48 protein-coding genes and 2 tRNA genes (1 of these 50 running past the window's edge) are annotated in these 57186 nt (G+C 70.3%); 16 read left to right on the top strand and 34 right to left on the bottom strand.

Annotated elements, in window-relative coordinates:
* The first annotated feature begins 48 nt into the window (after window positions 1-48).
* The 3 genes from LRX76_RS09905 to LRX76_RS09895 all read left to right on the top strand — a co-directional run bounded on the left by LRX76_RS09905 (window position 49) and on the right by LRX76_RS09895 (window position 2467).
* Window positions 49-540 (top strand): OsmC family protein, encoded by a 492-nt coding sequence (locus LRX76_RS09905; protein ID WP_231804629.1) that lies wholly within the window; start codon window positions 49-51, stop codon window positions 538-540.
* On the top strand, window positions 537-947 hold the full coding sequence (locus LRX76_RS09900; RefSeq protein ID WP_231804627.1) for an ACT domain-containing protein: 411 nt from the start codon (window positions 537-539) through the stop codon (window positions 945-947). The genes LRX76_RS09905 and LRX76_RS09900 overlap by 4 nt, the downstream gene beginning before the upstream one ends.
* A 608-nt stretch (window positions 948-1555) precedes the next feature.
* A complete protein-coding gene (locus LRX76_RS09895; protein ID WP_231804625.1) occupies window positions 1556-2467 on the top strand; it encodes an aldo/keto reductase in 912 nt (303 codons plus the stop codon).
* A gap of 280 nt (window positions 2468-2747) precedes the next feature.
* On the opposite strand, the gene LRX76_RS09890 is transcribed toward LRX76_RS09895, so the two are convergent.
* The 4 genes from LRX76_RS09890 to LRX76_RS09875 all read right to left on the bottom strand — a co-directional run bounded on the left by LRX76_RS09890 (window position 2748) and on the right by LRX76_RS09875 (window position 6110).
* Entirely contained in the window at window positions 2748-3308 is a 561-nt protein-coding gene (locus tag LRX76_RS09890; protein WP_231804623.1) for an adenine phosphoribosyltransferase, read from the bottom strand.
* 47 nt (window positions 3309-3355) lie between these two features.
* Window positions 3356-4915 (bottom strand): YdiU family protein, encoded by a 1560-nt coding sequence (locus LRX76_RS09885; protein WP_231804621.1) that lies wholly within the window; start codon window positions 4913-4915, stop codon window positions 3356-3358.
* Window positions 4912-5607, bottom strand: a complete 696-nt coding sequence (locus LRX76_RS09880) for a glutathione S-transferase (RefSeq protein ID WP_231804619.1) — start codon at window positions 5605-5607, stop codon at window positions 4912-4914. Before LRX76_RS09880 ends, LRX76_RS09885 begins: the two co-directional genes overlap by 4 nt.
* Before the next feature lie 293 nt (window positions 5608-5900).
* The gene (locus LRX76_RS09875) at window positions 5901-6110 is read right to left on the bottom strand and encodes a cold-shock protein (protein ID WP_231804617.1); all 210 of its coding nucleotides are present in this window, start codon (window positions 6108-6110) and stop codon (window positions 5901-5903) included.
* A gap of 317 nt (window positions 6111-6427) precedes the next feature.
* Here LRX76_RS09875 and LRX76_RS09870 point away from each other — a divergent pair, with 317 nt between their 5' ends.
* From LRX76_RS09870 to LRX76_RS09860, 3 genes are all read left to right on the top strand, one after another.
* The gene (locus LRX76_RS09870; protein WP_231804615.1) at window positions 6428-6976 is read left to right on the top strand and encodes a YaeQ family protein; all 549 of its coding nucleotides are present in this window, start codon (window positions 6428-6430) and stop codon (window positions 6974-6976) included.
* On the top strand, window positions 6973-8154 hold the full coding sequence (locus LRX76_RS09865) for an NAD(P)/FAD-dependent oxidoreductase (protein WP_231804613.1): 1182 nt from the start codon (window positions 6973-6975) through the stop codon (window positions 8152-8154). The genes LRX76_RS09870 and LRX76_RS09865 overlap by 4 nt, the downstream gene beginning before the upstream one ends.
* Window positions 8155-8301: 147 nt before the next feature.
* Entirely contained in the window at window positions 8302-10365 is a 2064-nt protein-coding gene (locus tag LRX76_RS09860; RefSeq protein ID WP_231804611.1) for an EAL domain-containing protein, read from the top strand.
* A gap of 184 nt (window positions 10366-10549) precedes the next feature.
* On the opposite strand, the gene htpX is transcribed toward LRX76_RS09860, so the two are convergent.
* Window positions 10550-11434, bottom strand: coding sequence for a protease HtpX (gene htpX, locus LRX76_RS09855; RefSeq protein WP_231804609.1), 885 nt, complete (start codon window positions 11432-11434; stop codon window positions 10550-10552).
* 99 nt (window positions 11435-11533) lie between these two features.
* Between htpX and gluQRS the strand changes: the two genes are divergently transcribed.
* From gluQRS to phaR, 3 genes are all read left to right on the top strand, one after another.
* On the top strand, window positions 11534-12427 hold the full coding sequence (gluQRS, locus tag LRX76_RS09850) for a tRNA glutamyl-Q(34) synthetase GluQRS (protein WP_231804607.1): 894 nt from the start codon (window positions 11534-11536) through the stop codon (window positions 12425-12427).
* 54 nt (window positions 12428-12481) lie between these two features.
* Window positions 12482-13222, top strand: coding sequence for an acetoacetyl-CoA reductase (phbB, locus tag LRX76_RS09845; protein ID WP_231804605.1), 741 nt, complete (start codon window positions 12482-12484; stop codon window positions 13220-13222).
* Window positions 13223-13830: 608 nt separating this feature from the next.
* On the top strand, window positions 13831-14346 hold the full coding sequence (phaR, locus tag LRX76_RS09840; protein ID WP_231804603.1) for a polyhydroxyalkanoate synthesis repressor PhaR: 516 nt from the start codon (window positions 13831-13833) through the stop codon (window positions 14344-14346).
* Window positions 14347-14490: 144 nt separating this feature from the next.
* Here phaR and LRX76_RS09835 read toward each other — a convergent pair whose 3' ends face one another.
* The 6 genes from LRX76_RS09835 to LRX76_RS09810 all read right to left on the bottom strand — a co-directional run bounded on the left by LRX76_RS09835 (window position 14491) and on the right by LRX76_RS09810 (window position 22619).
* On the bottom strand, window positions 14491-15450 hold the full coding sequence (locus tag LRX76_RS09835; protein WP_231804601.1) for a TraB/GumN family protein: 960 nt from the start codon (window positions 15448-15450) through the stop codon (window positions 14491-14493).
* Window positions 15447-16451 carry a DUF1684 domain-containing protein gene (locus LRX76_RS09830; RefSeq protein WP_331716770.1) on the bottom strand — a complete coding sequence of 335 codons (1005 nt, stop codon included), beginning with the start codon at window positions 16449-16451 and terminating at the stop codon, window positions 15447-15449. Before LRX76_RS09830 ends, LRX76_RS09835 begins: the two co-directional genes overlap by 4 nt.
* Before the next feature lie 89 nt (window positions 16452-16540).
* Window positions 16541-18403 (bottom strand): DNA mismatch repair endonuclease MutL, encoded by a 1863-nt coding sequence (gene mutL / locus LRX76_RS09825; protein ID WP_231804597.1) that lies wholly within the window; start codon window positions 18401-18403, stop codon window positions 16541-16543.
* 538 nt (window positions 18404-18941) lie between these two features.
* Window positions 18942-20573, bottom strand: a complete 1632-nt coding sequence (locus LRX76_RS09820; RefSeq protein ID WP_231804595.1) for an N-acetylmuramoyl-L-alanine amidase — start codon at window positions 20571-20573, stop codon at window positions 18942-18944.
* A 76-nt stretch (window positions 20574-20649) separates the two neighbouring features.
* Complete coding sequence (tsaE, locus tag LRX76_RS09815) at window positions 20650-21132, bottom strand: tRNA (adenosine(37)-N6)-threonylcarbamoyltransferase complex ATPase subunit type 1 TsaE (protein WP_231804594.1); 483 nt, start codon at window positions 21130-21132, stop codon at window positions 20650-20652.
* Entirely contained in the window at window positions 21132-22619 is a 1488-nt protein-coding gene (locus LRX76_RS09810) for an NAD(P)H-hydrate dehydratase (RefSeq protein WP_231804593.1), read from the bottom strand. Before LRX76_RS09810 ends, tsaE begins: the two co-directional genes overlap by 1 nt.
* A 22-nt stretch (window positions 22620-22641) precedes the next feature.
* On the opposite strand from LRX76_RS09810, the gene queG reads away from it, so the two are divergent.
* Window positions 22642-23721 (top strand): tRNA epoxyqueuosine(34) reductase QueG, encoded by a 1080-nt coding sequence (queG, locus tag LRX76_RS09805; protein WP_231804591.1) that lies wholly within the window; start codon window positions 22642-22644, stop codon window positions 23719-23721.
* Between the two features lie 190 nt (window positions 23722-23911).
* On the top strand, window positions 23912-25249 hold the full coding sequence (gene xseA, locus LRX76_RS09800) for an exodeoxyribonuclease VII large subunit (protein WP_231804589.1): 1338 nt from the start codon (window positions 23912-23914) through the stop codon (window positions 25247-25249).
* Between the two features lie 155 nt (window positions 25250-25404).
* Here xseA and LRX76_RS09795 read toward each other — a convergent pair whose 3' ends face one another.
* From LRX76_RS09795 to LRX76_RS09770, 6 genes are all read right to left on the bottom strand, one after another.
* A complete protein-coding gene (locus LRX76_RS09795) occupies window positions 25405-26157 on the bottom strand; it encodes a virulence factor (RefSeq protein ID WP_231804587.1) in 753 nt (250 codons plus the stop codon).
* On the bottom strand, window positions 26154-26915 hold the full coding sequence (locus LRX76_RS09790; protein WP_231804585.1) for a copper homeostasis protein CutC: 762 nt from the start codon (window positions 26913-26915) through the stop codon (window positions 26154-26156). The genes LRX76_RS09795 and LRX76_RS09790 overlap by 4 nt, the downstream gene beginning before the upstream one ends.
* The gene (locus LRX76_RS09785) at window positions 26912-27916 is read right to left on the bottom strand and encodes a N(4)-(beta-N-acetylglucosaminyl)-L-asparaginase (protein WP_231804583.1); all 1005 of its coding nucleotides are present in this window, start codon (window positions 27914-27916) and stop codon (window positions 26912-26914) included. Before LRX76_RS09785 ends, LRX76_RS09790 begins: the two co-directional genes overlap by 4 nt.
* A gap of 40 nt (window positions 27917-27956) precedes the next feature.
* Entirely contained in the window at window positions 27957-28961 is a 1005-nt protein-coding gene (locus tag LRX76_RS09780) for a glucokinase (RefSeq protein WP_231804581.1), read from the bottom strand.
* A gap of 49 nt (window positions 28962-29010) precedes the next feature.
* Window positions 29011-29916, bottom strand: coding sequence for a M48 family metallopeptidase (locus LRX76_RS09775; RefSeq protein WP_231804579.1), 906 nt, complete (start codon window positions 29914-29916; stop codon window positions 29011-29013).
* A gap of 94 nt (window positions 29917-30010) precedes the next feature.
* Window positions 30011-31888, bottom strand: coding sequence for a formylglycine-generating enzyme family protein (locus LRX76_RS09770; protein ID WP_231804577.1), 1878 nt, complete (start codon window positions 31886-31888; stop codon window positions 30011-30013).
* Between the two features lie 98 nt (window positions 31889-31986).
* Here LRX76_RS09770 and rnd point away from each other — a divergent pair, with 98 nt between their 5' ends.
* From rnd to LRX76_RS09755, 3 genes are all read left to right on the top strand, one after another.
* Complete coding sequence (gene rnd, locus LRX76_RS09765; RefSeq protein WP_231804575.1) at window positions 31987-33078, top strand: ribonuclease D; 1092 nt, start codon at window positions 31987-31989, stop codon at window positions 33076-33078.
* Window positions 33079-33310: 232 nt separating this feature from the next.
* A complete protein-coding gene (locus tag LRX76_RS09760) occupies window positions 33311-33709 on the top strand; it encodes an H-NS family nucleoid-associated regulatory protein (RefSeq protein WP_231804573.1) in 399 nt (132 codons plus the stop codon).
* A 136-nt stretch (window positions 33710-33845) separates the two neighbouring features.
* Window positions 33846-33921 (top strand) — tRNA-Ala (locus LRX76_RS09755).
* A gap of 215 nt (window positions 33922-34136) precedes the next feature.
* On the opposite strand, the gene LRX76_RS09750 is transcribed toward LRX76_RS09755, so the two are convergent.
* Entirely contained in the window at window positions 34137-38495 is a 4359-nt protein-coding gene (locus LRX76_RS09750; RefSeq protein WP_231804571.1) for a DEAD/DEAH box helicase, read from the bottom strand.
* Window positions 38496-38735: 240 nt separating this feature from the next.
* On the opposite strand from LRX76_RS09750, the gene LRX76_RS09745 reads away from it, so the two are divergent.
* Both LRX76_RS09745 and LRX76_RS09740 read left to right on the top strand, forming a co-directional pair.
* Window positions 38736-39233, top strand: coding sequence for a DUF6496 domain-containing protein (locus LRX76_RS09745; protein WP_231804804.1), 498 nt, complete (start codon window positions 38736-38738; stop codon window positions 39231-39233).
* Window positions 39234-39350: 117 nt separating this feature from the next.
* On the top strand, window positions 39351-39671 hold the full coding sequence (locus LRX76_RS09740; RefSeq protein WP_231804569.1) for a DUF3175 domain-containing protein: 321 nt from the start codon (window positions 39351-39353) through the stop codon (window positions 39669-39671).
* Between the two features lie 221 nt (window positions 39672-39892).
* Here the strand turns inward: LRX76_RS09740 and pnp are convergent, their stop codons facing one another.
* The 16 genes from pnp to nuoG all read right to left on the bottom strand — a co-directional run.
* Entirely contained in the window at window positions 39893-42010 is a 2118-nt protein-coding gene (gene pnp / locus LRX76_RS09735) for a polyribonucleotide nucleotidyltransferase (RefSeq protein ID WP_231804567.1), read from the bottom strand.
* 151 nt (window positions 42011-42161) lie between these two features.
* The gene (gene rpsO, locus LRX76_RS09730; RefSeq protein WP_231804565.1) at window positions 42162-42422 is read right to left on the bottom strand and encodes a 30S ribosomal protein S15; all 261 of its coding nucleotides are present in this window, start codon (window positions 42420-42422) and stop codon (window positions 42162-42164) included.
* A 146-nt stretch (window positions 42423-42568) separates the two neighbouring features.
* On the bottom strand, window positions 42569-43486 hold the full coding sequence (gene truB, locus LRX76_RS09725; RefSeq protein ID WP_231804563.1) for a tRNA pseudouridine(55) synthase TruB: 918 nt from the start codon (window positions 43484-43486) through the stop codon (window positions 42569-42571).
* A gap of 159 nt (window positions 43487-43645) precedes the next feature.
* Entirely contained in the window at window positions 43646-44020 is a 375-nt protein-coding gene (gene rbfA, locus LRX76_RS09720; protein WP_231804561.1) for a 30S ribosome-binding factor RbfA, read from the bottom strand.
* 78 nt (window positions 44021-44098) lie between these two features.
* Window positions 44099-46702: a translation initiation factor IF-2 gene (gene infB, locus LRX76_RS09715; protein ID WP_231804559.1), complete on the bottom strand. Its 2604-nt coding sequence runs from the start codon at window positions 46700-46702 to the stop codon at window positions 44099-44101.
* Window positions 46703-46794: 92 nt separating this feature from the next.
* Entirely contained in the window at window positions 46795-48306 is a 1512-nt protein-coding gene (nusA, locus tag LRX76_RS09710) for a transcription termination factor NusA (RefSeq protein WP_231804557.1), read from the bottom strand.
* Window positions 48307-48310: 4 nt separating this feature from the next.
* Window positions 48311-48898 carry a ribosome maturation factor RimP gene (rimP, locus tag LRX76_RS09705; protein WP_231804555.1) on the bottom strand — a complete coding sequence of 196 codons (588 nt, stop codon included), beginning with the start codon at window positions 48896-48898 and terminating at the stop codon, window positions 48311-48313.
* Window positions 48899-49114: 216 nt separating this feature from the next.
* Window positions 49115-49191: transfer RNA gene (locus LRX76_RS09700), tRNA-Met, on the bottom strand.
* 67 nt (window positions 49192-49258) lie between these two features.
* Window positions 49259-50719 (bottom strand): NADH-quinone oxidoreductase subunit NuoN, encoded by a 1461-nt coding sequence (gene nuoN, locus LRX76_RS09695; RefSeq protein ID WP_231804553.1) that lies wholly within the window; start codon window positions 50717-50719, stop codon window positions 49259-49261.
* 34 nt (window positions 50720-50753) lie between these two features.
* A complete protein-coding gene (locus tag LRX76_RS09690) occupies window positions 50754-52259 on the bottom strand; it encodes an NADH-quinone oxidoreductase subunit M (RefSeq protein ID WP_231804551.1) in 1506 nt (501 codons plus the stop codon).
* 20 nt (window positions 52260-52279) lie between these two features.
* Window positions 52280-54412, bottom strand: coding sequence for an NADH-quinone oxidoreductase subunit L (nuoL, locus tag LRX76_RS09685; RefSeq protein ID WP_231804549.1), 2133 nt, complete (start codon window positions 54410-54412; stop codon window positions 52280-52282).
* Window positions 54413-54419: 7 nt separating this feature from the next.
* Window positions 54420-54725, bottom strand: a complete 306-nt coding sequence (gene nuoK, locus LRX76_RS09680; protein WP_231804547.1) for an NADH-quinone oxidoreductase subunit NuoK — start codon at window positions 54723-54725, stop codon at window positions 54420-54422.
* Entirely contained in the window at window positions 54722-55381 is a 660-nt protein-coding gene (locus LRX76_RS09675) for an NADH-quinone oxidoreductase subunit J (RefSeq protein WP_231804545.1), read from the bottom strand. Before LRX76_RS09675 ends, nuoK begins: the two co-directional genes overlap by 4 nt.
* Before the next feature lie 4 nt (window positions 55382-55385).
* Window positions 55386-55874 (bottom strand): NADH-quinone oxidoreductase subunit NuoI, encoded by a 489-nt coding sequence (nuoI, locus tag LRX76_RS09670; protein ID WP_231804543.1) that lies wholly within the window; start codon window positions 55872-55874, stop codon window positions 55386-55388.
* Between the two features lie 4 nt (window positions 55875-55878).
* On the bottom strand, window positions 55879-56970 hold the full coding sequence (nuoH, locus tag LRX76_RS09665) for an NADH-quinone oxidoreductase subunit NuoH (RefSeq protein ID WP_231804541.1): 1092 nt from the start codon (window positions 56968-56970) through the stop codon (window positions 55879-55881).
* Window positions 56967-57186, bottom strand: partial view of an NADH-quinone oxidoreductase subunit NuoG gene (nuoG, locus tag LRX76_RS09660; protein WP_231804539.1) — the end only. The gene runs 2015 nt beyond the window's last position; the window shows 220 of its 2235 coding nt (coding positions 2016-2235); its start codon lies off the right edge, out of view; it ends in the stop codon at window positions 56967-56969. Before nuoG ends, nuoH begins: the two co-directional genes overlap by 4 nt.

Raw genomic sequence — 57186 nt, 5'->3', positions numbered from 1 at the left:
CCGCCAGGCGATGGCTAGCCTTCGTCCTCCACAAGCGAAGGAAACACGATGAGCCACGCCCTGCACCACTACGGCCTGCGGATCGTCTGGGACGGCGACGCCGGCGGCGGCACCCGCCGCTACGACGGCTACCGCCGCGACTACCGCATCCTGGCCGACGGCAAGCCCGAGCTGGCCGGCAGCGCCGATCCGGCCTTCCTCGGCGATGCCTCCCGGCACAACCCGGAGGAACTGCTGCTGGCCGCCGCCTCGGCCTGCCACATGCTGTCCTATCTCTCGCTGTGCGCACGCGAAGGCGTGTGCGTGCTGGCCTACGCCGACGCCGCCATGACCACGCTCGACACCCGCGGCGGCACCGGCATCGGCGCGATCGAGCTCAACCCGCAGGTCGTGGTGAGCGCCGACAGCGATGCCGCGCTGGCGCAGGAACTGCACCGGCGCGCGCACCAGAACTGCTTCATCGCCAACGCCTGCCGTGTGCCGGTAAGGCACAGCGCGCACGTCGCCCTTGCGGGCGCCACGCACGGGGCGGACGCATGAAGGACCTGTCCATCCTGCTGCCCGACCGCCCCGGGAGCCTGGCGGCCATGGCCAAGGCGCTGGGCGAGGCCGGCATCAGCATCGAGGGCGGTGGCGCCTGGGTCGCCGACGGCGGCGGACTGGCGCATTTCCTGTTCCGTTCCGACGATCCCGCCTCGCAGGTACTGGAGGCGCACGGGTTCAACGTCGTCGCCGAACGCGAGGCGATCCTGCTGCGCCTGGACCAGGACCGCCCCGGCCAACTGGCGGAACTGTGCGGACGCATGGCGCAGGCCGGCGTCAACATCCAGGTGCAGTACAGCGACCACGACCACCAGCTGGTACTGGTGGTGGACAGGCCCGAGGCAGGGCATGCCGTGGCCCGCGACTGGATGCAGGAGCGGGAAAGGCGGCCGGGCCCGGCCTGATCCCTGCACCGGCGCGATAGCGACATCCCTCTCGTCGCCGGCATGCAAGCATGTCGCTCCCGCACAGCGGCTCGGTACTGCGCAACGTCCCCATCGTCTCTGCCGCGATGCGGACCGCAGGCATGCAGTCCCGGTCCGCGCACTGCCGGCCGGGGGGAACTTCGCCCTGCGACGCCCAACGTCTGGCACGCGGAGCTGCGGGCGTGCCTGGGCAGCATCGAAACCGGGATGGAGGCTTGCCGGCCGGACCTTGGCTCTCGTCATCGCCGCGCAAGCGGGAATCGCTTCACCGCGGCCCGAGGCGCTTCACCACGACCGAACGGCCGGCCGGGGCCGATCATCCAGGGACGTTCGCGCAGGTCGCGGCAACGTCCATGGGCTGCCGCCTACGCCGGAGCGACGATCGCCTACTTCCACGGACATGGGGGGACGACGACTCTCCATTGCCTCCGTCGCCCGCGGGCTGGAAAGCACTGTCGCCCCGGCATCGACCGTGCGTGAACGTCGTTGCGTCCACAATCGCGGTCGCGGACGCATGCCGCGACGGCGCGGGCTCCCGGCCCGCCGCCCGGACGCCGGCATGCCCGCGACCCCACACAGGAGGCATCATGTCCACTTCTTCTTCCCTCGCCGCGCGCTCGGGCCAGTTCCTGATCGGCGGCGACCTGCAGGTCAACCGCCTCGGCTTCGGCGCCATGCGCGTCACCGGACCCGGCATCTGGGGCGATCCGTCCGACCGCGACGAGGCGCTGCGCACGCTGAAGCGCCTGCCCGAGCTCGGCATCGACTTCATCGACACCGCCGACGCCTACGGCCCGGACGTGTCCGAGCCGCTGATCCGCGAGGCGCTGCATCCCTACGGCAACGTCGTGGTCGCCACCAAGGGCGGCCTCACCCGCACCGGTCCCGACGTGTGGATCCCGGTGGGCCGGCCCGAATACCTGATCCAGCAGGCCTACAAGAGCCTGCGCCACCTCGGCGTGGAACGCATCGACCTGTGGCAGCTGCACCGCATCGACTCCAAGGTGCCGCGCGCCGAGCAGTTCGATGCGATCAAGCTGCTGCTGGACAAGGGCATCATCCGCCACGCCGGCCTGAGCGAGGTCTCGGTGGAGGATATCGAGGCGGCGGCCAAGGTGTTCCCGGTGGCCACGGTGCAGAACCGCTACAACCTGGTCGATCGCACCAGCGAGGACGTACTGGACCACTGCGCCGCCCACGGCATCGGCTTCATCCCCTGGTTCCCGCTGGCCGCCGGCGAGCTGGCCAAGCCGGGCTCGCTGCTGGACAGCATCGCCAAGGCGCACGACGCCGCGCCCGGCCAGGTGGCGCTGGCCTGGGTGCTCAAGCGCAGCCCGGTGATGCTGCCGATCCCCGGCACCGGCAAGGTCGCGCACCTGGAACAGAACATGGCCGCCGTCGATATCGCACTATCGGACGAGGAATTCGCCGCGCTCGACAAGGAAGGCCGCGCCGAGTTCGCGCGCAAGGCGGCCGAGGCCGGCGCCGCGAAGGAATAAGCGGGCTCGCCCGTCGTCCCGGCCTGCCACCGCGGGCCGGCACGACTGCGCCACGCTGGCCGTCAGCGCCGGGCTCCCGACGTATCCACGATTTCCGCACGGCAGCGGCGCTGCCACCGCTCGCTGCCGGCATTACGGGCGGATAGTCCCCAGGGCCTGATCTGGAGATGGGTACACGGTCGCAGTGGCTGACAAGCAGGAGCGGCTCCTGTTGCGACGGGCTCCACCGGGAAGGCAATCGCGACTGAAGTCGCTCCTACAGGAGATCGTGGACAGGTTCTCAGTAGCCCAGCGTCGCCAGCAGCGGCAACTGCGCGTCCCAGCGCCTGCGCCCGTCCAGGGCCTCCAGCTCCACCAGCACTGCCGCGCCCACCACCTCGGCCTGCAATTGCCTGGCCAGCGACAGCGCCGCATCCAGGGTGCCGCCGGTGGCGAGCACGTCGTCGACGATCAGTACCCGCGCACCCGGCGCCAGCGCGTCGGCATGCACTTCGAGCACGTTGCTGCCGTACTCCAGCGCATACTCCTGCCGCAGCGTATGGCCCGGCAGCTTGCCCGGCTTGCGCACCGGCACGAATCCGGTACGCAGCTCGTGGGCCAGCGCGGCGCCGAGGATGAAGCCGCGCGATTCGATGCCCATCACCGCGTTCAGCGGCGTCTGCCGCCACGGCTTGGCCATCGCATCGATGGCCGAGGCGAAGTCCGGGCCGTCGGCCAGCAGCGGGGTGATGTCCTTGAACAGGATGCCCGGCTTCGGGAAGTCGGCGATGTCGCGGATGCGCGCCGACCAGTCGGCGGGGGAGCGGTCGAGGCCGCAGGCGCTGCAGGAGGATTCGGTCATGTCCGGATCATTCATGGAAGAGGGGGAGGTTGGCAAGGCGGGCCGGCTCAGGAGCTGCACGAAAGCATCGAGCAGCCCGCACGCTCGCGCGCCCAGTCCGGGCGGCGGGCGGCATACGCCTCGCGTCCGGGCTGGTCGTCATAGGGGTGGCGCAGCACCTCGAGCAGTTCGCCGATGCCGGCCTCGTCCCCCTGTTCGGCGCGGTCGATGACCTGCTGCAGCAGGTAGTTGCGCGGCACGTAGCGGGGGTTGGCCAGGCGCATGCGCTGGCGCCGCACGGCGGGATCGAGCGGGTCCTCGCGCAGGCGCGCGGCGTAGCGCAGCCACCAGCCGTCGAGCACCGGCAGCGCCGCCTCGCGCCTGCCCGGATCGTAGAAGGCGGCATCGAGCGCGGCGAAATCCGGCCGTTCGGGATCGATGTCCATCAGCGCGCGGAACAGCAGCGTCATGTCCACCTGCGCCACGTGCATCCACGATTGCAGTTCGGCCATCAGCGCGACGTCGGCATCGCCGGCCTGCGCCAGCCCGAGCTTGCCGGCCACGACCTCGCGCTCGGCCCGCGCATAGGCGGCAAGATAGCGCTCCAGGCCGGCGCGCAGCGGCTGCACGTCGCCGAACAGCGGCGCCAGCGCCTGCGCCAGCCGGCCCAGGTTCCAGTGCGCCACCTGCGGCTGCCAGCCGAAGCGGTAGCGGCGGCGCTGCGCATCGGTGGTGTTGGGGGTCCAGTCCGGATCGTAGTCGTCGATCCAGCCGTAGGGGCCGTAGTCCAGCGTCAGCCCCAGGATCGACATGTTGTCGGTGTTCATCACCCCGTGCACGAAGCCCACCCGCATCCACTGCGCCACCATCGACGCGGTGCGCTCGCACACCTGCGCGAACCAGTCGGCGTACAGCGACTCGCCCTGCCCGCGCAGTTCGGGGAAGTCGCGGGCGATGGTGAAGTCGGCCAGCTGCCGCAGCAGCGCCACGTCGCCGCGCGAGGTCGGCAGCTCGAAGCTGCCGAAACGCACGAACGAAGGCGCGACCCGGCACACCACCGCGCCCGGCTCGGCCCGCGGATGGCCGTCGTAGAACATGTCGCGCACCACCGGCTCGCCGCTGCCGACCAGGCACAGCGCGCGCGTGGTCGGCACGCCCAGGTGGTGCATGGCCTCGCTGCAGACGAATTCGCGGATCGACGAGCGCAGCACCGCGCGTCCATCGGCGCCACGCGAGTACGGGGTGGTGCCGGCGCCCTTGAGCTGCAGCTCCCAGCGCCGGCCGTCGGCCGCGACCACCTCCCCCAGCGAGATCGCGCGGCCGTCGCCCAGCTGTCCGGCCCACTGCCCGAACTGGTGGCCGCCGTAGTTCGCCGCCCACGGCTGCATGCCCGGGTACAGCGCGTTGCCGGCGAACACCTGCGCGAACAGCGGATCGGCGATGTCGGCGGCATCGAATCCCAGCGCGTCGGCCATTTCCGCCGAATACGCGACCAGCCGCGGCGCGGCCACCGGCGTCGGTGCCACCGGCGACCACAACGCGCCCTCGACCGCATGCGGCTGCAGGCCGCCATCGCGCTCCCCCGGCAGTTCGGCAACGAAGTGGTTGTCGAACCGCGGCGCCGTCATCGGGCCCCGCCGGCGAGCAGTTCGAACGGCCCGCCCTGCTGCAGCGCACGCCGGTAGGCGTCGCGCCGCTCGATGCGCTGCAGGAAATCGGCCAGGTTGGGATGGCGCTCCAGGCCGCCGCCGCGAGCGGCCGCGGCCTGCACCGGGAAGCTCATCTGGATGTCGGCGGCGGTGAAGCGCTCGCCGGCGAACCAGCCGGTCGCCGCCAGCTCGCGCTCCATCCAGTCCAGGTGCAGCTGCAGCTGCGGGCCGACGAACGCCTGCATCGCCTTGTCGACGATGGCGCGGGCGATCGGCCGGGCGAAGAACGGCATCGGCGCCGAACGGATGCGCCCGAACACCAGCGTCATCAGCAGCGGCGGCATCGCCGAACCCTCGGCGTAGTGCAGCCAGTAGCGGAACTTCAGCCGCTCGGGTGCCTGCACCGGCTGCGGCGTGGGCGAGAAGCGGCGCTCGCTGTCGTAGCGGTCGCACAGGTAATCGATGATGGCGCCAGACTCGGCCAGCACGTGGCCGTCATCGACCAGTACCGGCGACTTGCCCAGCGGGTGAACCGCGCGCAGTTGCGGCGGTGCCAGCAGCGTGGCCGGATCGCGCGCATAGCGCAGCAGGCTGTAGGGCAGCTGCAGTTCCTCCAACAGCCACAGCACGCGCTGCGAACGGGAGTTTTCCAGGTGATGGACGGTGATCATGACACGCGGCGATTGCTGGGAGGCCGACCATGGTAACGGCCGGCGATGAACGGGCCGCACGCGGGGGACTATGGGGCCGGGATTAGGGATTAGGGATTAGGGATTGGGGATTGGGGATTGGGGATTGGGGATTGGGGATTGGGGATTGGGGATTGGGGATTGGGGATTCGGACAAGCAGGAGCAAGGCTTTTGCCAATCCCTAATCCCGAATCCCCAATCCCGGCCCCAAAAAGAAAAACGCCGGAAGCTTGCGCTCCCGGCGTTTCGGGCCATCTTGCGACGGCCGCGGCAATTAAACCGGCTGAACCTGGTCAGCCTGCATGCCCTTCTGGCCCTGGACGGCGACGAAGGTCACCTTCTGGCCTTCCTGCAGCGACTTGAAGCCGGTGCCCTGGATCGCGCGGAAATGCACGAACAGGTCGGGGCCGCTTTCCGGGGTGATGAAGCCGAAGCCCTTGGCGTCGTTGAACCACTTGACGGTACCGGTCTGGCGATCAGACATTTTTACTAACTCCTGAAACAAAGGTTGGGATATCGCAGCCGCCGCACACGCGGGGCCGGACTGAGTTGCAGGCGTTGGTAAAGCGGAACGATGAAGCGGATCAAACGATCTGCTGCACCAGGCCACGATTCACGGTGACCCTAGCAAACACAGTGGGCCGCACATTACGCGGGTTGGCGGCAAAAAGCGAACATTTTTTGTTTACGTTCACTGAACAGCGAACACCCCATTCATCTAAGGCCCGCCGTCCGTTGCCGGGCGGGCCGCGTCCGCCCCCGGAACACTTATGATGGCGGCCCCCCGCACACCCTACGCCAATGGCCCTGACCGCCACGATCCGCAAGGCGGATCTGCAGATCAGCGACATGGACCGCGGCTACTACGCCGCCCATGCGCTCACCCTCGCCCAGCATCCTTCCGAGACCGACCAGCGGCTGATGGTGCGCCTGCTCGCCTTCGCGCTGGAGGCCGACGAACGCCTGGAATTCGGCAAGGGCCTGAGCAGCGACGACGAGCCGGACCTGTGGCGGCGCGACTACACCGGCGCGATCGAGCAGTGGATCGAGGTCGGCCAGCCGGACGAGGCGCGCATCCGCAAGGCCTGCGGCCGTGCCCGCCACGTCCTGGTGGTCAACTACGGCGGCCGCGCCGCCGACCTGTGGTGGGACAGGAACCGCCCGGCGCTGTCGCGGCTGAAGCCGTTGAAGGTGATCGACCTGCCGGCCGAGACGGTGACCGCGCTGGGCGAACTGGCCGCGCGCAGCATGCGCCTGGACGTGATGGTGCAGGACGGCGAGGTGCAGGTGCTCGGCGACGACTCCGCCCTGGCCTTCGTGCCGGTGGTCCGCTACGACGGCGGCGCATGACCGAAGGCTGCGACGTACTGGTGATCGGCGCCGGCGCCGCCGGGCTGATGTGCGCGGCCACCGCCGGCCAGCGCGGGCGCCGGGTACAGGTGGTCGACCATGCCAACAAGGTCGGCAAGAAGATCCTGATGTCCGGCGGTGGCCGCTGCAACTTCACCAACACCGGCACCGGACCGGGCAACTTCCTCTCGGCCAATCCGCACTTCTGCAAGTCGGCGCTGGCGCGCTACACCCCGGCCGATTTCCTCGCGCTGGTAGAGCGCCACGGCATCGCCTGGCACGAGAAGGAACTGGGCCAGCTGTTCTGCGACATCTCCTCCAAGCTGATCGTGCGCATGCTGCTGGACGAATGCCAGGCCGCCGGCGTGCAGATCCGCACCCACTGCGACATCCAGGCCGTCGAGCGCGGCGCCGACGGCTTTACCGTGCAGACCTCGCTGGGCCGGTTGCAGGCGCAGTCGCTGGTGGTCGCCAGCGGCGGGCTGTCGATCCCGAGCATGGGCGCCAGCGGCTTCGGCTACGAACTGGCGCGCCGCTTCGGCCACGAGGTGCTGCCCACCCGCGCCGGGCTGGTGCCGCTCACCCTCAGCGGCAAACACCAGCAGCGCCTGCAGGACCTGGCCGGCGTCGCCCTGCCGGTGGAGGCGCGCTGCAACGGCGCCAGCTTCCGCAACTCCATGCTGATCACCCACCGTGGCGTCAGCGGACCGGCGATCCTGCAGATCTCCTCGTACTGGCAGCCCGGCGACGACCTGCGCCTGGACCTGCTGCCCGGTTGCGATGCGCTGGCCTGGCTGCAGCGGCACAAGCGCGAGCGCGGCGCCGCGGAACTGCGCACCGTGCTGTCCGAAGCGATGCCGCGCCGCCTCGCGCTGCGCCTGTGCGAGCACTGGCTGCCGGACAAGCCACTGCGCCAGCTCGACGAGCGCGAGCTGCGGCAGGCGGCGGCGACGCTGTCGGACTGGCCGCTGGTGGCCAGCGGCAGCGAGGGCTACCGCACCGCCGAAGTCACCCTGGGCGGGGTCTCCACCGACCAGGTCTCGTCCTCGACCATGGAGTCGCGCAAGCTGCCCGGCCTCTATTTCGTCGGCGAGGTGCTCGACGTCACCGGCTGGCTGGGCGGCTACAACTTCCAGTGGGCCTGGGCCTCGGGCCACGCCGCCGGCCAGGCCGCCTGAACTCCATTGCCCTTGCCGATTCCCCAGCCGTCGCATCCAGGCCGGGACAGGCGCCAAAGCTGCGACCGCGCTCCCGTCCCGCGGCCGCGGCCGTGGACGCCGCCTGCGGCCTTCCTGTATTAAACGGCGGACCCCGGGGAGCCGCGAATGCACAACGACATAACCATCCGCCTGATGATCGTGGACGACAGCGCGGGCGATGCCGAGGCCATGGTCAGCACGCTGCGCAACGGCGGCATCGCGGTCAGGCCGTCGCGGCCGCAGAATCCGCAGGAAATGGCCTCGATGCTGGCAGGCCAGGCCATCGACCTGGTGCTCGCCGCGCATTCGCCCAGCCTGCCGCTGGCGCTGGTGATGCAGTCGGTCAGCGCCAGCGGCAAGGACATCCCGGTGGTCCTGGTGACCGATGCCATCGACGAACGGGTCTGGGCCGACGCCCTCGCCAATGGCGTGCGCCGCATCGCGCTGCGCCAGCGCCCGGACCTGCTGCCGGCGATCGCCGCCGCCGAGTGGACCGACCTGGAGGCACGCCGCGGCCTGCGCCGCATCGAGGCGCAGATGCGCGAGGTCGAGCGCCGCTGCGATGCGCTGATCGCCTCCTCGCGCGACCCCATCGCCTACATCCACGAGGGCATGCACATCCGCGCCAACGACGCCTACCTGGAGATGTTCGGGTTCGAGTCGTTCGAGGACGTGGAAGGCCTGTCGCTGCTCGACCTGATCGCGCCGCAGCACGTGGAAGGCTTCAAGCAGCTGCTCAAGTCGCTGGGCAAGGGCGAGGCGCCGCCGCCGCAGTACCAGGTGGACGCACGCGGCCCCGAGGGCGGTTCGTTCGCGGCGACCATGGAGTTCGCCACCGCCAGCTACGAGGGCGAGTCGTGCGTGCAGGTGGTGTTCCGCCGCCGCGAGGAGTTCGATCCCGAGCTGGCCAGGGAGGTCGAGGACCTGCGCCAGCGCGACCAGGTCACCGGGCTGCTCAACCGGCCGACCTTCATGGCCTCGCTGGAAGCGTCGGTGGCCCAGGCCGGGCGCAGCGAAGGCCAGTTCGGCCTCTTGCTGATCGAGCCGGACCACTATGCCCGGCTGCTGCCCGACATCGGCCTGGATTCGGCCGACGCGCTGATCGCGGCGATGGCCGGCTACCTGGCGCAGCTCATCGGCGACGGCCCCAGGGTCGCGCGCTTCGGCGAGAACAGCTTCGCGGTGCTGCTGCCGGCCCAGCACGCGCAGACCCTGGCGCTGGCCGAGCGCATCCGTGCCGGCTTCGCCTCGCACGTGTTCAGCATCGGCGAGCGTTCGGCCACGGTCACGACCAGCATCGGCGGCGTGCAGGTCGGCGAGAAGATCGCCAGCGTCGGCCAGGTGCTGGCGCGCGCCAGCGAGAGCCTGCAGTCGGCGCTCGAGCTGGGCGGCAACAGCGTGCACGTGTTCGATCCCGGCGCCGCCGATCGCGCCGAGGAGGAACGCATCCGCCACTGGCTGGGACGCATCCGCGAGGCATTGGCCGGCGAGGGGTTCGCCCTGCACTTCCAGCCGGTGATGACCCTGGCCGGCGAAGCCCGCGAGCTGTACGAGACCTACCTGCGCATGGACGGCAACGGCGAGGCGATCGCCACGGCGACGCTGATGGGCATCGCCCAGGACCATGGCCTGCTGCCGGAGATCGACCGCTGGGTGGTCGCCCATGCGATCGAGACGCTGGGCCAGCGCCAACGCGCCGGCCACGCCACCAGCGTGCTGGTGAAGATCAGCCCGGAGTCGTTCAACGATCCGGCGCTGATCGCGCTGATCCGCAACGAACTGGCCGCGCGCGGCGTGCCCGGCGAGCGCCTGTGGCTGCAGGCGCCGGAGGCCAAGGTGTTCACCCACCTGCGCAACGCCCAGCAGTTCCTGGCCGACACCTCGGCGCTGGGATGCAGGATGGGGCTGGAGCAGTTCGGCTCGGGCCTGGATTCGTTCCAGTTGCTGGCCCACTTCCGGCCGGCCTTCCTCAAGCTCGACCGCGGCTTCACCAGCGAACTGGCGCTGGCCAGGGAACACCAGGCCAAGATCCAGGAGATCACCCGCCGCGCGCACGAATCGGGCATCGGCGTGATCGCCGAGTTCGTCAGCGATGCGGCGACGATGAGCCTGCTGTTCAGCGCCGGCGTGGACTACGTGGAGGGCGAGTTCGTCGGCCTGGCCGCAGCGGCGATGGACTTCGAGTTCTGATCCCGGCATCCGCCCCGGCTTCTGCCGCCGCGTAGCCCGGGCAAGCGAAGCGCCCCCCGGGGTCATCGACCTGCCGACACGCCTCGCCTGTCGGGCCATGGGTCCGGTGCATGCGCCGGCGCGAAAAGAAACAGGCCCGCCTTGCGGCGGGCCTGGGTGGGGCGGGAAACGATCGCGCGACGCGTCAGACGACGGTCGAATTGGCCGCGCGCAGCGCGGCGATGCGCTCGGGCAGCGGCGGATGGCTCAGGAACAGCTTGCGCAGCCCCTCGCCCACGCCGCCGGCGATGCCGAAGGCCGCGACCTGGGTCGGCAGGGTGCTCTGCCCGTGGTTGAGCTGCAGCCGCTCCAGCGCGGCGATCATCTTGTTGCGCCCGGCCAGGCGCGCGCCGCCGGCGTCGGCGCGGAACTCGCGATGGCGCGAGAACCACATCGCGATCATGGTCGCGAACAGGCCGAACACCATCTCCAGCACGAACACGATGATGTAGTAGGCGAAGCCGCGGCCGCCGGCGTTGTCGCGGTTGCCCGACAGGTAGCTGTCGATCACCCCGCCGACCAGCCGCGCCAGCACGATCACGAAGGTATTGAGCACGCCCTGCAGCAGCGCCATGGTCACCATGTCGCCATTGGCGACGTGGGCGATCTCGTGGCCCAGCACCGCCTCGGCCTCGTCCTCGCTCATGTTCTGCAGCAGGCCGGTGGACACCGCCACCAGCGCGTTGTTGCGGTTGGCGCCGGTGGCGAACGCGTTGATCTCCGGACCGTCGTAGACCGCCACCTCGGGCATGCCGATGCCGGCCATGCGCGCCTGTCGCTCCACCGTGGCCAGCAGCCAGCGCTCGGTCTGGTTGCGCGGCTCGGTGATGACCTGCGCGCCGGTGGCACGCTTGGCCATGAACTTGGACAGCAGCAGCGAGATCAGCGAACCGCCGAAGCCGAAGATCGCCGCCATCACCAGCAGGCCACTCATCTGCGAGGGATTGACCCCCAGCAGCGACATCACGATTCCCGCCAGGATCAGCACGGCGAAGTTGGTGACCAGGAACAGGAAAATGCGGTTGAACATGGGGAGGATCTTCTCCGTGGAAGACTGACAGATTGCCATCAATCTGGCGTGCGGACAGGTTGAATTCAAGTTGCAACCTGACCGACGATTCAGCCATCCATGGATACCTCGCATTACCGCGGGCGCTTCGCGCCCTCGCCCACCGGCCCGCTGCACTTCGGCTCGCTGCTGGCCGCGCTCGGCAGCTGGCTGCTGGCGCGCCACGCCGGCGGCCGCTGGCTGGTCCGCATCGAGGACGTGGACCGTGGCCGCGAGGTGGCCGGCGCCGCGCGCGACCAGCTCGATACCCTGGCCGCGTTCGGCCTGCATCCGGACGAGCCGGTGCTGTGGCAGAGCAGCCGCGGCGAGCGCTACCGGGAACTGCTGCAGCGCCTGCTGCATCAGGGCCTGGCCTTCGAATGCAGCTGCAGCCGCAGCGAACTGGCCGCCGCCGGCGGCATCCATCACCGCTGCGTGGTGGCCGCGCCGCGTCCACGCCCCGCGGTGCGGCTGAAGGTAGCGGCCGGTGCCGTGCTGGCCTTCGACGACCTGCTGCGCGGACCGCAGCGCCAGGACGTACATGCCGAGGTCGGCGACTTCGTCCTGCTGCGCGCCGATGGCTGCTGGGCCTACCAGCTGGCGGTGGTGGCCGACGACGCCGACCAGGGCATCACCCACGTGGTCCGCGGCGCCGACCTGCTGGACTCCACCGCGCGCCAGATCCTGCTGCAGCGCGCACTCGGCCTGCCGACGCCGCGCTACCTGCACCTGCCGCTGGTGCTCGATGCCGATGGCCACAAGCTGTCCAAGTCGATGGCGGCGCTGCCGCTGGATCGCGGCGATCCCCTGCCCGCGCTGGCGCTGGCGTGGAAGGCGCTGGGCCAGCCGGCGCTGCCCGCCGCCGGCAGGCGCACGCCCGATGCCATGCTGCACGCCATGCTGCAGCGCTTCGATCCGGCGCGCCTGCCCCGCTGCAACATTGCGTTTGCTTCACTGCGGGGGCCGAACCTGTAGCATGGCGTGCCCATCCATTCGGCCGCTGGCCATCGACTCCCGGAGCAAGCGCCCATGACCCCTCGCGTCGCACTGGTCACCGGCGGTACCGGCGGCATCGGCACCGCGATCTGCCGGCGCCTGGCCGGCCTGGGCCATCGGGTGGCGACCAACTTCCGCAACGGCGACCACGCCCAGGAATGGCAGCAGCGCATGCGCCAGGACGGTTTCGAGGTCGCCCTGTTCCCCGGCGACGTGGCCGACACCGCCTCGGCCGCAGCCCTGGTGGGCGCGGTCGAGGGCTCGCTCGGGCCGGTGGAGATCCTGGTCAACAATGCCGGCATCACCCGCGACACCACCTTCCACCGCATGACCGCGGAACAGTGGCACGAGGTGGTCAACACCAATCTCAACTCGGTGTTCAACGTCACCCGGCCGGCGATCGAGGCGATGCGCCGGCGGCGCTGGGGACGCATCATCCAGATCAGTTCGATCAACGGCCTCCGGGGCCAGTACGGCCAGGCCAACTACGCCGCGGCCAAGGCCGGCATGCACGGCTTCACCATTTCGCTGGCGCGCGAGAACGCCGGCTTCGGCATCACCGTCAACACCATCTCCCCCGGCTACGTCGCCACCGACATGGTCATGGCCGTGCCCGAGGAGGTGCGCGCCAAGATCGTCGCCGACATCCCCACCGGGCGCCTGGGCCGGCCCGACGAGATCGCCTACGCGGTGGCGTTCCTGGTCGCCGAGGAAGCCGCGTGGATCACCGGCTCCAACCTGGACATCAACGGCGGCCACCACATGGGCTGGTGAGGCCCCTCCGGGCACGTCCGTTCCCGAACGGGTCGCGTTGGAACTGCAGGGGCCGGCCGGGTGCGGTGTTGCCTGGCGCCGCATCCCGGCTGGCCACCGGAGCCAGCCTCCGCCAGATGCTTTCCACGGCCGAAGGGCTGGTCAAACGGGAGCAGGCCGCACGGCTCGGGATGGCAGCGCTGCCGTCAAATACGGGGACCTGAGTTGGCGTCGAGTGCCAGCCCCTGCATTTCTGGCGGACGTCATCCCGCCAGTGCGGCGATCCGGTGCCTTGCCGCGGCGCGGGCTCGCGTCGCTGGGGCCCCGCTTTGCCAGCCATTGGGCTGTGCAAAGACACTTCGCGTGGACGACGGTCGATCGGGCACGACAACTGGCAGTCAGCGCCAATCCGGATCCGCGAAGGCCGTTTCCGCGCGATCTGCCGGGGAACGGACGAAGCGCGCGGGGCTGAACCATACAGTTTTGCTGCAGCCGTGCGCGATCGCCCGCAATCCCATGCTGCGCAGCATTTTGGGGTCCGCAAACGCCTGGAAATTGGACCTTAGTCCTGTTGCAAGGCCTGTTGCGCTGCGCCATCCTCCGCCCACTCCGTACCGAGCATCCACGCCATGGCCGATGTCCGCGTCATCAAGAAATATCCCAACCGGCGTCTGTACGACACCGAGATCTCCAGCTACATCACCATCGAGGATGTGCGCCAGTTGATCATCGACGGCGAGGAATTCGAGGTGCGCGACGCCAAGAGCGGCGAGGACCTGACCCGTTCGGTCCTGCTGCAGATCATCTCCGACCAGGAGCGCGACGGCGAACCGCTGCTGTCCACGCAGATGCTCAGCCAGATGATCCGCTTCTACGGCGACTCGCTGCAGGGCTTCATGGGCAACTACCTGGAGCGCAGCATGCAGGTGTTCCTGGACCAGCAGCAGCAGTTCCGCCAGCAGATGGGCAACCTGCTCGGGCAGACCCCGTGGACGATGATGAACCAGCTCACAGAGCGCAACCTGCAGCTGTGGCAGGAGTTCCAGCGCAACTTCGGCGCCGGCTTCGGCCAGGGCGGCAAGGAAGGCGGCGAGTCGTCCGGCCCGTCGGCGCCCGGCAGCGGCGGCAAGGCGCGCCCGCGCTGACCGTCGACGCGCCCTGGGGCGGTTCTTGCCCCAGGTGTCTTACGGATCCGTCCTGCTTCCCGCCCTTCCTGTAGGAACGACTTCAGTCGCGATGGGGCTTCCCGGTAGAGCCCCATCGCGACTGAAGTCGCTCCTACATCGCTCCTACATCGCTCCTGCCGGTGGTTGCGGCGGTTGTCCGGCGCAGCCACTGCAGACGCGGGCGACGCGATAGCCCTTCGCGCGCAGGCGCTCCACCAGGCCATCGGCGCCCAGCAGGTGCATGGCGCCCACCACCACCAGCGTCCGCCCCTGGCCGGGCTGCAGCCATCGCTGCAACTGCAGCAGCCAGGCGCTGTTGCGGTCGACGTTCATGCGCCGATACAGCTGCGGATACTCCGCGCGCATCTGCTCGACGGTCAGCTTCCGCAGCAACTCGGCATCGCCACGCCGCCAGGCGTCATGCAGTTCGCGCGCCTGGCCGGAGTCGGGCCGCGCCTGTTCCAGCGCATCGGCCAGCAGCTGGCGCTGTTCCAGCAGGCTCATGCCGTCGAGCAGCGCGATCTGCGACGCCGCGCTTTCCAGGCCGGATACCGGTTTGCCGGCGCTGCCCGCCTGCTGCATGAAATGGCGGTCCAGGCCGAGGTCGGGATCCAGCCCCTGCCGGGTCATCGACGCCATCCCCACGCTCAGGCCGACGAACCATGTCTTGAACCCGGACATGCGCGCCAGGTCCAGCCCCTGCGCCCGCGCGAAATCCTGCAGCTGCCGCCAGGTGGCCGCATCCAGGTCGTCCTGCAGGCGGCTGCCGTCGCGGCGGGTGGCGGCCTGCAGCATCGCCGCGCCGAGCGTGGCCGGCTCCATCTCCGCCGGCGCCAGCTCGAACGCGATCCGGTCGGACTGGCGGAAGGCATCCTGCACCTCGGGCGCGGACGGGTAGTCGCCCGGCTGCAGCAGGTGGAAGGAACCGAGCAGGTACACCGCCGCATCGCCCTGCCCCTGCGACACCTTCCACAGCAGCGGCAGCGGCGGCTGCGCCGCGACCGCCGGCAACGCCGCCATCCACAGCAGCAGCCATGTCAGGCACGCCCACGTCCAGTAGCCATGGCGTGCGCGAGTGGTCAATGCGGCTTCCGGTAGTTCTTCTCGCCGGCGTCGACCCGCAGGTCCAGCCGGTTCTCCGGCGGCGGCAGCGGGCAGGTGGCGAACGGGGTGAACGCGCACGGCGGGTTGTAGGCGCGGTTGAAGTCGATCGTCACCTCGCCGTTGGCGTCCGGTGCCGGCAGGTCGATGTAGCGCCCGGCCGGATAGCTGCCGTGGCCGCTGGTGCGGTCGGCGAAGATCACGAACAGCTCCTGCCCCGGCTCGCCGATGGCCTGCAGCCTCCACGCATGGCCATCGCGCTCGAACTCGACCGCCCCGGCGTTGGCCATCTCGGTGGTGATGCCGACGATGTCTACGATCGGCAGGGTCTTGCCGGCGGCGTTGGGCACGAAGCGCGCCTTGATCCGCCAGGATTCGTCCAGCGGCCAGTAGTCCAGCCCGGTGAATCCCGTGCGCGAGGGCGCATCGGCATGCTTGAGCCGCAGCGCATGGCGGTCGCCGCGGCGGATCAGCGTCAGCAGGCCCTTGCCGTCGTCGAAGCCGATCGTGGTGGGCTGCGGGTCGCGGTCGCTGTGGAAGCGGATGCGGCCGACCAGCGGCCGGCCGTCCACGGTCAGTGCAACGCCGGGCTCGGGCGTGAACCAGACCTCGTCGCCGTCGCTGGAGGCCAGCGTCGCGTCGCCGCTCGACTGGCGGCGGTGCGCGCCGCCATCGGCTTGCGGCGCAACGCGCAGGCCGCCGCCAGGACTGGCCGTCCTGGCAAGGCCTGCACCGCCGCGATGCGAGTCCGGGGCAAGCGCAGGGCCGGCATTCGAGCGTCGACGCGACACCAGGCCCATCTTGGCCGGTCCTACCGCCAGGCGGATGCCGCTGTCGGCGCCGGAGCCGATGTAGTGCGCCTTGAGCGAGAGCCAGTGCAGCCCGACCAGGCTGGTCCAGCCGTCCGGCCGGGTCAGCTCCTGGTAGCGCTGCACCCGCCACGCCTGGTTGTCGGCCGCGAAGGCCGGATCCGGCTGCACCACGGCTGCATCCTGGCCGGACTTCCTGTCGCCGCAGCCGGCCAGCGCGGCGGCGGCCAGCCCCAATCCGAGCCATCTCCCCATCCTGCCCATCAACGCCCCCGCAGAAACCAGCGATCGATCTCGCCCAGGCCGAAGTGGGCCCAGGTCGGACGGCCATGATTGCATTGGCCGGAGCGCTCGGTCGCCTCCATGTCGCGCAACAGTGCGTTCATCTCCGGGATCGTCAGCCGCCGGTTGGCGCGCACCGCGCCGTGGCAGGCCATGGTCGAGAGCAGTTCGTCGCGGGCGCTGGCGATGCGCCGGGTCTGGCCGTGCTCGCGCAGATCGCCGAGCACGTCGCGCAGCAGCGATTCCGGCTCGGCGTGGGCCAGCAGCGCGGGGATGCTGCGCACGTGCAGCGACTGCGGGCCGCCGCGGGTGACCTCGAAGCCGAGGCTGGCCAGGGTCTCGGCCTCGCGCTCGGCGATGTCGGCGTCGCGTTCGCCCACCGCCAGGGTGATCGGCACCAGCAGCGGCTGCGCCTTCAGGCCGATGCCGTCGTGGGCGGTCTTGAGCCGCTCGTAGCCGATGCGCTCGTGCGCGGCATGCATGTCCACCACGATCAGCCCGTCCGCGCACTCGGCCAGGATGTAGATGCCGTGCAACTGGGCAACGGCGTAGCCCAGCGGCGGCACGCCGCTGTCCTCGCGCACGGGAGGCAGGCCCGGCTGCATCGCCGGCGACGGCATCGCCTCGTCGCTGCGCTGCGCGGGAGCGGCGTACAGCGCGGCGTAGGCGCCGGGCGCCTCGTCCACGCGCAGGCCCAGCGGCGACTGCGCCGGCCGCCAGTTCGGCGAGCCGTAGCCGGTCCCTGCATTGGGCGCGCCGGCGGGCGCTGCCGCGGACGCGGTCGGCGGCAGCGACACGTAACCGCCACCGTCGCCACCGCCCGCCGCGGCCATCGCGCCGGGGGTCATCCCGGCCTTGGTCTGCGCCAGCGCATCCTGCAGGGTGCGGTAGACGAAATCGTGGATCAGGCGGGCATCGCGGAAGCGCACCTCGTGCTTGGCCGGGTGCACGTTGACGTCCACCCGCGCCGGATCCAGTTCCAGGAACAGCACGTAGGCCGGCTGGCGGCCGTGGTAGAGCACGTCGCCGTAGGCCATCTTCACCGCATGGGCGACGCTGCGGTCGCGCACCGAGCGGCCGTTGACGTACAGGTACTGCTGGTCGGCGCTGGCGCGCGAATAGTGCGGCTGCGCGATCCAGCCGTGCAGGCGCAGGCCGGCGCCGCTGTGGTCCACCCGCAGCGCCTGGCGGGCGAAGTCCTCGCCCAGGGTCTCGCCCAGGCGCGCATCGGAATACAGGTCGCCGGGCTTGTAGCGGCGCGAGGGCTTGCCGTTGTGCGATACGCGCAGTTCCACGTCCGGCCGCGCCAGCGCCAGCGAGCGCAGCCATTCCTCGATGTGGCCGAGTTCGGTGCGCTCGGCGCGCAGGAACTTGCGCCGCGCCGGCACGTTGTAGAACAGCTCGCGCACCTCGACCGTGGTGCCCGGCGCCTGCGCGCGCGGCATCACCTCGCCGACCTTGCCGCCTTCGACCTGCAGCGCCGAGCCACGCTCGGCATCGGGCTGGCGCGAGGCCAGGGTGAAGCGGCTGACCGAGGCGATCGACGGCAGCGCCTCGCCGCGGAAGCCCAGCGTGGCCACCGACTCCAGGTCGTCCAGCGAGGCGATCTTGCTGGTGGCGTGGCGCGACACCGCCAGCGGCAGTTCCTCCGGGGCGATGCCGGCGCCGTTGTCGCGGATGCGGATCAGGCGCACGCCGCCTTCCTCCAGGTCGATGTCGACCCGGCTGGCACCGGCGTCGAGCGCGTTCTCCACCAGTTCCTTGACCACCGAGGCCGGGCGCTCGACCACCTCGCCGGCGGCGATCTGGTTGATCAGGATCTCGGGCAACTGGCGGATGCTCATGCCGGCACTCCCGCGGACGAGGCGATACGGCATGGCGTCATGGGGCAGGCAAACGACACGGCAGGCTGCACGAAAGAGGGACCGTTGATGATAGCCGACGCTGCGGGTGTCGCCGCCGCCGGCGAAGTCGTGGTTGCTGCGCCCCGCCCCCTGACAGTGAATTCGTCGTTTCCGCGCAGGCGCAGACCCAGCGACTTTCGCGGCAAGCAACGGAATCTCACGTCCAATTCTTCAAGACACAGGCACCGGGTTCCCGCCTTTGCCTGTCTCTTCACCAAGAAACAGGGACACACAGTTCCCTTCTCCCGCTTGCGGGGGAAGGTGCCCGAAGGGCGGATGGGGGCTGGCTGGCGCATGGGAAAGCGACAGCAAAAGCTCCCCCATCCGGCGCTGCGCGCCACCTTCCCCCGCAAGCGGGAGAAGGGAACTGCCTGTTGCCATCTGTGATGACGAGGCAGGCTTTCAGGAGCCGCCGTGTCTCCGACTGCGCGGAAACGACGACTTCACTCTCCCGGGCATGGGCCGCGGGCTATACGGGCTACGGGCTGCCGCCGGCGACGGTGCCGGCGGCCGCGTCGGCCTCGGCCTGGGCGCGGGCGGCGTACAGCGTGCCCGGCGGCGGCTGGCGGGTGAAGAAGGTGTCGACTCCGTCGAGCACGGCGCTGGCCAGGCGCCGCTGGAACGCCGGGTCGATCAGCCGCCGCTCCTCGGCCGGATTGGAGATGAAGGCCGTCTCCACCAGCATCGCCGGCATGTCCGAGGTGCGCAGCACGGCGAAGTTGGCGCGCTCCAGGCTCGGCTTGTGGTTGTTGCCGATGCGCTTGAGCCCGCCCAGCACGTGCCCGGCGGCATCCTCGGAGGCCTTCATGTGGCCGCTCTGGGCCAGGTCCAGCAATACGTTGGCCAGCGTGGTCTCGGTCTTCTGCAGGCGCACGCCGCCGACTAGGTCGGCCGCGTTCTCCTTGTCGGCCAGCCAGCGCGCGCGCTGCGAGGACGCGCCCTTGGTGGACAGCACGTACACCGACGAGCCGGCCGCGTTGCGGTTCTCCGCCGCGTCGGCATGGATCGAGATGAAGATGTCGGCCTTGGCCGCACGGGCCTTCTGCGCGCGCATCGGCAACGGGATGAAGACGTCGCTGTCGCGGGTCAGGAAGGCCTTCAGGCCCGGCGTGGAGTTGATCTGGCGCGCCAGTTCGCGGGCGATGGCCAGGGTCACGTCCTTCTCGCGCTTGCCGCTGGGGCCGATGGCCCCGGGATCCTGGCCGCCGTGGCCCGGATCGATCGCCACCACCAGCGGCCGCATGCCGGACTGCATGCGGATGCGCGAGGACGCGCTCGGCATCGTCGGGCGGACCTCGGTGGGCACCGCCGGCGCAGGCGCAGGGGTGGCCGCGGCGACCGGCTCGGCGCTCGCCGGCGCGGCCGGGACGACCGTGGTCGCAACCGTGCCATTGAGGATGGCGGCCGGGCTGGGCCGGCTGCCGGAGGCGACGCTGGTAGCGGCCACCGGGGCAGCGGCGGGCACCCCCGCCTGCGCAGGTGCCGGTTGCGGCGTGGAAGAAGTCGGAGTCGGAGTCGGGGCAGGCGCCGGCGCCCGGGCCTGGCTGACCACCGCGGCGGTCAGCGCGGCGGTGGCGCGGGCCGCCTCCTCCCTGGTCCTGGCCGGGTCCGCGCTCGCGGCGGGGGTCGACTCGGCGGCGGCCGGCGGCGGCGTGGCGGCAGCCACCGGAGTGGCCGGTGCCGGCGCCGGCGATGCCGTTGCGCTGGCCGGCGCGTCCCCGGGCCACTCGATCACCAGCCGCGACTTGCCGCCCACGTTGTCCATCCGCGGCTTGAACGCCGCCACCGCGGTGGCCAGGTCGAACACCACGCGAAAGGTGCCCGGTGTCGGCTGGCCGGTACGCACCGCGGTCACCACGCCCGCGGGCGCAGGAAGCTTGAGGCCACGGATGGCGCTGGAGTCCGGGAAATCGACGACCAGCCGGTTCGGGTCGGCCAGCGAGATGGTCTTGTAGGCGCCCGAGCCCTCCAGCTGGATCTCGGCACGGGTGCCGGTGGCGCCGGTATCGACGGAAACCTGCCGGATCTCGCCCGCCCAAGCGTGAAAAGCCGCCAGGCAGAGGCCGGCGGCGGCTGTCAAAAATACGAGCGGGCGTTTACCCAGGGGCATGGAGCAGGATTCAAGCACCGCTCATCTTCAAAAGCAAGACGATTTTCCTTAATAATCCGTAACCTGCCGAACGTTCCTAGTGTTGATCGGAAGCTATGGCGGCCAAGTCGTAGCTTTCCAGCGCGCGGGCGGCCCACTCCGTACCCGCTGCGCTGGCCGGCTGCAGCACCGCCTCTCGCCCGTTCCCGTCCACCGCCAGCGCCACGGTCAGGTCCACCGGCGGCAGGGTGCCGCGGCCGCGTTCGGGCCATTCCACCAGCCACAGGCGGGCGGCGCCGTCGTCCAGGCCGAGGAAGTCCAGCTCGCCGGGATCGCCGATGCGGTACAGGTCCAGGTGCCAGGCCTCGCCGCCGTCGATCGGATAGCGCTCGACCAGGGTGTAGGTGGGGCTGCGGATGGTGCCGGCCACGCCCAGCGCGCGCAGCAGCGCCCGCGCCAGGGTGGACTTGCCGGCACCGAGGTCGCCCTGCAGGTGCATCATCGCCTGCGCCGGCCGGGTGGCCGCCAGGGCCTGGCCGAGGCGCTGGGTGGCCGCCTCGTCCGCCAGCAGGCGCCGCATCACGCGGCCTGCGCGGGATTGGCCAGGCGCCGCAGGTGCGGCAGCAGGTCCAGCGGCAACAGTCCGCGCTCGCCGCCGTCCACCGCCGCGTCGCCGGCGGCCGCGTGCAGCAGCGCGCCGACGCTGGCGGCGTCGAACGGTTCCAGCTTCTGCCCGCGCATCGCCGCGACCACGCCGGTCAGCAGGTCGCCCATGCCGCCGACCGCCATGCCGGGATTGCCGGCGGCGATGACCCGCGGCGTCCGCCCGGGACTGGCGACGATGCTGCCGGCCCCCTTCAGGACGACGGCGGCGTCGTAGCGGTGCGCCAGCGCCTCGGCGGCGCCGAAGCGGTCGCGCTGGATCTCGGCGGTGCCCACGCCCAGCAGCCGCCCGGCCTCGCCCGGATGCGGGGTGAGCACGGTGCCCGGCGGCAGGGGCTGCGGCGCCGCGGCCAGCAGGTTGAGCGCGTCGGCATCGACCACCAGTGCCTTGCCCGAGGCCAGCGCCAGCTGCCACATGCCGTGCGACCAGTCGTCCTGGCCCAGCCCGGGGCCGATCGCGACCACCTCGGCCTTGTCCAGCAGCGGCTTGAGCGCATCGCCGTCCTCGACCGCGTGCGTCATCGCTTCCGGGCGCCGGGTCAGCAGCGCGGCGACGTGCGCGGCGCGCGTGGCCACCGACACCAGCCCGGCGCCGCTGCGCAGCGCCGCCTCGGTGGACATCATGATCGCGCCGCCGCTGCCGAGGTTGCCGCCCACGCACAGCACGCGGCCGGACTCGCCCTTGTGGGTGTTCAGGCGCCGCGGCGGCAGGTAGTCGGCCAGGGCCTCGGCGCTCCAGCGCTGCGCCCGCGGCCGGAGCCCGTCCAGCGCCGAGGACGGCACGTCCAGGCCGGCAACCACCTTCTCGCCCACGTGCTCGAGCGCGTCGTCGGTATACAGCCCCGCGTGCGGCACGATGCACTGCACGGTCAGCTGCGCGCGCACCGCGGCACCGGGCACGCTGCCGTGCTCGGCATCCACGCCGCTGGGCACGTCGATCGCCAGCACCGGCCGGCCGCTGCGATTGATCGCCTCGACGAACGCGGCGGTGTCGGGATCGGGAGCCCGGTTCAGGCCGATGCCGAACAGCGCATCGACCACCACGTCGGCCTGCTCGAACGGATACGGGAACAGCTCGACGCGGCCGCCGGCGCCGAGGTAGTCGGTGCAGGCGCGCTGCGCCAGTTCGGAGGCCGGGCCGTGCTCGGGCAGGTGCACCACCACCACCTTGCGCCCGGATTGCTGCGCCAGCCGCGCCAGCACGTAGCCGTCGCCGCCGTTGTTGCCGGTGCCGCAGGCCACGGCGATGCGCTGCGCCTGCGGCCAGCGCGCCAGCAGCCATTGCCAGGCCGCCTGCCCGGCGCGCTGCATCAGCACGTAGGCGTCGCCGTCGAGTTGCGCCGTGGCCTTGGCGTCGATCATGCGGGCCGAGGCGGTGTCGTAGAGATCAAGAGGCTTGAACATGCCTGGATTCTATACTTCCCGCATGTCCGCGGTTCCCCTCGCCCTCGATCCCGCCTACGCCGCCGTGCGCATCCGCGCGCTGGCGCGCGAGCTCGGCTTCCAGCGCTGCGGCATCGCCGGCATCGAGCTGGGCGAGGACGAGGCGCACCTGCGCGACTGGCTGGCGCAGGGCCTGTACGGAACCATGCACTGGATGGCCCAGCACGGCAGCAAGCGCACGCGCCCGGCCGAGCTGGTCCCGGGCACGCTGCGGGTGGTCTCGGTGGGGCTGGACTACGGCCGCAAGGACGACGCCCAGGCCTGGGGCACCCTGGCCGACGGCGAGCGCGCCTACGTCGCCCGCTACGCGCTCGGCCGCGACTACCACAAGCTGATGCGCAACCGCCTGCAGAAGCTGGCCGAGCGCGTGCAGGCCGAGGTCGGCCCGTTCGGCCATCGCGTGTTCGTCGATTCGGCGCCGGTGCTGGAACGCGCTCTGGCGCGCAACGCCGGGCTGGGCTGGATCGGCAAGCACACCTGCCTGATCGACAGGGACGGCGGCTCGTGGTTCTTCCTCGGCGAGATCTACCTGGACCTGCCGCTGCCGATCGACGCCCCGGCCAGCGCGCATTGCGGTAGCTGCACCCGCTGCATCGACGTCTGTCCCACCGCCGCCATCGTCGCCCCGCACCGGCTCGACGCGCGGCGCTGCATCGCCTATCTCACCATCGAGCACGATGGCCCGATTCCCGAGCAACTGCGCCCGGCCATCGGCAACCGCATCTTCGGCTGCGACGACTGCCAGCTGGTGTGCCCCTGGAACAAGTTCGCCCGCCGCACCGACGAGCCGGACTTCCGTGCGCGCAACGACCTCGACCGGGCAACGCTGGCCGAGCTGTTTGCCTGGGAGGAGGACGAGTTCCTGCGCCGCACCGAGGGCAGCCCGATCCGCCGCAGCGGCCATGAACGCTGGCTGCGCAACCTCGCCGTGGCGCTGGGCAACGCCCCGACCACGCCGGCGGTGCTGGCGGCGCTGGCCTCGCGCCGCGAGCACGCCTCGCCGCTGGTGCGCGAGCACGTGCAATGGGCGCTGGCGCGGCACGCCGCAAACGAACACTGCTGAATCGTCCCCCTCCCTTGCGCGCAGCGCAGGGGAGGGTTGGGGAGGGTTGCCGATGCTTGTGATCCATCACAGCCGCGATGCAGAACAGATGGCGGGATGCGGAACCGCCGCTTCCAGAAGCAAAGCCAAAGCACCCCCTCCCCGGCCCTCCCCTGCGCTGCGCGCAAGGGAGGTAGGCGATAATCGCGCCATGAGCGAGCGCGACGACCGGATACTCACCCCCAGCCAGCTCAACACGCTGGCGCGCGACCTGCTGGAAGGCGCGTTCCCGCTGGTCTGGGTGGAGGGCGAACTGGGCAATGTCACCCGGCCCGCCTCCGGGCACCTGTACTTCACCCTGAAGGACGCCCGCGCGCAGGTGCGCTGCGCGATGTTCCGGCCCAAGAGCCAGTGGCTGAAGTTCCAGCCGCGCGAGGGCCTGCGCGTGCTCGCGCGCGGGCGGCTGACGCTGTACGAGGCGCGCGGCGACTACCAGATGGTGCTCGACCACCTGGAGGAAGCCGGCGAAGGCGCGCTGCGGCGCGCGTTCGAGCAACTCAAGGCGCGACTGGCCGCCGAGGGCCTGTTCGCCAGCGAACGCAAGCGCCCGTTGCCGGCGCACGTGCGCCGGCTGGCGGTGATCACCTCGCCCACCGGCGCGGCGGTGCGCGACGTGCTCAGCGTGCTGGGCCGGCGCTTCCCGCTGCTGGAAGTCGACCTGCTGCCGACCCTGGTGCAGGGCGACAGCGCCGCGGCGCAGATCGTGTCGCTGCTGCGCCGCGCCGACGCCAGTGGCCGCTACGACGCCATCCTGCTGACCCGCGGCGGCGGCTCGCTGGAGGACCTGTGGGCCTTCAACGACGAGACGCTGGCGCGCGCCATCGCCGCGGCGACGGTGCCGGTGGTGTCGGCGGTGGGGCACGAGACCGACTTCACCCTGGCCGACTTCGCCGCCGACCTGCGCGCGCCCACGCCCTCGGCCGCGGCCGAGCTGCTGGTGCCCGAGCGCCGCGACCTGGCCGTGCGCCTGCGCCACCTACGCCAGCGGCTGGTGCAGTTGCAGGCGCAGCGCCTGGCGCAGGCGATGCAGCGCCTGGACCGCGCCGCGCTGCAGCTCAACGCGCACAGCCCGCAGGCCCGGCTGCAGCTGTTGCGCCAGCGCCAGCACGAGGCCGGCCGGCGCCTGCTGGCGCAGTGGCGGCGCACGCTGGAACTGCGCCGCCAGCGGGTGCAGCACGCCGGCACCGGACTGCGCATGCAGGCCCCGGCGAGCCGGCTGGCGGCGTTGCGGCTGCGGCTGCAGTCGCTGCGTCCGCATGCGGCGATGGCACGGGCACTGCAGCGCGAGCAACTGCGCCTGCGCGCACTGGCGCGCTCGCTGGAAACGGTGAGTCCGCTGGCGACGGTCGCGCGCGGCTACGCCATCCTCACCCGCCGCACCGACGGCGCGCTGGTGCGCTCCTCGGCGCAGGTGCAGACGGGCGAACTGCTCGACGCGCGGCTGGCCGAAGGCGCGCTGGAACTGAAGGTGGAAAAGCGCGAGGGCTGAGCCACGAAGAGCCCTCCCTTCTCCCGCCTGCGGGAGAAGGTGCCCGAAGGGCGGATGAGGGTTGCCTGGAGCATGGGAAAGCCACAGCAAAAGCGCCCCTATCCGGCGCTGCGCGCCACTTCCCCGCAGGCGGGAGAAGGGAATGCCGTCTCTCGTCAATCCGTCTCGGTGCGGCGAAGATTGCGTTCACCGCACAGCGCCGGCGCCTGCCGCCAACCATCCTCGACGTACCTGGCCAGTGCCTTCGCGTCGCCGTCGAAATGATGCCCGCCCTCGGCGGTGACCACCGCCACGCCCAGCGCGCGCAACTGCGGGCACAGGCTGCCGCGTTCCTTCCTGCCATGGATGCATTGCAGTCGTGCGGCCGGCATGCGCTCGACCTGCGGCAGCACCGGCAGCTCGTCGCTGCGGCCCAGGCCCAGCCAGCCACCGGCCTTGGCATGGAAGTCGGCCTGCGGGGCCAGCCCGAGCAGGGAGACGAAACGCACCGCCGAGCGCTGCTCCGGCGGCAGGCGGTTGTAGAGGAACGGCATCGCGTCGGCGCCGAACGAGTACCCCACCAGCGCCACCTCGCGCACCTGCCAGCGCTGCCGGTAGGCCTCGATCGTCCGCGCCAGGTCGGCCGCCGCCTGTTCCGGGGTCTTGCGGCGCCAGAAGTAGCGCAGGCTGTTCCAGCCCAGCACCGAGACTCCCTGGCGGTTGAACTCGGCCGACATGCCCTTGACCAGCGCGCGCCAGCCGCCGTCGCCGGACATCAGGATCACCAGGCGCTCGCTGCCGGGCACCGGCATCTCCAGCAGCGGCAGTTCGGCGCCCGCGCGCGGCGACACCGGCTGCGCCGGCCCGATGCCACCGGCCGCCAGCAGCAGCGGCAACAGCAGCCAGGCCCTGGCGCCTTTCCCGCTCATTGCCTGCGATCCTCCTTCGCGGCCGCCGCCAGCACGGCCACCAGTCCACGCACCTCGGCCTCGTGGCTCTCGCTCCAGTCCGCGGCCAAGCCGGCCAGGTGCGGATTGAGATGGCGCATGGCCGTTGCATGCGGCCTCTTGGCCGAGGCATGCACCTCGGCCACCCCGGTCGCCGCCGCCAGCGCCACGGCATTGAGCGGGGTCACCCCGGCCCCGGCCATCACACGGATGCGCCCCCGCGCCTGCCGCACCAGTTGCGCGATCGCTTCGCGGCCGCTCCAGGCGTCGGCCCGGCCACCGGAGGTCAGCACCCGCTCGCAGCCGAGCGCGATCACCTCCTCCAGCGACTGCGCCAGGTCGCGCGAGGCATCGAAGGCGCGGTGGAAGGTGACCCCGAGCGTGCCCGCCGCCGACACCAGCTTGTGGCACAGCGGCAGGTCCGGCGTGCCGTCGGCGTGCAGCGCACCGATCACCACGCCGTCGCAGCCCAGTTGCACGCAGGTCTCGATGTCGCGCAGCATGGCCTCGGCCTCGTCGTGCGAATAGAGGAAATCGCCCGCGCGCGGGCGGATCAGCACGTACAGCGGGATCTTCAGCCGGTCGCGGGCGATGGCCAGGGTGCCGTACGAGGGCGTGGTGCCGCCCTCGCCGAGGTTGTCGCACAGCTCCACCCGGTCGGCACCGCCGGCCTGCGCCGCCAGTGCCGAGGCCAGCGAGCCGGCGGCCACTTCCAGCAGCGGCCGCGCCGGGCCGTTCATGCTTGCTCGCGGTCGTAGACGGAGGCCGAGTCGCGCAGCTCGTCCTGCCGCTGCGCATCGCATACGGCGTAGACGAAGCCGCGGTGCAGCGCGTAGGCGCCGACCTCGCCGGCGGTGTTCATCGCCAGGAAGCACACCTGCAGCGTCTTGCTGGCCTCAGGACGCTTGCGCACCACCCGCGCGATCGCCTCGCGGCAGGCCTGCGCCGGCGAGCGGCCCTGCCGCATCAGCTCCACCACCAGGAAGCTGGCGGCGTTGCGGATCATCTCCTCGCCCACGCCCGAGGCGGTGGCCGCGCCGACCTCGTTGTCCACGTACAGGCCGGCGCCGACGATCGGGCTGTCGCCGACGCGGCCGTGCAGCTTCCACGCCATGCCGCTGGTGGTGCAGGCACCGGCCAGCCGCCCCCGTGCGTCGATGGCGATCATGCCCAGGGTGTCATGGTTCTGGCTGTTGCCGGGGATGCCGCGGCGCTCGGCGTTGATCTGCGGGGCGTATTGCGAGGTCTCGAGCCATTCGCGCCAGGCCGCGCGCGCGTCGTCGGTGAGCAGCGGGGTCCGGCGGAAGCCCTGCTGCAGCGCGAACTGCTGCGCCCCCTGCCCCACCAGCAGCACGTGCGGGCTCTTCTCCATCACCGCGCGCGCCACCGAGATCGGGTGGTCGATGTCCTCGATCGCCGCCACCGCGCCGCAGCGGCCGTCGCCGTCCATGATGCTGGCGTCCAGCGTCAGCACGCCGTCGCGGTCGGGATAGCCGCAGCGGCCGACGGTGCTGTTGCACAGTTCCGATTCGGCCCAGCGCGCGCCCTGCTCGACCGCATCGAGCGCGCTGCCGCCGCCGGCCAGTACCTTCCATGCCGCCTGGTTGGCCGCCACGCCGAAGTCCCAGGTCGAGGCCACGCGTGCGCCACCTGGCGCGGACCGGGCGATGGCCGTGGGCAGCGCGGCCGCGCCGGCCGTCAACAACGATGTCTGGAGGAAACGGCGACGGCTGCGGCTCATGCGTGGTCCTGCGAACGGTGATCGGGAAGGAGGCCGGCCGTCAGCGCGCGGCCTGGCGACGATGGTGCCACGCCGCCGCGCCGAGCACCGCCAGTTCGCCGTGTTCGACCCGCCACACCGGCACCTGCGCCACGGCAGGCGCCAGCACGCCCTTGTTGCGGTAGCGCCGCTCGAACTCGCCCTCGGCCAGCCAACGGTGGATATGCCCGGAAATGCCGCCGGCCAGGTAGACCGAGCGCGCGCCGAAGGTCACCGCCATGTCGCCGACCGCGCTGCCCAGCCACGCACAGAAGCGGCGCAGCGTCTCGGCGGCGAGCGCGTCCTGCCCGCTGTCGGCGGCCTGCACCAGCGCCGCGGCGGACGTCCATGCCGGCACCGCGCCGCGGATCTCGCACATGCAGCGGTACAGGTTGAGCAGCCCGGTGCCGGACAGCACGCGCTCGTTGTCCACGTGCGGCCAGCGCTGCAGCAGCCGGCCCAGCACCTCCAGTTCGAACGTGTCGCCCGCCGCCAGCGCGGCGTGGCCGACCTCGCTGGCCAGCACCGGGCGCTCACCGTCGCCGAAGCGCAGCGCCGCCCCCAGCCCGGTGCCAGGACCCAGCACCAGCGCCGGCCAGCGCAAACCCGGCGCGGCGCTGCCCACCAGCGGCACCAGCGTGCCCAGATCGGCGAAGGCGATGCCGTAGGCCAGCGCCTCGAAATCGTTGACCAGTTCCAGTTCGGCCAGGCCGGCCTCGTCCAGGGTGCGCGAACGCGACACCGGCCACGGCAGGTTGGCGTTGATCCAGGTATCGCCATCGCCCACCCCGGCGATGGCCACCGTCGCCGCCAGCGCGCCGGCGGCGATGCGTTCGCGCGCAAGCTCGTCGACGAAATCGCGCAGGATCGCCCCCAGCCCCGGATGCCCGGCGCAGTCGTACCGGCGCAGGTGCCGCAGCCGCGGCCGGCCCTCGGGATCCATCCACACCCAGCCCAGGCGAGCATAGGTGCCGCCGACATCGGCGGCGACGATGCCGCTGCCGGCGACGGTGGACAGCCCGGTCATCTCCACCCCTCCAAGCCTCACCGGCACGAGGCTCGCGCACGCAGCGGCATCATGGACGCGCCTGCTCGCAGTAACGGGCGCGGTACTCCATCGCCTTGGGCATCAGCGCCTGCAGGTTCTGGATGCGCGTGCCCGGGTCGGGATGGGTGGAGGCGAACTCGGACGTGGTGCGCCCGCCGCTGGCCGCTTCCATGCGCTGCCACAGTGGGATCGCCTGCTGCGGATCGAAGCAGGCCGCGGCGGCCAGCATCAGCCCGACCTCGTCGGCCTGGGTCTCGTGGCTGCGCGCGTACGGCAGCAGGTAGCCGTAGCCCATCGCCGCCATCATCATCTGCTGTTGCTGCACGTCCATGCCGCTGGCGGCGCCGGCGATCTGCCCGATCTGGGTCAGCTTCTGCTGCGCCATGCGCTGGGCGCCGTGGCGCAGCAGCGCATGGGCGATCTCGTGGCCCATCACCACCGCCATGGCATCGGCGTTCTGCGCCACCGGGAACAGGCCGGTATAGACCGCCATCTTGCCGCCGGGCAGGCAGAAGGCATTGGCCTGGTCGGACTGGATGACATTGACGTCCCAGTCGAAATCGCGCGCGTAGTGCCGGGGCTGGGTGCCGTGCTCGGCGGCCAGCGCGTCCTCCACCACCTCGGTCTTGGCGATCAGGCGCTGGGCGATCGCGCGCACCTGCTGCGCGGCCTGCGAGTTCGGATCGACCGGGCGTTCCTGCGCCAGGATCTCCTGGTAGGCCTGCAGGCCCAGCGCCTTCTCCTGCTCCACGTCCAGCGAACTGTCGATCAGCACCTTCTGCCCGGTGTACGGATCCTCGCTGCGGTTGGAGAACCAGTAGAACGCCGCATAGACGGCGAAGCCCAGCAGCACCACCCAGCGGACGTTGCCGGACAACCCGGGCCGGCGCGTGCCGCCGCGCCCGCGCGAACCGCCCGCTGGATCGTTGCTCATGAATGCGGCTCCTTGCGCCTGCCGTGAGGGAGTCCATCGCCGATGGATGGGCGCATTCTGCCATCCCGGCGCGGCGCGCCGCAGGAGCGCGCGTTCAGATGCCGCGCGCCAGGCGGAAACCGATGCGTGCGCTGGTCATGTCCGAGTCCTGCGACAGCCGCCAGGCCGCGCGGGTCTGCTCGGGCGAGTTGGCCCAGCTGCCGCCGCGCACCACCCGCTGCCGGCACCCCGGGTTGTACCAGGCCGCGCCATCGGCAGGGGCGCGGCGATAGCTGGCGTGCCAGCAGTCGGCCACCCACTCGCTCAGGTTGCCGCCGATGTCGTGCAGCCCCCAGGCGTTGGGCCGGAAGCTGCCCGCCGGTGCCGGCCCCCAGTAGCCGTCGCCGTAGCCGGCGAAGGCATTGCTCCAGCGGCGGCCGCTGGGCGAGGCGTCCTCGCTGCCGGTGTAGTTGCCCGACCGCGGCGGCGGCACCGCGGCGTCGCCCCAGGGGTAACGCCCGTCGCTGCTGGCGCGCAGCGCGTACTCGAACTCGGCCTCGCTGGGCAGGTGGTAGTGGCGCCCGGTCTGCTCGGACAGCCAGGCCGCGTACGCCTCGGCGTCGCGCACGCTGACGTGCATCACCGGATCGTCGGGCGCGGCCCTGGCGCCGTTGTAGCCGGATTGCCAGTCCACGCCGCTGCGGCGGATGAAGTTGCCGCTGCGCTCGTCGTAGACCGTGGAGTGGCCGCGCCGGGTCGCGCGCGGGCGCGCACCGGCGGCCTCGACGAAGCGGCGGAACTGCTCCACCGTCACCTCGGTAATCGACAGCGCGAAGCCGCGCTCGAAGCGGACATAGTGCGCCGGACGCTCGGCATCCTTGGCACCGGATTCGTCGTCGGCCGCGCCCATGGTGAACGCGCCGTGCGGCACCACGATCATCTGCGGGCCGCGGCCGCCATCGCGCATGCCGTCGGTGAACACCTGGCCGGGGCGGAAGCTGCCGTAGTGGGTCGCCAGCTCCACGCGCTCGCGCAGCTGCGCGGCCACCGGGTCGCCCGGATCGGCGATGCGCAGCACCTCGGCCAGCTTCTCGCGCGCGGCGCGCAGCCCTGCCGGCGTGGTCAGGTCGCGCAGGCCGCCGTCGCGCAGGGCGGCGATCTGCGCGCGGCGGATCGCCTCGACGCGCACGCGTGCCTCGGCAACCGCCGGCGCGTCCTCGCGCACCCCGGCCGCTTCGGCCAGCCGGCGCCGGGCCGTATCGAAATCCGCGGCGTGGGCAGCGGCCTCGGCGCGTGCGATCAGGGCGCTCTCCGCCGCCGCCAGTCCCTGCCGCGCCCGCGCGTCCTGCGGCAGCAGCGCCAGCGCATCGCGGAAGTTCGGCAATGCGCCGTCGCCGTCCTCGCCCAGCCGTCCCTCGCGCAGGTCCTCCTCGCCGGCGCGATTGAACGCCAGCACGCGCTGCGCGGTTTCCACCCGCTGCTGCAGGGCGCGCACGGCCTCGTCGTCCGGCGCCAGCGACACCGCCACCAGCGCCAGCATGGCCGCCTGCTGCAGCACCTCGCCGGTGATTTCCCGCCGCAGCAGCGCATCGCCGCGCTCGACCAGCCTCCTGCGCGCCTGCTGCAACCCGCGGCGCGCGCCGGCGTCGTCCGGATGCAGCCGCCGGATCCCCAGGTACAGCGGTATGGCCGCGTCGGCGTCCTCGAACAGGCGATCGCCGGCCAGCGCCTGCGCCGCGCGCCGGCGCGCCTGCGGCACCTCCGCCTGGTCCAGTTCGACCTGTGGCGGCTGCCAGCTCTGCACCGTCTCGGCCGCGTCCTGGCCGCCGATGGTGACGCTGGGCAGAACCGGCGAACCGCGGCGCGGCACGGCCGACGCCCCCTCGCCGGCGTCATCGCCGCCGGCCGCGGGCGGCCGCGAGCAGGCGCACAGCAGCAGCGCCAGCAGGGCTGCCGCCCACGCCTCCAGGGTCCGGTGGCCAGTCGCGCGCAAGAATCTTTCCTCCTCGGCCGGCACTCACGGGCGCCGGGCCGGGCCGACGTTAGGCTATTCTCGCCTGCCCACGCAAACCTGCCGCAACCGGAAACCAAGTGCCTTACTGGATCACCCAACCCGCCGAACTCGAACAGCGCCTGCAGCAGCGCCCCGCCCGCATCGGCCTGGATACCGAATTCATCCGCGAACGCACCTACTGGCCGCAACTGGCGCTGGTGCAGATGGCGGTCGGCGACGAAATCCTGCTGATCGACCCGCTGATCCCCGGCATGGCCGACGCGCTGCGGCCGTGGCTGACCGACGAGGGCATCGTCAAGGTGATGCACAGCGCCAGCGAAGACCTGGTGGCGTTCAAGTGCACCTGCGGCGCGCTGCCGCGTCCGCTGTTCGACACCCAGATCGCCGCCGCGCTGGCCGGCATCGCCGGCGGCATGAGCTACCAGAAGCTGGTGATGGAGATCACCGGCGTGCACTTGGAAAAGGGCGAGACCCGCTCGGACTGGATGCGCCGTCCGCTGTCGCCGGCCCAGCTGAAGTACGCCGCCGACGACGTGGTCCACCTGTTCGAGCTGCACGACGAGCTGAGCCGGCGCCTGGCTGCGCTCGGCCGCCTGGAATGGCTGCAGGAAGACTGCGAGCGCCTGGTCGCCGGCGTGGACAACGACGAGGGCGAACGCTGGCCGCACCTGGGCATGCGTGCCGGCCAGTACATGGAACCGGACGCGCAGCGCCGGCTGCTGCGGCTGCTGCGCTGGCGCGACCAGCAGGCGCGCCACAGCGACAGGCCGCGCAGCTGGATCCTCGACAACGAACTGGCCGCGCAGCTGGCGCGCACGCCGCCGGCCGACCCCGACGCCCTGCTGCGCCTGTTCGACCGCTTCCCCAAGGCCCCGCGCAAGCTCGCCGACGCCGTGTGGAAGGCGCTGCAGACCCCGCTCGCCGACGAGGCCGACGCGCCGCTGGCGCTGCCCGCCAGCGACGAGAACAAGGCCGCGCTCAAGCGCCTGCAGCAGACCGTGTCGCAGTGCAGCCACGACCTGGAGCTTCCCGACGGCCTGCTCGCCTCGCGCCGGCACCTGGAGGCGATGCTCGAAAGCGGCCGCTGGCCGCCGGCGCTGGGGCAGTGGCGACGCGAACTGCTGGAACCGAAGCTGCAGCCGCTGCTGGCGCCGGTCGCCGCCGGCTGAACCCGCGCTCGGCGAGCGGCTGCCCCAACGGCTCATGAATGCCCTGCCAACAGGCCGCCAAATCCGCGCGCATGCGGCGATGATGGGCGGTTCTACCGCCCCCGAAGAGGCGGCCGAACCCCGATTTCCTGTAAATTCCCACGGTTCGAGCGGCATCGCGGCAGACACCTCCGCCTGCAAGTATTCGCCATCGCAAGAACCCGACTTCCCATCCCAAGGAAACACCAACGACATGAATGCATTGAACCTGGATGCCATCGCCGAAGCCAAGTCGAAGCTGGCCGCCGAACTGCGCAAGCTCGAAGAACAGGAGGCCGAGCTGCGCCAGCATCAAGCCACCGATGCCTTCACGCAGGTCATGAAGCTGCTGCACGACTTCGGCCAGCACTTCAGCGCCAAGCAGAAGGCCGAGATCGCCGCCGTCATCGGCGAGGGCAAGCCCAGGAAGGCCGCGGCCACCGGCGACGCCCGCCGCGAGGTCGCTCCCAAGTACTGGCTGCCGCACTCCGGCGAGACCTGGACCGGGCGCGGCCGCACCCCCAAGGCCTTCGCCGCCTGGGAAGGCACCGCTGCCTACAAGGAGTGGAAGTCCAAGCATCCGGACCAGAAGTTCCCGGCGTTCCCGGGCTGAGCCGGCGGCGGCGCCGGCCTCTTGGCACCGGCGCCCGCATGCGCGTAGAATGCGCGGCTCGCGGCGGACGGCACTGCCTTCCCCGCGATCGCCCTGCGGTCCAGCACCGCCCGTGCGAGATCCATGCAGTACCCGTGGGGCCATAGCTCAGCTGGGAGAGCGCGTCGTTCGCAATGACGAGGTCGGGAGTTCGATCCTCCCTGGCTCCACCAAATACCAAGGCCCGGAAACCTCAGGTTTCCGGGCTTTTTTGTTGCCTCGGAGTACCGGGGGCAAGATGCCGCGATGGGGGGCCAGGGCTCATCCAGTCGAGCCGGAGACGGACGGGCATCGCCGCGGCATTCGCCAGCCGATCACGCAATCACGCAGCCCGGGCGAGCGCGGCGCATCCGGGGCTGGCTGGCCCGGGCGGCTGCGCTCGCCCGGGCTACCGGCGGGACCTGGCCGAGGCCGTGGGGAATGCGTGCGCGGCGACATCCGACAGCGCCTGCCGCGCCCGCTCCTGCTCGCCGGCATCGAGTTCCACCAGCGGCTGGAAGCGCTCGGCCACGCGGCAGGCGATCGGCAGGCCGTCGCGGTACAGCACGCGGTTGCCCGGCACCCGCGCGATGCGCTCGCCGGCCAGCACGGTGCCGAGCAGGTTGGCCGGGTCGGTGGCGGCCACGCCGAGCAGACGGCCGTCGTGCGGCCTGCGGCGGGTCTCGCGCAGCAGGCCGATGGCTTCCGGGAGGGCGAACTGTTCGCCGGACAGCCCTTCGACGAAGCGCCCGCCGCGGATCTCGCCGCGTGCCTCCAGGCGGTGGTAGATGCGCGACAGTTCGCGCCATGGCGGCAGCCACGCCGCCTCGCGCTCGAGGATGCGCCAGCCGACCACGCCATAGCGACGCAGCAGCACCCGGGCGACGTGCTCCACCGCCTCGCGGCGCTGGGCTGCGGCCTGCTCCGGAGCCACCAGCGGCGGCTCGCGCAGCAATGCCCAGCGGCCGGCGTCGCGGATGCCGTACAGCGGCAGCCGCCCACGCCGCCGCGACTGCGCCGTCGGCCGCTTCGAGGCCGGCACCAGCAGCGCCCGCAGGCCGCTGTAGCTGTCGCAATGGATGCGGCCGCGGCCGACCAGTTCGGCCAGCGCGTCCTCCAGTTCGGTCGCCAGCAGCCGGGTGCCGTCGGCGATCTCGTCGAAGAAACAGGCGCCGTTGGCGGCCAGGTAGTCGAGCACCTTGCGCGCGCGCGACCCCGGTTGCGCGTCCCCGCTGCCGGCATCGTCCCTCGCCGCCAGGCGCGTCCACGCGCCGGCGCTGCGCCGCGGCAGCAGCAGGATCGGCGTGGAGCGCAGCGAGCCCTGGGCACCGCCACTGCCGGCCGCCGGCCGCAGGCGTGTCCACAGCGTACGCCCCGCGGTGCATTCCTCGTCCAGCCAGGTCGGCAGGTAGTCGCGCACGCGTGCGGCCAGCAGTTCCGATTCCCAGGCGATGGCAGGTGCCTCGTAGCCCTCCAGCTGGCCCAGCACGCTGCCCAGCGCCTCGGCGCCGCTGCAGCGGCTGTCCTCGTCCAGCCGCTGCCAGGCGAACAGGAAGCGCGCATAGTCGCGCGCGCTGACCGGCTCGATCTCGCGCCGCAGCCGGCCCAGGGTGTAGCGGTGGATGCGCGCCAGCAGGTGGCGCTCGCACCATTCGTCCTGCACCGCATCGGCGCTGAAGCGGCCCTGCATCACGTAGCCCTGCTGCTGCAGCGCCAGCAGCGCAGCGCCGATCTCGTCCAGAGGCAACTGCAGCGATGCGGCCAGTGCTTGCTGGGTGGTCGGCCCCAGGCCGGACAGGCGTGCGCGCAGCAGCTCGCGCACGGCCTCGTCGCGCTGCCAGTCCGCCACCGCGCAGTCGGCCGGCGCCTGGATCGGCGGCCGCAGGCTGCGCCGCGGGTACAGCGGCGCGAACTGCTCCAGCCGTTCGGACGCGATCCACAGGCCGTCCTGGCCGGCCTCGACCAGGCAGGCCGCACGCCGGTCCGTGGCCAGTTGCGCTAGCCATTGCGGCCAGTCCGCGGCATGCGCGGCCTCGCCGGCGGCGACCAGCCCCAGTCCGGACAACGCCTCGTGCATCTCGTCGGCATCGCGCACCTGCGGCCACGCCTGCTCGCGCACCGCCGCGATGGCGTCCGGGTCCAGGCGGCCGAGATCGTCGGCGCTTTGCGGATCGGCATATCGCCCCTGCACCGCCTGGGTGCGGCGCTCCTCCAGCGGGGCGTCGTCGAGGAAGGCATAGGGCCGCGCCTGCAGCGCCTCGGCCGCCAGCGCCGACGGCCCGGCCAGGTCGCGCGCCTCCACCCGCACCTCGCCGGACTCGATGCCGCGCAGCAGCCGCAGCCAGCCCTGGGTATCCATCGCCTCGTCCAGGCAGTCGCGCAGCGTCTGCGCCACCAGCGGATGGTCGGGCACCTCGCGCTCGCCGACGATGTTCTCCAGGCATGCCACCTGCTCGGGGAACACGCTGGCCAGCAGGTCCTCGGACCTCATCCGCTGCAGCTGCGGGGCGACCTTGTGGCCGCCGGAGAAGCGCGGCAGCGCCAGCGCATTGGTGACGTTCCAGCGCCAGCGCACGCCGAACAGCGGCGCATCCAGCAGCGCCTGCACCAGCACCTCGCGGGCCGAGGACGAATGCAGGTAGCGGCCCACCTCCTGCAGCGGGAAGCTGTGGCTAGTGGACAGCGACAGCACGATGGCGTCCTCGGTCGCCGCCGCCTGCAGCTCGAAGTTGAACGTGCGGCAGAAGCGCTTGCGCAGCGCCAGCCCCCAGGCGCGGTTGAGGCGGCTGCCGCAGGGACTGTGGATCACCAGCTGCATGCCGCCGCTGGCATCGAAGAACCGCTCCAGCACGATGCACCGCTGGGTCGGCATGGCGCCGAGTTCGGCGGCGCCGCGCAGCAGGTGGTCGAGCAGCTGGCGCGAGGACTCCTGGTCCAGCCCGAGCACGCCGGTCAGCCAGGCATCCGCGCCGTCGCGGCTCTCGGCCTGCGCCCGCGCCGCGACTTCCTCGCGCAGCCGCGACAGCCCGGCAGAAAGCGCATCGCTGCGCCCCGGCGCCTCGCCCATCCAGAACGGAATGTTGGGCGGCAGCCCCCTGGCATCCTCCACGCGCATGCGCCCGGCCTCGACCCGCAGGATGCGATAGCTGGCGTTGCCGAGCTGGAACACGTCGCCGGTGAGGCTCTCCACCGCGAAGTCCTCGTTGACCGTGCCGATCGTCTCGGCCTGCGGCTCCAGCACCACGCTGTAGTCGCCGGTCTCGGGGATGGTGCCGCCGGAGGTGAGCGCGGCCATGCGTGCGCCGCGGCGCGCGCGCAGCCGCCGGTGCACCGCATCGCGATGCAGGAAGCCGGCACGCTGGCCGTGGCGGGTGGCGAAGCCCTCGGACAGCATCTTCACCACCGCGTCGAACTCGGCCCGCGGCAGCCGCGCGTAGGGCCAGGCGCGGCGCACCAGCTCGTACAGCGCGTCCTCGTCCCACTCCTGGCAGGCGACCTCGGCCACGATCTGCTGCGCCAGCACGTCGACGGGCGCCTCGGGGACGTGCAGCACGTCCAGTTCGCCGCGGCGCACGCAGTCGAGCAGCGCCGCGCATTCGACCAGCTCGTCGCGGGTCTGCGGGAACAGCCGCGCCCTGGGCACGCCGCCGACATGGTGGCCGGCACGGCCGGCACGCTGCAGGAACGCCGAGATCGAGCGCGGCGAACCGAGCTGGCACACCAGGTCGACCTCGCCGATGTCCAGGCCCAGCTCCAGCGACGCGGTGGCCACCAGCACCTTCAGCTCGCCGGCCTTGAGCCGCTGCTCGGCCAGCAGCCGCGCATCGCGCGCCAGGCTGCCGTGGTGGGCGGCCACCGTGTCCTTGCCCAGCAGCTCGCCCAGGTGCCGCGCCGCACGCTCGGCCATGCGCCGGGTGTTGACGAACACCAGCGTGGTGCGGTGCCCGCGCACCAGCGCGGCGACCTGCTCGTACACCTGCTGCCACTGGTCGTTGGACATCACCACGCCCAGCGGCGTCGGCGGCAGCACCAGCGCCAGGTCGCGACGCCCCTGCAGCGGCACGTCGACGATCTCGCAATCGGGCATGCCGTCGCGTACCGCCGGTGCGCCGACCAGGAAGCGCGCCACCTCCTCGATCGGCTGCTGCGTGGCCGACAGCCCGATGCGGGTGACGGGCTGCCCGGCCAGCTGCTGCAGCCGCTCCAGCGAAAGCGCCAGGTGGCTGCCGCGCTTGTTGCCGGCCACCGCATGGATCTCGTCGACGATCACCGTGCGCACATGGCGCAGCGACTCGCGCCCGGATTCGGAGCCCAGCAGCACGTACAGCGATTCGGGCGTGGTCACCAGGATGTGCGGCGGCCGCCGGCGCGCCTGCGCGCGTTCGCGCTGCGGCGTGTCGCCGGTGCGCACGGCGGTGCGGATCTCGACATCGGCCAGGCCCAGCGCCGCCAGCTCGGCGCGGATGCCGGCCAGCGGCGTCTCCAGGTTGAGGCGGATGTCGTTGGACAGCGCCTTCAGCGGCGAGACGTAGACCACCTCGGTACGGTCCGGCAGCCCGCCCTCGGCCACGCCGCGCCGCACCAGCGCGTCGATCGCGCTGAGGAAGGCGGTCAGGGTCTTGCCCGAGCCGGTCGGCGCGGCCACCAGCGCGTGGCGGCCGCGGCCGATCGCCGGCCACGCCGCCGCCTGCGCCGCGGTGGGCGCCGCGAACGCACGCGCGAACCAGCCCGCCACCGCGGGGTGGAAGCGTTCCAGCACGGCGGGCAACGTCGGAGAGGACCTGGGCACCCGAAGAAAATGGGGGTGGGAGGCAGGCCAGGCAATGCGCCCGAGCGACGGCGAACGCCCCCGCGGCGATGAACCGTTCACCACGCGGACACCGGCGTGAAGGAAACCGCCGCTCGCATTGGCAGCGCATTTACGTTGCCGCCCTTAGGGTCGGAACGGTCGGGTTCCGTCCGTCCACCGGCCTGGGCCCGGCCTTCCATCCCGCGTCCGGAGAAGATCATGCCCGAGAAGAAGACTGTCGAACGTGCCCAACGCGACCGGCGCCAAGGCAAGGCCGCCAGCACCCAGGCCGGCGAGTTCGTGCACGAGGAAATCGAGCACGTGCGGGAAGGCAAGCACGGCGCCAAGTCGACCAGGCAGGCCATCGCCATCGGCCTGTCGAAGGCGCGCCGCGCCGGCGTGAAGGTTCCCGCCTCCAAGACGGCATCGCCCGAGACCAAGCGCAAGGCGGCCCAGGACAGCGAGGCCGGCAAGCAGCCCGCCAAGAAGACCTCGGCGACTCGCTCCAAGGCGGTGAAGAAGACCTTGAAGAAGGCCAGCACGTCCACTGCCTCGAAGTCGGCGCTGTCCAGCCAGACCAAGCAGGCCGCGAGCAAGCGCAGCACCGCCGACCGCTCGGCAGCGGCCACGAAGGCCGCCCGCACCAAGGGCGCGGCGGGCCGTTCGGCGGCGGCGCGCAAGGCCGCACATACCCGCCAGGCGCACGCCCAGCACTGATTTGGCGCGTGGGCCGGGGTCACGCCCCCGGTACCCAGTCGCGGACCAGATTTCCCTGGGTCGACCTCGCGCGGCCGCCCCATCTCCGCCATTCCGACGATACGAGGAGGCAACCCGATGACGACAGGACAGGCCAAGGCCGGCGGCAAGCGCCAACCGGCGCGCTGGTCGCAGCACGTCACCGAGACCAGCGACGCGATGGACCTGGTACCCGGAGTATTCGAACGCGACGATCCGCGCTCGATCGCCCGCTCGCTCAAGCGCTCGGCCGAGCACAGCTCGCGGCGCAAGGCCGAGCCGTACCGCTCGGCGATGTCGATGCTGACCTTCTACATCAATCGGGCCGGCCGCCACCTGGATGCGCAGCGCCGGCAGGTACTGGAACGCGCCAAGGACGAACTGCGCAAGCTGTACGGGCGTCCGCCGCGCCGGCACTGACGCGGCCGCCTGTCACAGGCGTCGGTTTCCCCGCATCTCCGTAGCCCGGGCAGGCGCAGCGCACCCAGGGCATCGCCCCTCCCGCATGCGCTGCGCTTGCAGGGGCCACACAGCCGGCCGGCGCTGCCACCGGCACTTCCCCTCATCGCCGGCACCACGCACAAAAAGAAAGCGGGCCGAAGCCCGCTTTCCTCCACGACCGCGATGCGGTGGCCGGCCGATTACTCGGCGGCGACCACGCCGGCGGCGGCGTCTTCTTCCACGGCCTTGATCGACAGGCGGATGCGGCCCTGCTTGTCCACTTCCAGCACCTTGACCTTGACCAGGTCGCCTTCCTTCAGCTTGTCGGACACCTTCTCCACGCGCTCGCTGGAGATCTGCGAGACGTGCACCAGGCCGTCCTTGCCCGGCAGGATGGTCACGAACGCGCCGAAGTCCATGATCTTGGCGACCTTGCCCTCGTAGATCCGGCCCGGCTCGACGTCCGAGGTGATCTGCTCGATGCGCGACTTGGCCGCCTGCGCGGCGATCGCGTTGACCGAGGCGATGACGATGGTGCCGTCGTCCTGGATGTCGATCTGGGTGCCGGTCTCCTTGGTGATGGCCTGGATGGTCGAGCCGCCCTTGCCGATCACTTCGCGGATCTTGTCCGGGTGGATCTTGATGGTCAGCAGGCGCGGCGCGTAGTCGGACAGCTCCGAGCGCGGCGTGGTCAGCGCCTTGGACATCTCGCCGAGGATGTGCAGACGGCCGGCCTTGGCCTGCTCCAGCGCCTGCTTCATGATCTCCTCGGTGATGCCCTCGATCTTGATGTCCATCTGCAGCGCGGACACGCCCTCGGCGGTACCGGCGACCTTGAAGTCCATGTCGCCGAGGTGATCCTCGTCGCCCAGGATGTCGCTCAGCACGACGAAGCGATCGTCTTCCTTCACCAGGCCCATGGCGATGCCGGCCACCGGCGCCTTCACCGGCACGCCGGCGTCCATCAGCGACAGCGACGAGCCGCACACCGAGGCCATCGACGAGGAACCGTTGGACTCGGTGATCTCCGAGACCACGCGGATCGTGTACGGGAACTCCTCCATGCTCGGCATCACCGCCAGCACGCCGCGCTTGGCCAGGCGGCCGTGGCCGATCTCGCGGCGCTTGGGCGCGCCGAAGCGGCCGCACTCGCCCACCGAGTAGGGGGGGAAGTTGTAATGGAACAGGAAGTTTTCCTTGTACTCGCCGGAGACCGCGTCGATCACCTGGCCGTCGCGGGCGGTGCCCAGCGTGGTGACCACGATCGCCTGGGTCTCGCCGCGGGTGAACAGCGCCGAGCCGTGGGTGCGCGGCAGCACGCCGGCCTTCACGCTGATCGGGCGCACGGTGTCCAGCGCACGGCCGTCGATGCGGACCTTGGTCTCCAGCACCGAGTCGCGCATGGTGTGGTATTCCAGCTCGCCGAACTCCTTGGCCAGGTCGGCCGGGTTCCAGCCCTCGGCCTCGACGCGGCCGGCGAGCGCCTCGACGGCGTCCTTCTTGATCGCGGCGATGGCATCGCGGCGCTGCAGCTTGTCGCGCACCTGGAAGGCCTCGGCCAGCTTGCTGCCGACGGTTTCCTTCAGCGCGGCGATCAAGGCCTCGTTCTTGGCCGGGGCGACCCACTCGGACGGCTTGGTGCCGGCTTCCACGGTCAGCTCGTTGATCGCGTTGATGACCTTCTGCATCTCGCGATGGCCGAAGGTCACCGCGCCCAGCATCACTTCCTCGGACAGCAGCGCCGCCTCGGACTCCACCATCAGCACCGCGTTGGCGGTACCGGCCACGACCAGCTCCAGCTGCGATTCCTTCAGCTCGGCGGCGGTCGGGTTGAGGATGTACTCGCCGTTCCTGTAGCCGACCTTGGCCGCGCCGATCGGGCCCTTGAACGGGGTGCCGGCCAGCGACAGCGCCGCCGAGGCGCCGATCAGGGCCGGGATGTCGCCGTCGATTTCAGGATTCAGCGACATCACCGTGGCGATGATCTGGATCTCGTTCTTGTAGTCCTCCGGGAACAGCGGACGGATCGGACGATCGATCAGGCGCGAGATCAGCGTCTCCTTCTCGGTCGCACGGCCTTCGCGCTTGAAGAAGCCGCCCGGGATCCGGCCGCCGGCGTAGAACTTCTCCTGGTAATCCACGGTCAGCGGGAAGAAGTCCTGGCCCTCGCGCGCGCTCTTGGCGGCGACAGCGGTGACCAGCAGTACGGTGTCGTCCATCTTGACGATGACGGCGCCGCTGGCCTGACGGGCGACCTCGCCCGTCTCCAGAGTGACGGTGTGCTTGCCGTACTGGAAGGTTTTGGTGATTTTTGCCACGGGGGTTTCCTTGGATGATGCTTTCTGCGATGGACCGTTCTCGACCCTTGCCGAGGACGGGTGGCCGAGCGGGTCCGGCCGGCGGTAGTACGGATTACGAACAGCCAAAATGAAGCCGCGGCGCATCGCTGCGCCGCGGCGGATGGTTCGGTTAGCGGCGCAGGCCGAGTTTCTCGATCAGTGCCTTGTAGCGGTCGGCGTCCTTGCCCTTCAGGTAGTCGAGCAGGCTGCGGCGGCGGTTGACCATCTGCAGCAGGCCGCGGCGGCTGTGATGATCCTTCTTGTGGGTCTTGAAGTGCTCGGTCAGCAGCTCGATGCGGGCGGTCAGCAGGGCGACCTGCACCTCCGGCGAACCGGTATCGTTGCCGCTGCGCTTGTTGTCTTCAATGACTTTCTGGGTGTCGATGGACATGGAATTTTCTCGGAAGATGCGTGGCCCGCAGGAACGTGTCTGGACGCACCGCGTGACTCGCCGTTGGCTTGGGATGCGCACTGGGCGCGAGATGCCGTAAAAGGCCGCGAAATTGTACCGGCGTTGGGGGCGGCGGACAAGGCGCCTCAAGGCTCCCGGGCGAGATTGAACAGCCGCTGCGGCGACAACAAACCTGAATGATCGATCCGGCCGAGTCCGACCGGCTGTCCGCCGGCGTCGAACACCGCCACCTCCCCTGCGGCAAACCCGGCATCGCGCTGCCGCTGCCCCATGCGGAAACGCCGTACCCGCTCGCCGTCGAGCTCGATGCGCGGATGGCCGGCCAGGCCCGCGGCCAGTGGCAGCAGCCACGGCCCCGCGGCGTCCTCGTCGGCGGCGAGCGCATCGCGCAGTTCGTCCAGGGTGACCATCCGCGGCTGCCTGAACGGGTCGACCCACAGCCGTCGCAGCGCGGCGATGTGCGCGCCGCAGCCCAGCGCCTCGCCCAGGTCGCGCGCCAGGCTGCGGATGTAGGTGCCCGATCCGCAGGTGACGCGCAGTCGCAGGCGTTCGCCCGCGTGCTCCAGCACCTCGATGGCATGCACCTGCACCTCGCGCTCGGGCGCCTCGATCGCCTCGCCGCGCCGGGCCTTGGCGTACAGCGGCTCGCCGCCCTGCTTGAGCGCCGAGTAGATCGGCGCGCGCTGGCGGATGCGCCCGCGCAGCGGCGCCAGCGCCGCCTCCAGCGTGGCCGGGCCGATCGCCGGCACCTCGCGCACGCGCAGCACCGCGCCGTCGGCATCGTCGGTGTCGGTGGTGATGCCGAGCACGATCTCGGCGTCGTAGGCCTTGTCCGCCCCCAGCAGCTGGCCGGCGATCTTGGTGGCTTCGCCCAGGCACAGCGGCAGCAGGCCGGTGGCCAGGGGATCCAGGCTGCCGGTATGGCCGCCCTTCTCGGCGCGCAGCAGGCGCCGCACCGCCTGCAGCGCCTGGTTGGAACTCATGCCGGACGGCTTGTCCAGCAGCAGGATGCCGTCGACACGGCGGAACGGGATTCGGGGCATCGCGGTTGATCGTTTGATGGGCCTGGACAGCGCCGATCCGCGGCAGGCAGGACCACGCGCCGGATCACGCCCGGCCCGATGGCTGGACCGTGGGAACGCCGGCTCGTCCGGGACTGGACGGCCGTCGCCGACGATGCCCGCGCCGGCCCGGGAAGCGACTCAGCGCCCGCTGTCGCCGTCGCTGCCCGTGTCGGGCAGTTCGCGCAGCAGGTTCTCGATGCGCTCGCCGCGGTCCACCGAATCGTCGTAGTGGAAGTGCAGCTCGGGCACGTGGCGCAGCTTCATCGCATGGGCCAGCTGCATGCGCAGCTCGTAGCCGATGTCCTTCAGGCCCTTCATCGCCTCGGCCGAACGCTCCGGCTGCAACGCCGTGACGAACACCTTGGCATGGGCCAGGTCGCGGGTGACCTCGACGTCGGACACGCTGATCGACGGCAGGCCATGCTCGCGCACGGCGGCGTGCACCAGCGTGCCCAGTTCGCGGCGCAGCTGGGCCGACACGCGGTCGGTACGGTGGAACGATTTGGTTGGCATGGTGCAATCCTCCATACGGGCATCCGGATCGGCTGCCGCCCCGGAAGGAGCGGCAGCGTCGTCGCGGACCGTGCCCGGTTACAGCGTGCGCTGGACCTCGATGCGCTCGAAGCACTCGATCTGGTCGCCGGGCTTGACGTCGTTGTAGGCCTTCACGCCGATGCCGCACTCGGTACCGCTGCGGACCTCCTCGACGTTCTCCTTGAAGCGGCGCAGCGACTCCAGCTCGCCCTCGAACACGACCACGCTGTCGCGCAGCACGCGGATCGGCTTGTTGCGCTTGACCACGCCCTCCACGACCATGCAGCCGGCGACCGCGCCGAACTTGGAGCTGCGGAACACGTCGCGGACCTCGGCGATGCCGATGATCTCCTCGCGGATCTCCACGCCCAGCAGGCCGGACGCCACCTGCTTCACCTGGTCGATCACGTCGTAGATGATCGAGAAGTAGCGCAGGTCCACGCCGTTGGCCTCGATGATGCGCCGCGCCGAGGCGTCGGCACGCACGTTGAAGCCGATCACCGTGGCCTTGGAGGCCACCGCCGAGTTGGCGTCGGACTCGGTGATGCCGCCCACGCCGGAGTGGATCACGTTGATGCGGATCTCGTTGTTGGACAGCGCCACCAGCGCCTGCTTGAGCGCCTCCACCGAGCCCTGGACATCGGCCTTGACCACCAGGTTGAGCACCTGCTGGCCTTCGCCCTTGCCCATCTGCGCCATGATGTCTTCCATGCGGCTGCCGGCGGACTGCACCAGGCGCGACTCGCGGCGCTTGGTCTCGCGCTGCTGCGCCACGTCCTTGGCCAGGCGCTCGTCGTCGACCACGACGAAGTCGTCGCCGGCGTCGGGCACGCCCGACAGGCCCAGCACCTGCACCGGGATCGACGGCCCCGCCTGCTCGGGCTGGGCGCCGGTCTCGTCGAACAGCGCGCGCACGCGGCCGTACTGGGTGCCGCACACCAGGTAGTCGCCCTTCTTCAGGCTGCCCTGCTGCACCAGCACCGTCGCCACCGGGCCGCGGCCCTTGTCCAGCGAGGACTCGATGACCACGCCGCTGGCGCGGCCTTCCGGCGAGGCCTTGAGCTCGAGCACTTCGGCCTGCAGCGAGATCGCGTCGAGCAGCTCGTCCACGCCCTGCCCGGTCTTGGCCGAAAGCTCGACGAACTGGGTGTCGCCGCCGAATTCCTCGGCCACTACGTCCTCGGCCAGCAGTTCGTTCTTCACCCGCTGCGGGTCGGCATCGGACTTGTCGATCTTGTTGATCGCGATGATCAGCGGCACGCCGGCCGCCTTGGCATGCTGCACGCCCTCCTTGGTCTGCGGCATCACGCCGTCGTCGGCCGCCACCACCAGCACCACGATGTCGGTGATCTTGGCGCCACGCGCGCGCATCGAGGTGAAGGCGGCATGGCCGGGGGTGTCGAGGAAGCTGATGACGCCCTTGCCGGTCTGCACGTGGTACGCGCCGATGTGCTGGGTGATGCCGCCGGCCTCGCCCGAGGCGACCTTGGTGCGGCGGATGTAGTCCAGCAGCGAGGTCTTGCCGTGGTCGACGTGGCCCATGATGGTCACCACCGGCGGACGCGGGCGCTGCTCGCCCTGCGTCTCCTCGGTCTGCGCCAGCAGCACCTCTTCGACGTCGTCGGTCCCGGCACGCACGACCTTGTGGCCCAGTTCCTCGGTCACCAGTGCGGCGGTATCGAAATCGATGGTCTGGGTGATGGTGGCCATCACGCCCATCTTGAACAGCGCCTTGACCACCTCGCCGCCCTTGAGCGCGAGCTTCTGCGCCAGGTCGGCCACGGTGATGGAGTCGCCGATCGCCACCTCGCGCACCACCGGTGCGGTGGGACGCTCGAAGCCGTGGCTGCCGCCGCCGTTGCGCGACTGGTCGCCCTGCCGGCGCGAACCCGGCCTGGGCTTGCCGCGCACGTTGCTGCGACGGGCACGGTCGGCCGCGGACAGGTGCAGCTTGCCGCCGAAACGACTGGCGGCGTCGTCTTCCTCGCCGCTGCGCGGCTTGTGCTTGCGATCGTCGGCGGCACGCGGCGGTGCCTTCGGCGCGGCCGCAGCAGGCTGGCGCACCGGCCTGGATGCCGGCGCCTCCTCCGGACCGCCAGCAACAACCTTGGCGGCGGCTTCGGCCGCCTTGCGCTCGTCCTCGACGCGCTGGCGCTCGGCCTCTTCCTGCTTGCGCTTGCGCTCGGCCTCCTCGGCACGCTGGCGATCGATCTCGGCCAGGCGCTGCTGTTCTGCCAGGTTGCGCTGCTTGGATTCCTCCAGCTTGCGCAGGATCTCGGCGCGCTCGTCATCCACCGGCCCGGTCGTCGCCGCCGGCCTGCGCGCCTCGCTCTCGGCCGCCGCCTTGACGTAGGTGCGCTTCTGCCGCACCTCGACGTTGACGGTGGTCTTGCTGCGCCCGGCACTGACCGTGACTTCCTGCAGCTTGCGGCGATTGAGCGTGATCTTCTTCGGCGCGGCCTCGGCGGCCTCCGCCGGCGCTTCGCTCTTGCCGTGGGTGCGGCGCAGGAAGCCAAGCAACTTCATCTTCTCGGTACTGGTCACGGCCTGGTCGGGACCGCTGAACTTCATGCCGGCCTCGGCCAGCTGTTCCAGCAGTTTCTCGACCGGCGTATTGACCAGCTCGGCAAGCTTGCGGATGGTGGTGGTTTGCTGCGACATTCGGATCCTATGATCTAGTTGGCGCCCCCTCGCATGCGAAGGAAGCGCGGATTTTAAGCCCTGATCGGGTCAGGGCGGTGTTCATCGCCGGCTCATTCGCCGCGCTCCAGGCGAGCGATCTCCTCGGCACGAGCGGCCAGGATCAGCGCCGCGGCGCGCTCCTGGTCCAATCCCTCGATGCCGAACTCGGCGATCTCGTCGGCCGCCAGGTCGGACAGCTCCTCGCTGGTGCGCACGCCATGCGCGGCCAGCGCGTGGGCGGTGTCCTCGTCCATGCCTTCCAGCGCCAGCAGGTCCTCGGCGGGCTGGTCGTCGCCATGCTCCTCCTCGGCCGCCAGCGCCTCGTTGAGCAGCGCATCGCGGGCGCGGGCGCGCAGTTCCTCGACGATGTCCTCGTCGAAGCCCTCCACCGCCAGCAGCTCGCCGACCGGCACGTAGGCCACTTCCTCGACGGTGTTGAAGCCCTCCGACACCAGGATGCCGGCGATCTCCTCGTCCACTTCCAGCTTCTCCATGAACAGCTGGCGGGCCACGGCCTGCTCGGCCTCGCTCTTGGCCTGCACCTGGTCGGCGGTCATCACGTTGAGCTGCCAGCCGGTCAGGCGGCTGGCCAGGCGCACGTTCTGGCCGCCCTTGCCGATGGCCTGCGCCAGCCGGTCCTCGGCCACCGCCAGGTCCATCGAGTGCTTCTCCTCGTCGACGATGATCGACTGCACCTCGGCCGGCGCCATCGCGTTGATGACGAAGTTGGCCGGGTTCTCGTTCCACAGCACGATGTCCACGCGCTCGCCGTTGAGCTCGTTGGACACCGCCTGCACGCGCGAACCGCGCATGCCGATGCAGGCGCCGATCGGGTCGGTGCGGTTGTCGTGGGCGAGCACGGCGATCTTGGCGCGGTCGCCGGGATCGCGCGCGCAGGCCTTGATCTCGACCAGGCCCTGGCCCACTTCCGGCACTTCCAGCTTGAACAGCTCGATCATGAACTCCGGCGCGGCGCGGCTGATGAACAGCTGCGGGCCGCGCGGCTCGGAGCGGACCTCGGCCAGGTAGCCACGGATGCGGTCGCCGGCGCGCACGACGTCGCGCGGGATGCCCTTGTCCTTGGGAATGAAGCCTTCGGCATTGCCGCCCAGGTCGACGTAGACGCTGCCGCGCTCCACGCGCTTGACCACGCCGGTGATCAGCTCGCCGACACGGTCCTTCCACGCGTCGACCACCTGCTGGCGCTCGGCCTCGCGCACGCGTTGCACGATCACCTGCTTGGCGGCCTGCGCGGCGATGCGGCCGAAGTCCGGGTTCTCGATCTGCTCCTCGATGTAGTCGCCGACCTCCACGCCGTCGGCCTCGTCGACCGCGTCCATCATGCGGATCTGGCGGTCCGGGGACTCCATCACCACGTCGTCGGGGACCACTTCCCAGCGGCGGAAGGTCTCGTAGCTGCCGTCCTTGCGGTCGATCGACACGCGCGCCAGCACGTCCTGGTCGGGATAGCGCTTCTTCGCCGCCGAGGCCAGCGCGGCCTCGATGGCTTCGAAGATCACTTCGCGCGGCACGCCTTTCTCGTTGGCGACCGCGTCCACTACCAGCAAAAGTTCCTTGCTCATTTGGTTACTCCGGGCGCGGCTTTTGGGCCGCTGGCTCGTTGGATGGTTTCTTGTTCGGCTTGCCCGCCTTGCCGGCGGCGGGCCTGCCTGGTTTGCGTGGAGCGAGACCCAGCGCTTCCCAGTCGGGAACGATGCGGGCCTTGTCGATATTGTCGAACGCGACGACGAACTCGGTGCCGTCCACCTCGAACGTGATCGATCCGTCGTCCTCCACCCTGGCGATCCGCCCCTGCAGCCGGCGGCGACCGTCCTGCGGCAGCTTCAGCCCGACCTTGGCCGACTCGCCGACATGGCGCAGGAACTGCGCCGCGGCGAACAGCGGCCGGTCCACCCCGGGAGAAGACACCTCCAGAGTGTAGTTGCCGCTGATCGGGTCCTCCACATCGAGCTGCGCGGAAACCTCGCGGCTCACGCGCTCGCAGTCGTCGACATTGACCACGCGCCCGGGCTGCTCGGCCACGGGAACGTCGATGTAGAGGCGCAGCGTTGCACTGCCCGGTGCCGGAAGATATTCCGCACCCAGCAGTTCCAGCCCCAGCGCATGCACGGTGGGAGCCAGCAGATTCGCGATTTCCGTTGCCTTGTCGCTCACGGCCTGCCTTGTTGGTGATTGGTGGATCCCTTGCCAACCTGCCCCGAGGCGTTTCCCGAACTCCGGAAACGACAAAGGGCCCGTTGGGCCCCTTGTCCGGTACGACTCCGGTCACGCTGGATTCCGGTTGCAAAGACGGGAACATGCGTCTTCGCGAAGCCCGAGCTTTTCGAAAAACCGGGACCAAAACATCTTGATCCCGGCATTCGCAAAACTTGGTAGCGGGGGCAGGATTTGAACCTGCGACCTTCGGGTTATGAGCCCGACGAGCTGCCAGACTGCTCCACCCCGCAGCAGAGAAAGAGATTATGACGATTCCGCCCCGGGATTGCAAGCCCGAAATCGTCTTTTGTCATTGGATCACGTCAATTGCGAGAAAGCCTGCTGGCACCAGGCGATGATGCTGTTGAGGAACAGTGGCGACACCAGCAGCAACAGCGCGTTGACGCTCAGCACGAGGCCCAGCACGCGGTCGTTGTTGGCGGGCAGCGGCTCGCCCACCGGCTCGTCGAAATACATCACCTTGACCACGCGCAGGTAGTAGAACGCGCCGATCACCGCGCACACCACGCCCAGGATCGCCAGCCACAGCATGCCGCCGTTGATGGCCGCGCCCAGCACCGCCAGCTTGGTCCAGAAACCCAGGAACGGCGGCACGCCCGCGAGCGACATCATGATCAGCAGCACCAGCCCCGCCATCCACGGGTTGCGCGCGTTCAGGCCCTTGAAGTCGTCGATGTTCTCGGCCTCGAAGCCGCCGCGCGACAGTGCGATGATCGCGCCGAACGAGGCGGTGGACATCAGCGCGTAGCCGATGGCGTAGAACAGCGAGGCGGAGAAACCCTCCTGCCCGCCGCCGGCCACGCCCAGCAGCAGGAAGCCGATGTGCGAAACGGTCGAGTACGCCAGCATGCGCTTGAGGTTGCCCTGCGCCACCGCCATCAGGTTGCCGACCACCAGCGACAGCGCCGCCAGGCCGCCGATCAGCCAGTGCCACTGCTCCGACAGCGGGCCCACGCCCACTTCCAGCAACCGGTAGGCCATGCCGAACGCGGCCAGCTTGGGCGCGGAACTGATGAACAGCGCGATCGGCGCCGGCGCGCCCTGGTACACGTCCGGCAGCCACATGTGGAACGGCGCCGCGCCCAGCTTGAAGGCCACGCCGGCGATCATGAAGATCGTGCCGGTCAGCAGCAGCGTGCGCTCGGACGAATCGGCGATGGCATCGTGGATGCCGGCCAGGCCGAGCGTGCCGGTGGCGCCGTAGATCAGCGACATGCCGTACAGCAGCAGGCCCGAGGCCAGCGAACCGAGCACGATGTACTTCATCGCCGCCTCGGTCGCCAGGCGGTTGTCGCGGTTGCAGGCCACCAGCGCGTACGAGCACAGCGCCAGCAGCTCCAGCCCCAGGTAGGCCATCAGCAGGTTGCCGGCCGAGACCAGCACCATCATGCCGGCGGTGGCGAACAGCACCAGCACCGGGATCTCGCCCTGGTAGAGGTCGCGCTCGCGCAGGTAGCTCCAGCCGTACACCAGGGTCAGCGCGCTGAGCAGCACGATCACCGTGTTCATCACGTCCGAGGCGGCGTCGCGCACGAACATGCCATGGAAGACCTCGCCCTGCCCGCCGGTGCCGGTGACGAGCAGCGCGAAGGCCGCGGCCAGGATCGCCACCGACAGGACGTGCGTCCAGATCTTCTGCTTCTGGCTGATGAACAGGTCCAGGATCAGCAGTACGAATGCACCGCCGATCACCACCAGCTCGGGCACGAGCGGTGCGATATCGGCGGCGGTCAACGGCAGGGACGTCGGCGTGGTCATCATCAAATCCTGGAAATCAGTACGTTCGCGGCGATCACAGCTTGCTGACCGCGATCTGCGAGACCAGCTTGGCGATCGACGGCTCCATCAGGTCGGTCAGCGGCTTGGGATAGAAGCCCAGCACCAGCACGCCGATGGCGAACACGCCCAGCACCAGCCACTCGCGCCCGTTGAGGTCCTTCAGCCCGGCGACGTGGGCGTTGGCCACCTCGCCGAAGAACACCCGCTTGTACAGCCACAGCGTGTAGGCCGCGCCGATGATCAGCGTGGTGGCCGCACCCAGCGCCACCAGCGGATGCTTCTGGAAGCTGGCCAGGATGATCATGAACTCGCCGACGAAGCCGCTGGTGCCCGGCAGGCCGGCGTTGGCCATGTAGAACAGCATGGCGAAGGTGGCGAACCACGGCATCACGTTGGCCACGCCGCCGTAGTCGGCGATGCGGCGGGTGTGCATGCGGTCGTACAGCACGCCGACGCAGGAGAACATCGCGCCGGAGACGAAGCCGTGCGAGATCATCTGCACCATCGCGCCCTGCAGGCCCAGGCGGGCGGCATCGATGCTGCCGTAGTCGCGCACCAGGGTGAAGGCGATGAAGCAGCCCAGGGTGACGAAGCCCATGTGCGCGATCGACGAATAGGCGATCAGCTTCTTCATGTCGCTCTGCACCAGCGCCACCAGGCCGACGTAGATCACCGCGATCAGCGACAGCGCGATCACCAGCCAGGCGAACTGGTGGCTGGCGTCGGGCACGATCGGCAGGTTGAAGCGCAGGAAGCCGTAGCCGCCGATCTTCAGCGCGATCGCCGCCAGGATCACCGAGCCGGCGGTCGGCGCCTCCACGTGCGCGTCCGGCAGCCAGGTGTGCACCGGGAACATCGGCACCTTGACCGCGAAGGCGATCAGGAAGGCGAAGAACAGCCAGGTCTGCTCGCGCGCGGTCAGCTGCAGCGCGTACAGGTCGGCCAGCTGGAAGCTGCCGCCCTTCAGGTACAGGTAGATCAGCCCGACCAGCATGAACAGCGAACCGAGGAAGGTGTAGAGGAAGAACTTCAGCGCCGCGTAGATGCGCCGCGGCCCGCCCCATACGCCGATGATCAGGAACATCGGCACCAGCATCGCTTCGAAGAACACGTAGAACAGCATCGCGTCGGTGGCGGCGAAGATGCCCACGGTCACGCCTTCCAGGATCAGGAACGAGGCCACGTACTGGTTGACCCGCTTCTGGATCGAGGTCCAGGCGCCGACCAGCGCCAGCACCGTGACCAGCGTGGTCAGCACGATCAGCGCCACCGCGATGCCGTCCACGCCCAGGTTGTAGCCGATCTTGAAGGCCGGGATCCACGCGTGCTGCTCGACGAACTGCAGCGCGTCGGTGCCACGGTCGAAGCCGGTCCACAGCGGCACGCTCAGCACGAAGGTCGCCAGGGCGACCGCCAGCGCCGCCCAGCGGGCGATGCGTGCGTCGCGCAACGCGAGGATCAGGATGCCGCCGAGGATCGGCAGCCAGATCAGGACACTCAGTAGGGGCCAGTTCGACACGTCTTCTTATTCCGTACAGGTCAACGCCAGAAATGCATCAGGACTGCCAACAGGGCAATCAGGCCGATGATCATCGCGAAGGCGTAGTGATAGAGGAAACCGGATTGCGTGCGACGCAACAGGTTGGCCGCCAGGTCGACCAGGCGTGCGGTGCCATTGACCGCCACGCCGTCGACGAGCTTGCCGTCGATGCCGTTGGCGACCCGCCCCAGGACGACACCGCCTCCGGCGAAACCATTGATCCACAGCTTGTCGAAACCGTACTTGTTCTCCAGCAGCCACACCACGGGCGCGAAGAACCTGCGCGCGCGCGGCGCCAGCGACGGCTTCCACAGGTACATCAGCGCCGCGAGCAGGAAGCCGGCCACGGTCAGCAGGAACGGCGCGGTGGTCATGCCATGCAGGGCGAAGGCGACCGGACCGTGGAACTCCTCGGCCAGTGCGCCGACGGTATCGCGCGCCGGATCGTGGAAATCGACGATGCCGGTGAAGAACGATACGGTCTGGCCCTTGATCGCCTCGGCGGCGTGGTGGCCGGCCCAGTCGGTGCCGAACAGCATCGGCCCGATGGTGAAGAAGCCGATCGCGATGGACGGGATCGCCAGCAGGATCAGCGGCACGGTCACCACCCACGGCGACTCGTGCGGCTCGTGCGCGCCATGGCCGTGGCCGTGGTCCTCGTCATGGGCGTGCACCTGTGCCTCGGCGTCGGCGTGCTCGGCGTCGGCATGCGCATGCGCGCCGTGGCCGTGGCCGTCGTCGCGGAAGCGCTCCTTGCCGTGGAAGGTCAGGAACAGCAGGCGGAAGCTGTAGAAGCTGGTCACCAGCACGCCGCCCAGCACCGCCCAGTAGCCGTAGGTGGCGATCCAGCCCGGCGCCTCATGGGCGTGGTGCGCGGCCGCCTCGATGATGCTGTCCTTGGAATAGAAGCCGGAGAAGAACGGCGTGCCGACCAGCGCCAGCGTGCCGATCCACATGGTGACGAAGGTGATCGGCATGTACTTGCGCAGCCCGCCCATCCTGCGCATGTCCTGCTCGTGGTGCATGGCGATGATGACCGAGCCGGCGCCCAGGAACAGCAGCGCCTTGAAGAAGGCGTGGGTCATCAGGTGGAACACCGCCGCCGAGTACGCCGACACGCCCAGCGCCACGGTCATGTAGCCCAGCTGCGACAGCGTGGAATAGGCGACCACGCGCTTGATGTCGCTCTGCACGATGCCGATCAGGCCGGTGAAGAACGCGGTGGTGGCGCCGATGAACAGCACGAAGTTCAGCGCGGTCTCGGACAGCTCGAACAGCGGCGACATGCGCGCCACCATGAAGATGCCGGCGGTGACCATGGTCGCGGCGTGGATCAGCGCCGAGATCGGGGTCGGGCCTTCCATCGAGTCAGGCAGCCACACGTGCAGCGGCACCTGCGCCGACTTGCCCATCGCGCCGATGAACAGGCAGATGCAGATCAGCGTGGTCACGCTCCACAGGTGGCCCTCGAACAGCTGCACCTGGGCACCGGCCAGCAGCGGCGCATTGGCGAACACGGTGGCGTAGTCGAGCGTGCCGAACCACAGCAGCACGCCGGCGATGCCGAGCAGGAAGCCGAAGTCGCCGACGCGGTTGACGATGAACGCCTTCATGTTGGCGAAGATCGCGGTCGGGCGCTTGAACCAGAAGCCGATCAGCAGGTACGACACCAGGCCCACCGCTTCCCAGCCGAAGAACAGCTGCAGGAAGTTGTTGCTCATCACCAGCGTGAGCATGGAGAAGGTGAACAGCGAGATGTAGCTGAAGAAGCGCTGGTAGCCGGGATCGTCGGCCATGTAGCCGACGGTGTAGATGTGCACCAGCAGCGACACGAAGGTCACCACCACCATCATCATCGCGGTCAGCCGGTCGACCATGAAGCCGACGTGCGCCGAGTAGCTGCCGACGTCGAAGAACGTGTACAGGTTCTCGTTGAACGGCGCCGCGCCCTGCCCCAGCAGCTGGTACAGCGTCCAGCACGACAGCGCGCAGCTGACCGCCACGCCGAGGATGGTGACGAACTGCGCGCCCTTGCGCCCGACCTGGCGGCCCAGCAGTCCGGCGACGATGCTGCCCAGCAGCGGCGCCAGCACCACCGCGATCAGCAGACCCTTGGAGAGAGTGGTTTCCATCTTCGGATCAGCCCTTCAGCGAATCGACTTCGGCCACATTGATCGTGCGGCGGGTACGGAACAGGGTCACCAGGATCGCCAGGCCGATCGCGGCCTCGGCGGCGGCCACGGTCAGGATGAAGAACACGAACAGCTGCCCGGCCGTGTCTCCCATCTCGCGCGAGAAGGCGATGAAGTTGATGTTGACCGACAGCAGCATCAGCTCGATCGACATCAGCAGCACGATGACGTTCTTGCGGTTGAGGAAGATGCCGGCGAGGCTGATGCAGAACAGCACCGCGCCCAGCGACAGCATGTGGCCCAGGGTGATCATGGCTTGGCCTCCGGGGAAGCGGGTTCGGCGGCCGGCGCGGCGCCGGGGCGCGCTTCGGCCTGCATCTTGACCATGCGCAGGCGGTCGCCGGCCTTGACCCGGGTCTGTGCGCCGATGTCCTGGCGCTTGACGCCCTCGCGCTTGCGCAGGGTCAGCATCACCGCCGCGACCACCGCCACGGTCAGGATGACCGCGGCGAACTCGAACGGCAGCAGGTACTCGGTGAACAGGCTACGCGCCAGCCAGGTGATGTTGGAGCTGTCGGCGGCCTGCGCGGCGGCGTTGTCGGCCGGGAACGGTGCCTGGCTGCGCGCCTTGACGCCGATCAGCACCAGCATCTGCACCAGCATCGCGATCGCCACGATCGCGCCGACCGGCAGGTAGCGCACCCAGCCTTCGCGCAGCTTGTCGGTGTCCAGGTCGAGCATCATCACCACGAACAGGAACAGCACCATCACCGCGCCCACGTACACCAGCACCAGCGCCACGCCGAGGAACTCGGCACCGACCAGCAGCCAGATGCAGGCCACGGAGAAGAACGTCAGGATCAGGCTCAACACGGCGTAGACCGAGTTGCGCACGCTGATCACCGCGCCGGCGGCGACCACCGCGACGGCGGAAAAGACGTAGAAGGCGATATTGACCCAGTCCATCATGACCTCAGCGGAAAGCGGAGTCGGCGGCGCGGCGCTCGGCGATCTCGGCTTCCAGCCGGTCCCCCAGTGCCAGCAGCTGCGGCTTGGTGACGACGTTCTCGCCGCGGTTCTCGAAGTGGTACTCGTGGATGTGGGTCTCCACGATCGAGTCCACCGGGCAGCTCTCCTCGCAGAACCCGCAGTAGATGCACTTGAACAGGTCGATCTCGTAGCGGGTGGTGCGGCGGCTGCCGTCCTCGCGCTTGGTCGAGTCGATGGTGATGGCCAGCGCCGGGCACACCGCCTCGCACAGCTTGCAGGCGATGCAGCGCTCCTCGCCGTTGGGATAGCGGCGCAGCGCGTGCAGGCCGCGGAAGCGCGGCGACTGCGGGAACTTCTCCATCGGGTACAGCACGGTGTACTTGGGCTTGAAGGTGTACTTGAGCGTCAGCCACAGGCCGCCGAGCAGCTCCAGCAGCATCAGACTCTTGAAATAGTGGGTAATCTTGTTCATCGCGTCAGACACCCTTCTGGATCACGCCGTAGAACACCATCAATGCCGTCACCGCGATCCATGCGATGGTCAGCGGAATGAACACCTTCCAGCCCAGGCGCATGATCTGGTCGTAGCGGTAGCGCGGGAAGCTGGCGCGGAACCAGATGTACGCGCTGGCGAAGAACAGCACCTTGAGCAGCAGCCACGGCCAGCCGCCGGTCCAGATCCAGTTCACCCACGGCGACACGTCGGCGGTGATCCAGCCCTGGATCGGGCTCAGCCAGCCGCCGAGGAAGAAGATCGAGATCAGGAAGCTGACCAGGATCATGTTGGCGTATTCGGCCAGGAAGAACAGCGCGAACGAGCCGCCGGAGTATTCGACCATGTGGCCGGCGACGATCTCCGACTCGCCCTCGACCACGTCGAACGGGGCGCGGTTGGTCTCGGCCACGCCGGACACCCAGTAGACGATGAACAGCGGGAACAGCGGGATCAGGAACCAGTCGAGGAAGCCGGAGTCGCCCTGCTGCGCCAGCACGATCTGGCTCAGGTTGAGGCTGCCGGCGGCGATCATCACGCCGACCAGGGCGAAGCCCATCGCGATCTCGTAGCTGACCACCTGCGCGGCCGAGCGCATCGCGCCCAGGAACGCGTACTTGGAGTTGGACGCCCAGCCGGCGAGGATGATGCCGTACACGCCCAGCGAGGTCATCGCCAGCAGGTACAGCAGGCCGGCGTTGGCGTTGGACAGCACGATCCTGTAGTCGAACGGCACCACAGCCCAGGCGGCGAACGACGGCGCCAGCACGATCAGCGGCGCCAGCAGGTAGATCAGCTTGTGCGAGCTGCTGGGCTGGATGATCTCCTTGGACAGCAGCTTGAACACGTCGGCGAAGGCCTGGAACACGCCCATGCCGACGTACATCGGCCCGTGGCGCACGTGCATCCAGCCGATCAGCTTGCGCTCCCAGACCACGTAGAAGGCCACCGCCACGATCACCGGCACGGCGATCAGCAGGATCTTCAGCACGATCCACAGCACCACGCCGATATCGCCCAGCCCCAGGAACCACTGGTGCAGCGGATCGACCGCGTTCAACAGCATCTCGTTCATGCGGACACCACCGTTACCCGACCGGCGCCCAGCGGCGCGGTCGCGCCATGGCCGGTTTCGATCCAGACCGTTCCCTGCGCCACCCGCCCATCGATCTCGACCGGCAGCGTGGCGGTGCCGGCGGCGGCGCCGACCTTGGCCATCTGCCCGGCCGCCAGCTGCAGGCGCTGCGCGTCGGCCAGCGCGACCACGATGCGCGGCGCGACATTCAACGGA

Source organism: Stenotrophomonas sp. MMGLT7 (genome assembly GCF_021168555.1).
Taxonomy (GTDB): domain Bacteria; phylum Pseudomonadota; class Gammaproteobacteria; order Xanthomonadales; family Xanthomonadaceae; genus MMGLT7.
The sequence above is the reverse complement of the archived record's forward strand: the minus strand, read 5'-3'. Positions and strand labels throughout refer to the sequence as shown.

Excerpts from the sequence above, each read along its gene's own strand:
- LRX76_RS09905 (WP_231804629.1), top strand. The coding sequence starts at position 49 with ATGAGCCACGCCCTGCACCACTACGGCCTGCGGATCGTCTGGGACGGC.
- LRX76_RS09900 (WP_231804627.1), top strand. The coding sequence starts at position 537 with ATGAAGGACCTGTCCATCCTGCTGCCCGACCGCCCCGGGAGCCTGGCG.
- LRX76_RS09895 (WP_231804625.1), top strand. The coding sequence starts at position 1,556 with ATGTCCACTTCTTCTTCCCTCGCCGCGCGCTCGGGCCAGTTCCTGATC.
- LRX76_RS09890 (WP_231804623.1), bottom strand. The coding sequence starts at position 3,308 with ATGACCGAATCCTCCTGCAGCGCCTGCGGCCTCGACCGCTCCCCCGCC.
- LRX76_RS09885 (WP_231804621.1), bottom strand. The coding sequence starts at position 4,915 with ATGACGGCGCCGCGGTTCGACAACCACTTCGTTGCCGAACTGCCGGGG.
- LRX76_RS09880 (WP_231804619.1), bottom strand. The coding sequence starts at position 5,607 with ATGATCACCGTCCATCACCTGGAAAACTCCCGTTCGCAGCGCGTGCTG.
- LRX76_RS09875 (WP_231804617.1), bottom strand. The coding sequence starts at position 6,110 with ATGTCTGATCGCCAGACCGGTACCGTCAAGTGGTTCAACGACGCCAAG.
- LRX76_RS09870 (WP_231804615.1), top strand. The coding sequence starts at position 6,428 with ATGGCCCTGACCGCCACGATCCGCAAGGCGGATCTGCAGATCAGCGAC.
- LRX76_RS09865 (WP_231804613.1), top strand. The coding sequence starts at position 6,973 with ATGACCGAAGGCTGCGACGTACTGGTGATCGGCGCCGGCGCCGCCGGG.
- LRX76_RS09860 (WP_231804611.1), top strand. The coding sequence starts at position 8,302 with ATGCACAACGACATAACCATCCGCCTGATGATCGTGGACGACAGCGCG.
- htpX (WP_231804609.1), bottom strand. The coding sequence starts at position 11,434 with ATGTTCAACCGCATTTTCCTGTTCCTGGTCACCAACTTCGCCGTGCTG.
- gluQRS (WP_231804607.1), top strand. The coding sequence starts at position 11,534 with ATGGATACCTCGCATTACCGCGGGCGCTTCGCGCCCTCGCCCACCGGC.
- phbB (WP_231804605.1), top strand. The coding sequence starts at position 12,482 with ATGACCCCTCGCGTCGCACTGGTCACCGGCGGTACCGGCGGCATCGGC.
- phaR (WP_231804603.1), top strand. The coding sequence starts at position 13,831 with ATGGCCGATGTCCGCGTCATCAAGAAATATCCCAACCGGCGTCTGTAC.
- mutL (WP_231804597.1), bottom strand. The coding sequence starts at position 18,403 with ATGAGCATCCGCCAGTTGCCCGAGATCCTGATCAACCAGATCGCCGCC.
- LRX76_RS09820 (WP_231804595.1), bottom strand. The coding sequence starts at position 20,573 with ATGCCCCTGGGTAAACGCCCGCTCGTATTTTTGACAGCCGCCGCCGGC.
- tsaE (WP_231804594.1), bottom strand. The coding sequence starts at position 21,132 with ATGCGGCGCCTGCTGGCGGACGAGGCGGCCACCCAGCGCCTCGGCCAG.
- LRX76_RS09810 (WP_231804593.1), bottom strand. The coding sequence starts at position 22,619 with ATGTTCAAGCCTCTTGATCTCTACGACACCGCCTCGGCCCGCATGATC.
- queG (WP_231804591.1), top strand. The coding sequence starts at position 22,642 with ATGTCCGCGGTTCCCCTCGCCCTCGATCCCGCCTACGCCGCCGTGCGC.
- xseA (WP_231804589.1), top strand. The coding sequence starts at position 23,912 with ATGAGCGAGCGCGACGACCGGATACTCACCCCCAGCCAGCTCAACACG.
- LRX76_RS09795 (WP_231804587.1), bottom strand. The coding sequence starts at position 26,157 with ATGAGCGGGAAAGGCGCCAGGGCCTGGCTGCTGTTGCCGCTGCTGCTG.
- LRX76_RS09790 (WP_231804585.1), bottom strand. The coding sequence starts at position 26,915 with ATGAACGGCCCGGCGCGGCCGCTGCTGGAAGTGGCCGCCGGCTCGCTG.
- LRX76_RS09785 (WP_231804583.1), bottom strand. The coding sequence starts at position 27,916 with ATGAGCCGCAGCCGTCGCCGTTTCCTCCAGACATCGTTGTTGACGGCC.
- LRX76_RS09780 (WP_231804581.1), bottom strand. The coding sequence starts at position 28,961 with ATGACCGGGCTGTCCACCGTCGCCGGCAGCGGCATCGTCGCCGCCGAT.
- LRX76_RS09775 (WP_231804579.1), bottom strand. The coding sequence starts at position 29,916 with ATGAGCAACGATCCAGCGGGCGGTTCGCGCGGGCGCGGCGGCACGCGC.
- LRX76_RS09760 (WP_231804573.1), top strand. The coding sequence starts at position 33,311 with ATGAATGCATTGAACCTGGATGCCATCGCCGAAGCCAAGTCGAAGCTG.
- LRX76_RS09745 (WP_231804804.1), top strand. The coding sequence starts at position 38,736 with ATGCCCGAGAAGAAGACTGTCGAACGTGCCCAACGCGACCGGCGCCAA.
- LRX76_RS09740 (WP_231804569.1), top strand. The coding sequence starts at position 39,351 with ATGACGACAGGACAGGCCAAGGCCGGCGGCAAGCGCCAACCGGCGCGC.
- rpsO (WP_231804565.1), bottom strand. The coding sequence starts at position 42,422 with ATGTCCATCGACACCCAGAAAGTCATTGAAGACAACAAGCGCAGCGGC.
- truB (WP_231804563.1), bottom strand. The coding sequence starts at position 43,486 with ATGCCCCGAATCCCGTTCCGCCGTGTCGACGGCATCCTGCTGCTGGAC.
- rbfA (WP_231804561.1), bottom strand. The coding sequence starts at position 44,020 with ATGCCAACCAAATCGTTCCACCGTACCGACCGCGTGTCGGCCCAGCTG.
- infB (WP_231804559.1), bottom strand. The coding sequence starts at position 46,702 with ATGTCGCAGCAAACCACCACCATCCGCAAGCTTGCCGAGCTGGTCAAT.
- nusA (WP_231804557.1), bottom strand. The coding sequence starts at position 48,306 with ATGAGCAAGGAACTTTTGCTGGTAGTGGACGCGGTCGCCAACGAGAAA.
- nuoN (WP_231804553.1), bottom strand. The coding sequence starts at position 50,719 with ATGACCACGCCGACGTCCCTGCCGTTGACCGCCGCCGATATCGCACCG.
- nuoL (WP_231804549.1), bottom strand. The coding sequence starts at position 54,412 with ATGGAAACCACTCTCTCCAAGGGTCTGCTGATCGCGGTGGTGCTGGCG.
- nuoK (WP_231804547.1), bottom strand. The coding sequence starts at position 54,725 with ATGATCACCCTGGGCCACATGCTGTCGCTGGGCGCGGTGCTGTTCTGC.
- LRX76_RS09675 (WP_231804545.1), bottom strand. The coding sequence starts at position 55,381 with ATGATGGACTGGGTCAATATCGCCTTCTACGTCTTTTCCGCCGTCGCG.
- nuoI (WP_231804543.1), bottom strand. The coding sequence starts at position 55,874 with ATGAACAAGATTACCCACTATTTCAAGAGTCTGATGCTGCTGGAGCTG.
- nuoH (WP_231804541.1), bottom strand. The coding sequence starts at position 56,970 with ATGAACGAGATGCTGTTGAACGCGGTCGATCCGCTGCACCAGTGGTTC.